Annotated in this window: 50 protein-coding genes and 1 riboswitch (1 of these 51 only partly in view); of the genes, 24 read left to right on the top strand and 26 right to left on the bottom strand. The window is 69.1% G+C overall.

What is annotated here, in order from left to right; all coding sequences use genetic code 11:
- From lepA to ABZY89_RS13700, 3 genes are all read right to left on the bottom strand, one after another.
- Window positions 1–838: the beginning of a translation elongation factor 4 gene (gene lepA / locus ABZY89_RS13710; protein ID WP_355227925.1), read on the bottom strand. It extends 1,043 nt beyond the left edge of the window; 838 of the gene's 1,881 nt are visible here — the first part of the coding sequence; the start codon lies at window positions 836–838; its stop codon lies beyond the left edge, outside the window.
- Between the two features lie 61 nt (window positions 839–899).
- Window positions 900–1,847: a hypothetical protein gene (locus ABZY89_RS13705; protein WP_355227923.1), complete on the bottom strand. Its 948-nt coding sequence runs from the start codon at window positions 1,845–1,847 to the stop codon at window positions 900–902.
- Window positions 1,848–1,862: 15 nt separating this feature from the next.
- The gene (locus ABZY89_RS13700) at window positions 1,863–2,231 is read right to left on the bottom strand and encodes a YciI family protein (RefSeq protein WP_355227921.1); all 369 of its coding nucleotides are present in this window, start codon (window positions 2,229–2,231) and stop codon (window positions 1,863–1,865) included.
- A gap of 38 nt (window positions 2,232–2,269) precedes the next feature.
- Between ABZY89_RS13700 and ABZY89_RS13695 the strand changes: the two genes are divergently transcribed.
- Window positions 2,270–3,514: a sigma-70 family RNA polymerase sigma factor gene (locus ABZY89_RS13695; RefSeq protein ID WP_355227919.1), complete on the top strand. Its 1,245-nt coding sequence runs from the start codon at window positions 2,270–2,272 to the stop codon at window positions 3,512–3,514.
- On the opposite strand, the gene ABZY89_RS13690 is transcribed toward ABZY89_RS13695, so the two are convergent.
- Complete coding sequence (locus tag ABZY89_RS13690) at window positions 3,487–3,930, bottom strand: hypothetical protein (RefSeq protein ID WP_355227917.1); 444 nt, start codon at window positions 3,928–3,930, stop codon at window positions 3,487–3,489. The genes ABZY89_RS13695 and ABZY89_RS13690 overlap by 28 nt on opposite strands.
- A 188-nt stretch (window positions 3,931–4,118) precedes the next feature.
- Here ABZY89_RS13690 and ABZY89_RS13685 point away from each other — a divergent pair, with 188 nt between their 5' ends.
- The 8 genes from ABZY89_RS13685 to ABZY89_RS13650 all read left to right on the top strand — a co-directional run bounded on the left by ABZY89_RS13685 (window position 4,119) and on the right by ABZY89_RS13650 (window position 11,265).
- Complete coding sequence (locus ABZY89_RS13685) at window positions 4,119–5,693, top strand: alkaline phosphatase D family protein (RefSeq protein ID WP_355227915.1); 1,575 nt, start codon at window positions 4,119–4,121, stop codon at window positions 5,691–5,693.
- A gap of 78 nt (window positions 5,694–5,771) precedes the next feature.
- On the top strand, window positions 5,772–6,074 hold the full coding sequence (locus tag ABZY89_RS13680) for a hypothetical protein (protein WP_355227913.1): 303 nt from the start codon (window positions 5,772–5,774) through the stop codon (window positions 6,072–6,074).
- Window positions 6,074–7,129 carry a hypothetical protein gene (locus ABZY89_RS13675; RefSeq protein WP_355227911.1) on the top strand — a complete coding sequence of 352 codons (1,056 nt, stop codon included), beginning with the start codon at window positions 6,074–6,076 and terminating at the stop codon, window positions 7,127–7,129. Before ABZY89_RS13680 ends, ABZY89_RS13675 begins: the two co-directional genes overlap by 1 nt.
- Window positions 7,126–7,623 (top strand): DUF4919 domain-containing protein, encoded by a 498-nt coding sequence (locus tag ABZY89_RS13670; protein ID WP_355227909.1) that lies wholly within the window; start codon window positions 7,126–7,128, stop codon window positions 7,621–7,623. The genes ABZY89_RS13675 and ABZY89_RS13670 overlap by 4 nt, the downstream gene beginning before the upstream one ends.
- Window positions 7,623–8,693, top strand: coding sequence for a hypothetical protein (locus tag ABZY89_RS13665; protein ID WP_355227907.1), 1,071 nt, complete (start codon window positions 7,623–7,625; stop codon window positions 8,691–8,693). Before ABZY89_RS13670 ends, ABZY89_RS13665 begins: the two co-directional genes overlap by 1 nt.
- The gene (locus ABZY89_RS13660) at window positions 8,690–9,187 is read left to right on the top strand and encodes a DUF4919 domain-containing protein (RefSeq protein ID WP_355227905.1); all 498 of its coding nucleotides are present in this window, start codon (window positions 8,690–8,692) and stop codon (window positions 9,185–9,187) included. Before ABZY89_RS13665 ends, ABZY89_RS13660 begins: the two co-directional genes overlap by 4 nt.
- Window positions 9,188–9,208: 21 nt before the next feature.
- On the top strand, window positions 9,209–10,264 hold the full coding sequence (locus tag ABZY89_RS13655) for a hypothetical protein (RefSeq protein ID WP_355227903.1): 1,056 nt from the start codon (window positions 9,209–9,211) through the stop codon (window positions 10,262–10,264).
- A gap of 56 nt (window positions 10,265–10,320) precedes the next feature.
- Complete coding sequence (locus tag ABZY89_RS13650) at window positions 10,321–11,265, top strand: hypothetical protein (protein ID WP_355227901.1); 945 nt, start codon at window positions 10,321–10,323, stop codon at window positions 11,263–11,265.
- Window positions 11,266–11,269: 4 nt separating this feature from the next.
- Here the strand turns inward: ABZY89_RS13650 and ABZY89_RS13645 are convergent, their stop codons facing one another.
- Window positions 11,270–13,129 (bottom strand): long-chain fatty acid--CoA ligase, encoded by a 1,860-nt coding sequence (locus tag ABZY89_RS13645; protein WP_355227899.1) that lies wholly within the window; start codon window positions 13,127–13,129, stop codon window positions 11,270–11,272.
- Window positions 13,130–13,439: 310 nt separating this feature from the next.
- Between ABZY89_RS13645 and rpsT the strand changes: the two genes are divergently transcribed.
- Window positions 13,440–13,700 carry a 30S ribosomal protein S20 gene (gene rpsT, locus ABZY89_RS13640; RefSeq protein WP_355227897.1) on the top strand — a complete coding sequence of 87 codons (261 nt, stop codon included), beginning with the start codon at window positions 13,440–13,442 and terminating at the stop codon, window positions 13,698–13,700.
- A 189-nt stretch (window positions 13,701–13,889) separates the two neighbouring features.
- Here rpsT and holA read toward each other — a convergent pair whose 3' ends face one another.
- From holA to leuS, 5 genes are all read right to left on the bottom strand, one after another.
- Entirely contained in the window at window positions 13,890–14,873 is a 984-nt protein-coding gene (gene holA, locus ABZY89_RS13635; RefSeq protein ID WP_355227896.1) for a DNA polymerase III subunit delta, read from the bottom strand.
- 29 nt (window positions 14,874–14,902) lie between these two features.
- Window positions 14,903–17,191, bottom strand: coding sequence for a ComEC/Rec2 family competence protein (locus tag ABZY89_RS13630; RefSeq protein ID WP_355227895.1), 2,289 nt, complete (start codon window positions 17,189–17,191; stop codon window positions 14,903–14,905).
- On the bottom strand, window positions 17,188–18,081 hold the full coding sequence (locus ABZY89_RS13625; protein WP_355227893.1) for a helix-hairpin-helix domain-containing protein: 894 nt from the start codon (window positions 18,079–18,081) through the stop codon (window positions 17,188–17,190). The genes ABZY89_RS13630 and ABZY89_RS13625 overlap by 4 nt, the downstream gene beginning before the upstream one ends.
- Before the next feature lie 126 nt (window positions 18,082–18,207).
- The gene (locus tag ABZY89_RS13620; RefSeq protein ID WP_355227891.1) at window positions 18,208–19,068 is read right to left on the bottom strand and encodes a DegV family protein; all 861 of its coding nucleotides are present in this window, start codon (window positions 19,066–19,068) and stop codon (window positions 18,208–18,210) included.
- A gap of 51 nt (window positions 19,069–19,119) precedes the next feature.
- Window positions 19,120–21,603, bottom strand: coding sequence for a leucine--tRNA ligase (leuS, locus tag ABZY89_RS13615; RefSeq protein ID WP_355227889.1), 2,484 nt, complete (start codon window positions 21,601–21,603; stop codon window positions 19,120–19,122).
- A 581-nt stretch (window positions 21,604–22,184) separates the two neighbouring features.
- Between leuS and ABZY89_RS13610 the strand changes: the two genes are divergently transcribed.
- On the top strand, window positions 22,185–24,935 hold the full coding sequence (locus tag ABZY89_RS13610) for an AAA family ATPase (protein ID WP_355227887.1): 2,751 nt from the start codon (window positions 22,185–22,187) through the stop codon (window positions 24,933–24,935).
- Window positions 24,936–24,937: 2 nt separating this feature from the next.
- Here ABZY89_RS13610 and ABZY89_RS13605 read toward each other — a convergent pair whose 3' ends face one another.
- Both ABZY89_RS13605 and ABZY89_RS13600 read right to left on the bottom strand, forming a co-directional pair.
- Window positions 24,938–25,741: an MBL fold metallo-hydrolase gene (locus ABZY89_RS13605; RefSeq protein ID WP_355227886.1), complete on the bottom strand. Its 804-nt coding sequence runs from the start codon at window positions 25,739–25,741 to the stop codon at window positions 24,938–24,940.
- Window positions 25,742–25,750: 9 nt separating this feature from the next.
- Complete coding sequence (locus ABZY89_RS13600; protein WP_355227884.1) at window positions 25,751–26,581, bottom strand: alpha/beta hydrolase; 831 nt, start codon at window positions 26,579–26,581, stop codon at window positions 25,751–25,753.
- Window positions 26,582–26,758: 177 nt separating this feature from the next.
- Here ABZY89_RS13600 and ABZY89_RS13595 point away from each other — a divergent pair, with 177 nt between their 5' ends.
- On the top strand, window positions 26,759–27,583 hold the full coding sequence (locus ABZY89_RS13595; RefSeq protein WP_355227883.1) for an alpha/beta hydrolase: 825 nt from the start codon (window positions 26,759–26,761) through the stop codon (window positions 27,581–27,583).
- A 5-nt stretch (window positions 27,584–27,588) separates the two neighbouring features.
- Here the strand turns inward: ABZY89_RS13595 and ABZY89_RS13590 are convergent, their stop codons facing one another.
- From ABZY89_RS13590 to ABZY89_RS13570, 5 genes are all read right to left on the bottom strand, one after another.
- Window positions 27,589–28,644: a biotin/lipoate A/B protein ligase family protein gene (locus ABZY89_RS13590; RefSeq protein WP_355227881.1), complete on the bottom strand. Its 1,056-nt coding sequence runs from the start codon at window positions 28,642–28,644 to the stop codon at window positions 27,589–27,591.
- Window positions 28,645–28,681: 37 nt separating this feature from the next.
- Window positions 28,682–30,001 (bottom strand): aminotransferase class V-fold PLP-dependent enzyme, encoded by a 1,320-nt coding sequence (locus ABZY89_RS13585; RefSeq protein WP_355227879.1) that lies wholly within the window; start codon window positions 29,999–30,001, stop codon window positions 28,682–28,684.
- A 44-nt stretch (window positions 30,002–30,045) separates the two neighbouring features.
- Window positions 30,046–30,159: riboswitch (SAM riboswitch) on the bottom strand.
- 88 nt (window positions 30,160–30,247) lie between these two features.
- Entirely contained in the window at window positions 30,248–31,861 is a 1,614-nt protein-coding gene (locus tag ABZY89_RS13580) for a CocE/NonD family hydrolase (RefSeq protein ID WP_355227877.1), read from the bottom strand.
- Window positions 31,858–32,478, bottom strand: a complete 621-nt coding sequence (locus ABZY89_RS13575) for a TetR family transcriptional regulator (RefSeq protein ID WP_355227875.1) — start codon at window positions 32,476–32,478, stop codon at window positions 31,858–31,860. The genes ABZY89_RS13580 and ABZY89_RS13575 overlap by 4 nt, the downstream gene beginning before the upstream one ends.
- Window positions 32,479–32,552: 74 nt before the next feature.
- Window positions 32,553–34,715, bottom strand: a complete 2,163-nt coding sequence (locus ABZY89_RS13570) for a transglycosylase domain-containing protein (RefSeq protein ID WP_355227873.1) — start codon at window positions 34,713–34,715, stop codon at window positions 32,553–32,555.
- On the opposite strand from ABZY89_RS13570, the gene ABZY89_RS13565 reads away from it, so the two are divergent.
- Window positions 34,690–35,061 carry a hypothetical protein gene (locus ABZY89_RS13565; protein ID WP_355227872.1) on the top strand — a complete coding sequence of 124 codons (372 nt, stop codon included), beginning with the start codon at window positions 34,690–34,692 and terminating at the stop codon, window positions 35,059–35,061. The genes ABZY89_RS13570 and ABZY89_RS13565 overlap by 26 nt on opposite strands.
- Window positions 35,062–35,175: 114 nt before the next feature.
- On the opposite strand, the gene katG is transcribed toward ABZY89_RS13565, so the two are convergent.
- The 5 genes from katG to ABZY89_RS13540 all read right to left on the bottom strand — a co-directional run bounded on the left by katG (window position 35,176) and on the right by ABZY89_RS13540 (window position 41,851).
- The gene (gene katG, locus ABZY89_RS13560) at window positions 35,176–37,329 is read right to left on the bottom strand and encodes a catalase/peroxidase HPI (RefSeq protein WP_355227871.1); all 2,154 of its coding nucleotides are present in this window, start codon (window positions 37,327–37,329) and stop codon (window positions 35,176–35,178) included.
- 96 nt (window positions 37,330–37,425) lie between these two features.
- Window positions 37,426–37,851, bottom strand: a complete 426-nt coding sequence (locus ABZY89_RS13555; RefSeq protein WP_160028146.1) for a Fur family transcriptional regulator — start codon at window positions 37,849–37,851, stop codon at window positions 37,426–37,428.
- Between the two features lie 63 nt (window positions 37,852–37,914).
- Complete coding sequence (locus tag ABZY89_RS13550) at window positions 37,915–39,105, bottom strand: MFS transporter (protein WP_355227869.1); 1,191 nt, start codon at window positions 39,103–39,105, stop codon at window positions 37,915–37,917.
- A gap of 194 nt (window positions 39,106–39,299) precedes the next feature.
- Window positions 39,300–40,745: a protein kinase gene (locus ABZY89_RS13545; RefSeq protein WP_355227867.1), complete on the bottom strand. Its 1,446-nt coding sequence runs from the start codon at window positions 40,743–40,745 to the stop codon at window positions 39,300–39,302.
- An 8-nt stretch (window positions 40,746–40,753) separates the two neighbouring features.
- Entirely contained in the window at window positions 40,754–41,851 is a 1,098-nt protein-coding gene (locus ABZY89_RS13540) for a hypothetical protein (protein WP_355227865.1), read from the bottom strand.
- 77 nt (window positions 41,852–41,928) lie between these two features.
- Here ABZY89_RS13540 and ABZY89_RS13535 point away from each other — a divergent pair, with 77 nt between their 5' ends.
- From ABZY89_RS13535 to ABZY89_RS13525, 3 genes are all read left to right on the top strand, one after another.
- Entirely contained in the window at window positions 41,929–42,816 is an 888-nt protein-coding gene (locus tag ABZY89_RS13535) for an oxygenase MpaB family protein (protein ID WP_355227863.1), read from the top strand.
- An 86-nt stretch (window positions 42,817–42,902) separates the two neighbouring features.
- Window positions 42,903–44,537, top strand: a complete 1,635-nt coding sequence (locus ABZY89_RS13530) for an alkaline phosphatase D family protein (protein WP_355227862.1) — start codon at window positions 42,903–42,905, stop codon at window positions 44,535–44,537.
- 70 nt (window positions 44,538–44,607) lie between these two features.
- Window positions 44,608–46,068, top strand: a complete 1,461-nt coding sequence (locus ABZY89_RS13525; protein WP_355227860.1) for a glycosyltransferase family 39 protein — start codon at window positions 44,608–44,610, stop codon at window positions 46,066–46,068.
- Between the two features lie 10 nt (window positions 46,069–46,078).
- Here the strand turns inward: ABZY89_RS13525 and ABZY89_RS13520 are convergent, their stop codons facing one another.
- Both ABZY89_RS13520 and ABZY89_RS13515 read right to left on the bottom strand, forming a co-directional pair.
- Complete coding sequence (locus ABZY89_RS13520) at window positions 46,079–46,960, bottom strand: hypothetical protein (RefSeq protein ID WP_355227858.1); 882 nt, start codon at window positions 46,958–46,960, stop codon at window positions 46,079–46,081.
- Window positions 46,961–46,993: 33 nt separating this feature from the next.
- Window positions 46,994–47,569 carry a TetR family transcriptional regulator C-terminal domain-containing protein gene (locus ABZY89_RS13515; RefSeq protein WP_355227856.1) on the bottom strand — a complete coding sequence of 192 codons (576 nt, stop codon included), beginning with the start codon at window positions 47,567–47,569 and terminating at the stop codon, window positions 46,994–46,996.
- Between the two features lie 78 nt (window positions 47,570–47,647).
- On the opposite strand from ABZY89_RS13515, the gene ABZY89_RS13510 reads away from it, so the two are divergent.
- Window positions 47,648–48,667 (top strand): alpha/beta fold hydrolase, encoded by a 1,020-nt coding sequence (locus tag ABZY89_RS13510; protein ID WP_355227854.1) that lies wholly within the window; start codon window positions 47,648–47,650, stop codon window positions 48,665–48,667.
- 97 nt (window positions 48,668–48,764) lie between these two features.
- Here ABZY89_RS13510 and ABZY89_RS13505 read toward each other — a convergent pair whose 3' ends face one another.
- A complete protein-coding gene (locus ABZY89_RS13505) occupies window positions 48,765–49,115 on the bottom strand; it encodes a hypothetical protein (protein ID WP_355227852.1) in 351 nt (116 codons plus the stop codon).
- A gap of 358 nt (window positions 49,116–49,473) precedes the next feature.
- Between ABZY89_RS13505 and ABZY89_RS13500 the strand changes: the two genes are divergently transcribed.
- The 7 genes from ABZY89_RS13500 to ABZY89_RS13470 all read left to right on the top strand — a co-directional run bounded on the left by ABZY89_RS13500 (window position 49,474) and on the right by ABZY89_RS13470 (window position 55,619).
- Window positions 49,474–49,782 (top strand): hypothetical protein, encoded by a 309-nt coding sequence (locus ABZY89_RS13500; RefSeq protein WP_355227850.1) that lies wholly within the window; start codon window positions 49,474–49,476, stop codon window positions 49,780–49,782.
- A complete protein-coding gene (locus tag ABZY89_RS13495; protein ID WP_355227849.1) occupies window positions 49,782–52,232 on the top strand; it encodes a WXG100 family type VII secretion target in 2,451 nt (816 codons plus the stop codon). The genes ABZY89_RS13500 and ABZY89_RS13495 overlap by 1 nt, the downstream gene beginning before the upstream one ends.
- Entirely contained in the window at window positions 52,229–53,167 is a 939-nt protein-coding gene (locus tag ABZY89_RS13490) for a hypothetical protein (RefSeq protein ID WP_355227847.1), read from the top strand. Before ABZY89_RS13495 ends, ABZY89_RS13490 begins: the two co-directional genes overlap by 4 nt.
- 219 nt (window positions 53,168–53,386) lie before the next feature.
- Window positions 53,387–53,716 carry a PadR family transcriptional regulator gene (locus ABZY89_RS13485; RefSeq protein WP_141805770.1) on the top strand — a complete coding sequence of 110 codons (330 nt, stop codon included), beginning with the start codon at window positions 53,387–53,389 and terminating at the stop codon, window positions 53,714–53,716.
- 3 nt (window positions 53,717–53,719) lie between these two features.
- Window positions 53,720–54,091, top strand: coding sequence for a DUF1048 domain-containing protein (locus tag ABZY89_RS13480; RefSeq protein ID WP_355227846.1), 372 nt, complete (start codon window positions 53,720–53,722; stop codon window positions 54,089–54,091).
- On the top strand, window positions 54,088–54,861 hold the full coding sequence (locus tag ABZY89_RS13475; protein WP_355227844.1) for an ATP-binding cassette domain-containing protein: 774 nt from the start codon (window positions 54,088–54,090) through the stop codon (window positions 54,859–54,861). Before ABZY89_RS13480 ends, ABZY89_RS13475 begins: the two co-directional genes overlap by 4 nt.
- On the top strand, window positions 54,858–55,619 hold the full coding sequence (locus ABZY89_RS13470; protein WP_355227843.1) for an ABC transporter permease: 762 nt from the start codon (window positions 54,858–54,860) through the stop codon (window positions 55,617–55,619). Before ABZY89_RS13475 ends, ABZY89_RS13470 begins: the two co-directional genes overlap by 4 nt.
- A 42-nt stretch (window positions 55,620–55,661) precedes the next feature.
- On the opposite strand, the gene ABZY89_RS13465 is transcribed toward ABZY89_RS13470, so the two are convergent.
- The gene (locus ABZY89_RS13465; protein WP_355227841.1) at window positions 55,662–56,450 is read right to left on the bottom strand and encodes a metallophosphoesterase family protein; all 789 of its coding nucleotides are present in this window, start codon (window positions 56,448–56,450) and stop codon (window positions 55,662–55,664) included.
- Window positions 56,451–56,637: the final 187 nt, after the last annotated feature.

Below are 56,637 nucleotides of genomic sequence, written 5' to 3'. Positions count from 1 at the left end.
TGATCAGGTAGCCGGTCTCGCCGACACCGATGTGATCGGCCTTGATCGGCTCCGGGCTGATCACACCGAGCTCGAGCATCTCGTGGACCGCGTTGGTCGACATCATCTTGATCTTGTCGCGGTGGGTCAGCTTGCCGTCGAAGACCCGGACGTAGGTGACCACGCCGCGGTAGGTGTCGTAGACCGAGTCGAAGATGAGTGCCCGCGCAGGAGCATCCGGGTCGCCGACGGGCGCCGGCACCTGCTTCACGATCTCGTTGAGAAGATTCTCGACGCCGAGACCGGTCTTGGCGGAGGTGAGCAGGACGTCCGAGACGTCGCAGCCGACGAGGTTGGCCAGCTCCTCGGCGTACTTCTCGACGTTGGCCGACGGCAGGTCGATCTTGTTGAGCACCGGGATGATCTGCAGGTCCGCACCCATCGCGAGGTAGAGATTCGCCAGCGTCTGCGCCTCGATGCCCTGCGCGGCGTCGACCAACAGGATCGCAGCCTCACACGCCTGGAGCGACCGGGAGACCTCGTAGGTGAAGTCGACGTGACCGGGGGTGTCGATCATGTTGAGGATGTACGTGCCCGGCTCGGCGCCCGCCTCGTTGCCCTCCGCCACCGTCCACGGCATGCGGACCGCTTGCGACTTGATCGTGATGCCACGCTCGCGCTCGATGTCCATGCGGTCGAGGTACTGCGCCTTGGCCTCACGCTCGCCGACGACACCCGTCAGCTGCAGCATCCGGTCGGCCAGCGTCGACTTGCCGTGGTCGATGTGGGCGATGATGCAGAAGTTGCGGATGATCGCCGGGTCGGTGGACCCAGGCTTCGGCGCGGAGTTCGTGGGCACGGGCTGCTTTCGCTCTGTGTCTCTTGAGGGGGACGTACGTCTTCTTTCGATTGTCCCACGCTCAGTACTGATGGAACCAAAGCGGCAGCTGCACCGACTCGCCCGGGCAGGTCACGTTGCGGTCGCGGCCGTCCTCGAGCCACTGCACCATCACCGCGGCGCCGCCCTGGAACATCCACTCGCCACCGCACCGCTCCAGGGCCGCGGCCCGCGATGCCTCGCCTGCCGGGCGCCACTCGGGCAGCTGCAGCTGCAGGTCGCCGACGATCGGCGTCCACAGGCCCTCGATCGAATAGACCCCGACCCGCTTCCCGGCGTCCTGGTAGCCGGCCAACGCTCCCTTGACCACCGCCTGGTTGGCCTCGATGTCATCGGACCACTCCCAGACCGCGACCGGCTCGACGTCCATCCAGACCGAGGGCGACTCCAGGCCGGCGCGCTCCATCGCCTCGAGATTCCACACCGCCTGCTGGTAGCCGACGTTGGTCAGCCGGCCGATCTTCGTGTCCGGGTCGCCCGGTCCCTCGCCGCCGTACTCACGGATCGTGGCGTCACGGGGGTAGGAGGTGACCGCGTAGGCGGAGGTCATCACCTTGTTCTTCTTGGCCCACTCGACCTGCGAGGCCAAGCACGGGTTGGGGGTGAACGCCGGACCGTTGGTGAGCCCGATGACCACGTACTCCGCCGAGGCGAGCGGCATCGGCAGCCCCAGCGTCCGACGCTCCTTGATGCCCATCCCCTCGGGACACTGCGGCCAGCTCAGATCACCGCCCTCGACGATCCCACGATCGTCGGCGGGCGGGACGGACGGGATCTCCAGCGACTCCGGCGCGCGTGGTGGCGCGCTCGCCGACGTCTCGGGCGCCGGACTAGTGGGCATCGACGGCGAGGTGGACTCGGCCTCAGCCGGGGGCTCGGGGGCGCAGCCGAACAGCACCGGCGCCGTCAGGAGCAGCAGCACAGCGGCGAACAGGTTCTTTCTTGCCCACATCACCGCAGATACTGCCACCCGCATCCCAGCGGGTCACACCTGCGCGAAGTCGTCCCCCATCACCGGCCGGATCTCGATCGGCTCCCCGAGGACCGCGACGATTCGCGACACGATGTCGATGGCGCGCTCCTGGCTGGCCACGTCGATGATCGCGAAGCTGGCCAGCACCTCCTTCAGCTCGGCGAACGGACCGTCGGTCGCGACCGGACCGTTCTCGCCCGGCCGCACCGTGACCGAGACCGCCGGGTGCCCCAGGCCTTCGGTGCTGACCAGCTCGCCCTTGGCCACCAGCTCCTGCTCGAACTTCTGGTACTCCGCGAACGCCGCGAGCGCCTCCTCGGAGGCCGTCTCGGATGGGTCCCAGGCGTCGGCGGGCGTGTAGCCCAGCATCAGGTATTTCATGCCTCGAAAACTAGTCCCCGAAACTAGGCTCTGTCGGCATGACCGGACCGGCGGCACTCGAGGACCTGCTGCGGACCGAGGCGCCGTACGTCCTGAGCGCCCTGGTCCGCCGCTTCGGACGGTTCGAGGCCGCCGAGGACGCGGTCCAGGAGGCGCTGCTGGACGCGAGCGTCCAGTGGGCGCGCGACGGCGTTCCGGAGAACCCGCGCTCCTGGCTGACCAGGATCGGCTACCGCCGGATGGTGGACCTGCTCCGCTCCGAGCAGGCGGCCCACCGCCGCGAGCTCCAGGTCGGGATCGCCGAGGTCGTCACGCCAACTGGCCCGGCGGCCGCGACCGACGACAGCCTGACGCTGTTGCTGCTGTGCTGCCATCCGGCGCTGTCGCGGAGCGGACAGGTGGCGCTCACGCTGCGCGCCGTGGGCGGGCTGACGACGACCGAGATCGCCCATGCGTACGGCGTCCCCGAGAACACCATGGGCACCCGGATCAGCCGGGCGAAACAGACGCTGCGCAAGGCCGGCGCCCGGTTCACGCCGCCCGGAGAGAACGAGCGCGCCGATCGGATCAGCGCCGTGCTCGAGGTGCTCTACCTCGTCTTCAACGAGGGCTACACCGCCACTGCCGGCGCCGACCTGGGCCGGGTCGACCTGGCGCACGAGTCGATCCGGCTGACGCGAATGCTCGCCCGGATCGCTCCCGGCGAGCCCGAGGTCGCCGGTCTGCTGGCGCTGATGCTGCTCACCGAGGCGCGGCGGCCGGCACGCACCGACCCCGACCTCGGCCTGGTGCCGCTGGCCGAGCAGGACCGCTCCCGGTGGGACCGGGCGCTGATCGAGGAGGGGTTGGCCGTGCTGGAGGAGGTGTGGGACGCCGGTGATCCGGGCCCGTTCCGGCTCCAGGCGGCGATCGCCGCGGTCCATGCCCACGCGGAGTCGGCCGCGGACACCGACTGGCACGAGATCCTCGGCCTCTACCTGCTGCTGGAACGTACGCTGCCGACCGCACCGGTCCGCCTGGGCCGCGTGGTCGCGGCGGCTCATGCGTTCGGCCCGGTGGTCGGCCTGCAACTGCTGGACGAGCTCGACGCCGAGCACGGCCTCGCCGGCGATCCGCTGACCGCGCAGCGGGTCCTGGCGGTGCGTGCGCACCTGCTGGACCAGCGGCGCGATCCCTCCGCAGCCGCCCAGTTCCGGGCGGCTGCGGAGCTGACCGCCAACGAGGCCGAGCGCGACTACCTGCTCCGACGCGCGGATCAGACCCGCGTCATCGTCGATTCGTAGCCGCCCTGGCCGGCGTAGTCCCACTCGCCGGTCATGACGTCGCCGGTCTCGTCGAAGGTGCCGACGAACTTCACCGGCGAGCCCTTCTCCCCGCCCCAGATGGTGAGCGTGTCGCCGTCGAGCTCGTAGACGTAGTCGAGGGTGGCGCCGGTGTTGTCGTAGTAGCGGGAGTGCACGTCGGCGCTGGGCTCCTCGCCGAAGGGGCGCAGGTTGCCGATCACCTCGATCCCGGTCGTGACCTGCCCGAACTGCTCCAGGCGTACGTCCTGAAGCAGGAAGTAGCCGCCTTCCATCCAGCGGTAGGTCACCTCGCCGTCCGCGCCGCCGGTCACCTTCCAGGTGCCGATGAGCCGGTCCAGGGCACGGACACCGGGGCTCGGTGCGGGCACTGCGGGCATGGCGTACTCGTCGTTCATGATGTCGCTCCTCGTGTGCGGCCGGCGTCTCCGGCCTTCACCCCTCTCTCGGAGCCCGCCCGGTGATCTCGACATCCGGGTGAAAGAAATTTTTCTTTCACCCGGGGACGGCACCCTTCGCGTACGTGTTCACCGACACGACCCGCGGAACTCACCGGTCGTTCCGCCGGAATCGGCAGGTTTGGTCCATGACCCCACTCAACCGCCGCTCCGTCCTCGGCCTCGGTGCCGCCGCCGGTGCCGGACTCGTCATCCCCACGACCGCAGCCACCGCCCACGCAGCACCCGCCTTCGGCCCTGCCAATTTCGTACGCGGCAACCGCCCGACCCTCACCCATGGCGTCCAGTCCGGAGACGTCGGTGCCCGGGGCGGGGTCCTGTGGAGCCGCGCGGACAAGACCTCTCGCCTGGTCGCGGAGATCTCGGCCGACGAGTCCTTCCGCCGGGCCCGCCCGGTCAGCGGGCCGGTGGTGACCGCGAGGAGCGACTTCACCGGAGAGCTGAAGGTCGACGGCCTCGAGGCCGGGCGCGACTACTTCTACCGGGTCCGTGCCGTCGACCCCGACGACCCGCGACGCGGCAGCGCCTGGGAGCTGGGCCGGCTGCGTACCGCTCCGGCACGCCGCCAGGACATCCGGTTCCTGTGGTCCGGCGACATCGCCGGACAGGGCTGGGGCGCCAACCCCGACTTCGGTGGCTTCCGGATCGCGCCCGCGATGGCGGCGCGCGAGGCCGACTTCTTCCTGAGCTCCGGCGACAACGTCTACGCCGATGGCCCGCTCACCTCGACCGTGACCCTTCCGGACGGACGGGTCTGGAACAACATCGTCACCGAGGAGAAGCACAAGGTCGCCGAGACGCTGGCCGAGTTCCGCGGGCAGTACGCCTACAACCTGCTCGCCGACAACTGGCGCGCGTTCCTCGCCCAGACGCCGATCGTGGCGCAGTGGGACGACCACGAGGTCACCAACAACTGGTACCCGGGCGAGATCCTCCCCGACGACGGCCGCTACACCGAGCGCCGTGTGGATGTCCTCGCAGCACGCGCGAAGCAGGCCTTCCACGAGTACATCCCGGTCGGCGACGCCTCCCCCGACCCGGACGGCCGGATCTACCGCAAGCTCTCCTACGGCCCGCTGATGGACCTCTTCGTCCTCGACATGCGCACCCACAAGGACGCCAACACGACCGACGCCGAGACGAGCGCCGACGGCGGCGTGCTCGGCGAGCGTCAGACCCGCTGGCTCCTGCGCGAGCTGGCCGCCTCTCGCGCCACCTGGAAGGTCATCGCCGCGGACCTGCCGATCGGCCTGGTCGTCCCCGACGGCACCCTGCAGGAGGGCATCTCCCAGGGCGACGCCGGCGCCCCGCTCGGGCGCGAGCTCGACATCGCGAAGGTGCTCACCGGGCTCAAGCGCCTCGGCATCCGCAACCACGTCTGGCTGACCGCCGACGTCCACTACACGGCCGCGCACTCCTACGACCCCGGCCGCGCCGCCTACCAGGACTTCGACCCGTTCTGGGAGTTCGTCTCCGGCCCGCTCAACGCCGGCGCCTTCGGCCCCAACAAGCTGGACCCCACCTTCGGTCCGGCCGCCGAGTTCGTGGCCGCTCCCCCGGCCGCCAACGCCTCGCCCGCCGACGGCTTCCAATTCTTCGGCGAGGTCGAGATCGACGGACGTACGCAGCAGCTCACCGTCACCCTCCGCGACGTCGACGGGGGTGCGCTTTTTACGAGGACGCTGGACCCGAGTTTCCGTTAGGGTCTCCGGGCTAGGGCGTGTCTCTACGAAGACACGCCCTAGCCGTCTCCCGTTCGGGCCCAGGAGGACCAGCAGACCATGAGCGAAATTCATGTCGTCCCCAAGGACATGAAGACATCCATCGGCATCGCCACGGACGCCGAGAGCGCCGTACGCAAAGCCGATTCCGCCGGCTATCTGAGCAAGGCGGGCGCTGCGGTCCCAGGGGCGGAGTCGGTCACCTACATGTCCGATCTCGGCACCCGTTGGACCGATGAGACCAAGGCCGCGGCCGACAGTTCCCAGAAGCTCGCCGCGGAGATGCAGAAGTCTCTCGACGAGTTCGAGGCCGCCGACAAGGCCGCCGGAGACAAGGGCGGAAAGGTCATGGGCCCGAACTGATGGCGATCACGTTCGGCCAGGTCAAGACCTGGAAAGCGGCACCGTTGGGTGACGCCGGCGACGGCCTCAAGGCCGACCTCCGCAAGCTGGAGACCAGCCGCGACGAGCTCGAGGCCAACGGCGTGGCCAAGTCGTGGACCGGTGTCGCCGCCGACGCCGCCCGCGGCCACCGCGACACCCTGGTCAAGAACCTCAGCACCCACATCACCGGCAAGCAGGGTATGCAGAAAGCCCTCTACTCCGCCGAGACCCAGGTCGAAGCCATCGAACGCCTCGTCCAAGGCATCCAGGACCGCGCCAAGACCAACGAGTTCACCGTCGCCGACGACGGCACGGTCACCAGCACCGCCACGCCACCCACCTTCAAGAGCCGCTACGAGGCCGAGGAATGGGGCAACAGCCGCAACACCATCGCCCAGGAGCTCGCCGACGACGTCTCCGACGCCCTCGCCAAGGCAGCCGGCGTCGACCAGATCCTCACCGACGGCATCCCTGCCGGCACCGACGCGGACCTCGACCAGACCCGCGATCAGCGCGGGATGGCCTCCCCCGAGACCACCGAGCGGTGGGCCCAGCTCACCGATGCCGAGCGCAAGGCGATCATCGACCAGAAGATCGAGGAGCTCGCCAAGGAGTACGGCGTCGATGTCGAGGACATCGTCTGGGACGCGCAGGGCAGCACCAACGGCTACTGGAGCGAGGACGACCACACCGTGCACCTCAATCCGGGCAACGTCGACGATCCCGACATCCTGCACACCGTGGCTCATGAGATGCGCCATGCCCGGCAGTACGAGGCGATCGAGGACAACAACGACTTCCAGTTCTGGTGGGAGGACGACCCCTTCGACATGCACGAGGAGGACGGCATCACCGAGGGGCAGGCCGAGGAGTGGGAGGAGAACTTCGACGACTACAAGAGCACCGACAACGGCGACACCTACGACGAGTACTACAACCAGCCCGTCGAGGCCGACGCCCGCAAGTCCGGTCGCGAGTATCTCGACACCCTGACGCCCGCTGAGCTCGACCGCCTCCTGAAGGAGTCGAAATGACGACGTACGCCGACCTGGTCACCGCCTACCTCGATGACCCCGGCCCCGAGACGCTGGCACCGCTGCGCCGTGCGGTCCGCAACTCCGCCAACTTCACCGTCGACCTCGACCTCAGCGCCGTCGACAAGCTGCTCGACGAGGGCGCGTACGCCCAGGCCGCGACCGCGCTGCGGGCACTCATGCCCGGGGCGATCTTCAGCCCGTCTGCCCACCTGCGCCTGGCGACCGCCCTGGAGCGCTCCGGTGAGGAGCGATCCGCCGCTCGCGAGCGCCAGGTCGCCAGCGCCGCCCTGCGGAGCATCCGGGCGACCGGTGACGGCACCCAGGAGCATCCCTGGACGGTGCTGCGGATCAACGACGAGTACGACCTGCTCCGCGCCCTCAAGAAGGTCCCCGGCCGCCAGGATCTCCTGGAGGCCGACGGGCGGCGTATCGACCGCCACACCTGCACCGACGGGACCCTCGTTCACTTCGACGCGACCGCGCTCGTCTGATGGCGATCACGTTCGGCCAGGTCAAGACCTGGAAGGCGGCACCGCTGGGTGACGCCGGCGACGGACTCAAGGCCGATCTTCGTAAGCTGGAGACCAGCCGCGACGAGCTCGAGGCCAACGGCGTGGCCAAGTCCTGGACCGGAATGGCAGCGGACGCCGCCCGAGGGCACCGCGACGGTCTGGTCAAGAACCTCAGCAGCCACATCACCGCCAAGCAGGAGATGCAGAAGGCGCTCTACACCGCCGAGCCCGAGGTCGAGGCGATCGAGCGCCTCGTCCAGGGCATCCTCGACCGGGCCAAGACGAACGAGTTCAACGTCGCTGACGACGGCACGGTGACCAGCACGGCCACCCCGCCGACCTTCAAGAGCCGCTTCGAGGCCGAGGAGTGGGGCAACAGTCGTCAGAACGTCGCCCAGGAGATCGCCGACGAGATCGAGAAGGCAATGGCGAAGGCCGTCGGCGTCGACGCGATCCTCGCCCGCGGCCTGCCGACCGGCATCGACGAGCAGGGCGACGAGTACGGCAACATCGACCCGGCCATCGCGGAGCAGTGGGAGACGCTCAGCATCGAGGAGCGCAAGGCCGTGCTGGAGGCGATGGTCAAGAAGATCGCCGCGGAGAGCGGTGTCGACATGCCCACCATCGACTGGTCCGATCTGGAGAACGACGACTGGAGCGACGGCAGCATCACCTACGGCTACTGGAACGACGAAGAGCCCACGATGGCGCTCAACCCCAACGTGCTCGACGACCCCGGCCAGCTGATCAACACCGTCGCCCACGAGGTCCGTCACGGCCGCCAGCACGAGGCCATCGACGACAAGAACGACTGGCAGTTCTGGTGGGAGGACGACCCCTTCGACGAGCACAAGGAAGACGGGATCAGCGAGGGGCAGGCCGAGGAGTGGGAGGAGAACTTCGACGACTACAAGAGCACCGACAACGGTGACTCCTTCGACGATTACTACAACCAGCCCGTCGAGGTCGACGCCCGCAACTCCGGCCGTGACTACCTGAACAACCTCACCGAGGAGGAGTTCAACCGCCTTCTCGAGGAGTCTCGATGACGACGTACGCCGACCTGGTCTCCGCCTACCTCGACGACCCCGGCCCCGAGACCCTCGGGCCGCTTCGCCGCGCGGTCCGCGGCTCGGCCAACTTCACCCCCGACCTCGACCTCGACTCGGTCGACAGGCTGCTCGCCGAGGGGTCGTACGCCTCGGCCGCCGCCGAGCTGCGGCGGGCCATGCCGGGGGCGATCTTCAGCCCGTCGGCCCACCTGCGGATGGCCACCGCGCTGGAGCAGTCCGGCGACGGGCGCGCCGCCGCCCGCGAGCGGCAGGTCGCCGGGGCCGCGCTGCGAAGCATCCGCTCCACCGGCGACGGCAGCGAGCAACATCCATGGTCGGTGCTGCGTATCAACGACGAGTACGACATGCTCCGAGCCCTCGACAAGGTCCGGGACCGCCAGGATCTCGTCGAGACCGGAGGCCGTCGTCTCGACCGCCTCACCTGCACCGACGGCACCGTCGCCTACTTCGACGTGTCCTCGTTCGCCTGACCGACCTCTCCAGAAGGACCGATGAAACCCCGAACGTACGTCCTCAGCGTCCCGCTCATCGGCGTGCTCGCCGCCGCGCTCCTGGCCGGGTGCGCCGGCGACCCCGACCAGGACGGCTGCGACATCTCCGCGCTCGGGACGTCCGGCGGCTCGATCAGCCTGGCCGCCGCGGTCATGCCGTCGCGGCTCGACGCCGGCTCGCTGGTCGCCGGCCCGGACGGGAAGTACGTCGTGGCCAGCTGCACCGACGGCACCTGCCGCTGGAACGCCGCCGGTGGTGCGTACGAGTCGATCTCCGAGACCGGCTACGGAGCCATCAGCCCGGACCTCACACTCGTCGCAAGGAAGGTCGGCTGCTCGGACATCGCGCTGGTCGAGGTGGACGGCGACGAGCAGGTCCAGCGGCTGGAGGGCCTGCCGAACCCGAAGGTCACCGACGCCAGCCCGGTCGGCGAGATCGCGTTCAGCCCCGACGGCGAGCTCGTCGCCGGCGCCGGGCTCGAGGGCGACCTGATCATCTGGTCGGTCGAGGACGGCGACGAGGTGGCGAGCACCGATCTCGGCAACGGTGTCGGATCGATCTCCTTCAGCCCCGACAGCAAGCAGGTGGCGGTTGCCTCCGGCGACAGCGTCTCGGTGCTCGAGGCCGAGTCGGGTGACGAGGTCGGCACCCTCGCGGCCGCGGGCAGCGCCGCCCCGGTCTGGAGCCCGGACGGCCGCTGGATCGCCGGCGTCACCACCGAGGGCTACCCCACGATCTGGGACGCCGAGACGCTCGAGGCCGCCGAGACGCTTCCCGGTCACCCGGTCGCCGCCGTCGCCTTCTCCCCCGACTCTCGCTCGCTGGCTGCCACGAGCGACACCGACGATGCCGGGCTGATCCTGTGGGCACCCAAGGCGTTGGGCGGTACGGGCGAGTCCCGTGACCTCGTCCGGACCCCGTTGTCTGGCTCGAAGGTGATCTTCAGCCCTGACGGCAAGACCCTCTACACCGCGTCGGCCGAGGACGGCGTCGCCGCCTGGGACGTCGCCACCGGCAAGCCCGCCGCACAGCTCGACCAGCCGCCGATGTCCTAGCTGCCCGTGCCGTGGTGCGCTGGCGCATCCGGGCCGGCGTACACAAGGATGTGGTCGTGAGCGCGATCCCGACGAACATCCCGCACGGGCAGACCGCCCGCCGCCTGGAGTGGCCCCACCTGCCGCCGTTCCTGCGGTCCTCGATCGAGAAGCGGCTCGGCGGTGGGCCCGTGGTCTCGGCGGAGTCGCACGGGGCCGGGTTCACGCCGGGATTCGCCTCGGTGCTGACCTGCCAGGACGGCTCCCAGCACTTCGTGAAGGCGGCCTCCGCCAAGGCGCAGCGCGACTCCGCGGCGCTCTACCGGGAGGAGGCGGCGAAGCTGAAGAAGCTCGCCGGCTGGGTCCCAGCCCCGAAGCTGAAGTGGTTCGACGACGGCGAGTGGGTGGTCCTGGCCTTCGAGCACATCGAGTCGCGGCTGCCGTCGCGGCCCTGGACTCCCTCGGACCTCGAGATCGTCTCGCAGGCGCTGGTCGAGACCGCCGCCGCGCTCACCCCGGCCCCGGGCATCGGCTGGCCGACCTTCGCCGAGGAGCACGCCTCGTACCCCGCCCTGTGGGACCGGGTCGCCGGCTACCCGCACGCCGAGCGGGCGGCCGAGATCGCCGCCGGGTTCGTGGAGCACACCGCCGGCGAGACGCTGGTCCATCTGGACGTACGCGACGACACCATCCTCATCCGCCCCGACGGTGGCGTCCTGCTGGTCGAGTGGACCTGGCCGGTCCTCGGCGCCGACTGGATCGATTCGCTCCTGCTGCTGGTCGGGCCGCGCGGTGACGGCCTCGACGCCGAGTCGTTCCTGGCCACCCATCCGCTGCTGTCGCAGGCCGCACCAGAGGCCATCGACTCCGTCCTGGCCCTCTTCGCCGGCTACTTCCTGGCCGCCGCCGACCAGCCGGTCAAGACGACCTCGCCCCACCTCCGCAGGATGCAGCGGTGGCAGGGCGAGGTGTGTCTGGACTGGCTGGCGGAGCGCCGATCCTGGGATCAGGAACCGGCGTAGAGGATCAGGATCCGGCGTAGAACGCGTCGATCCGCGCCTGCTCCTTCGCCTCCACGACGTTGCGCTTCACCTTCAGCGACGGGGTCAGCTCACCGCCCTCGACGGTCAGGTCGTGCTCGAGGATCTCCCACTTCTTGATGGTCTCCCAGCGGTTGAGGCCGGCGTTGAGCTCGTCGACGTAGCCGCCGATCAGCTCACGCACCTGCGGCGAGGTGACGATCTCCTCGTAGGACTTCCCCTCCAGACCGTGGGAGGCGCCCCAGGCGGTGATCGACTCGGGGTCGAGGGCGATCAGGGCGCTGACGAAGTTGCGGTTGGCACCGAAGACCAGGAACTGGCTGGTGTAGGGGCACAGCGCGGCGAACTTCGACTCGATCGCCGGCGGCGCGACGTACTTCCCGCCCGAGGTCTTGAAGAGCTCCTTGATCCGGCCGGTGATGGTGATGTAGCCCTCCTCGTCGATCGAGGCCTTGTCACCGGTGTGGTACCAGCCCTCGGCGTCGAGCGCCTTGGCGGTCTCCTCGGGCAGGTTGTGGTAGCCCGGCATCACGTGCGGGCCGCGGATGAGCAGCTCGTCGTTCTCGCCGATCTTCACCTCGCTGCCCGGGAACGCCTTGCCGACGGTGCCGAGCTTGTTCTCCGTCAGGGTGCCGACGGACGCGCCCGCGGCGTTCTCTGTCGAGCCGTAGCCCTCCATGATGAGGATTCCCGCGGCCCGGAACCACTCGGCGATGTCGCGGTTGAGCGGGGCGGAGCCGGAGATGAAGAAACGTACGCGGCCACCGAAGCGGTCACGGACCTTGCTGAGCACCAGCTTGTCGAGCACGGCGTGCTTGAGCGCCATCGAGGTCGGCACGGACTTGCCCTCGCGCAGCAGCCGGTCGCGGGCGATGCCGTTGGCGAAGGCGGAGTCGAAGAGCTTCTTCTTCACACCACCGTCGTTCTCGACCATCATCGTGATCTTGGCGTGCACCTTCTCGAAGATGCGCGGGGCGGCGCCCATGAAGGTCGGCTTCACGATCGCCAGGTTGTCGACGATCTTGTCCATCCGGCCATCGATCGCGGTCGGGAAGCCGCAGGCGATCTGGATCGAGAGCAGCACCTTGCCGAAGACGTGCGACATCGGCAGCCACAGGAACTGCAGGTCGTCGGGGCCGAGCACGTCGCCCTGGACCCGGACGGCCTCGCCCTCGTAGACCCAGGCGCGGTGGAGCAGGCGCACACCCTTCGGCCGGCCAGTGGTGCCCGAGGTGTAGACCAGGGTGGCCAGGTGGTCCGCGGTGATCTTGGCGGCGGTCTCCTCGATCAGGTCCGGGTGGTCGGCGAGGTACTTGTCGCCGATGGCCGCGAGGTCGTCCAGGCCGATGACCCGCTCGCCGTCGGTCGCGCCGTCGAAGGTGATCACCTTGACGATCTCGGGCAGGTCGGCGGCCCTGTCGGCGATCTTGGCGAGCTGACCGTCGTCCTCGGCGAAGACGAAGCGGCACTCGGCGTCACCGAGGATGTAGGCGGTGTCGTCGACGTTGGTCGTCGGATAGACCGTCGTGGTGGCGCCACCGGCGAGCATCACCGCGAGGTCGGCGATGATCCACTCGTAGCGGGTGGTCGAGGCGATGCCGACCCGCTGCTCGAGCTCGAGGCCGAGCGAGACGAGGCCCGCGGCGAGCCGGCTGGCCATGTCGCTGGCCTCCTTCCAGGTCAGCGACTTCCACTCCTCTCCGCCTGCCTCGGTCGTCGAGCCGACCACGGGGTAGCGGAACGCTTCCGCATTCGGGGTCGCCTTGACCCGGTTGAGGAAGTGAAGGGCGAAGTTCGCCGGCATCTCGTCGAGGAATGCGAGATCGATCGCGGACTGGGTCGGCATGATTCTCCTGGCCTGCAGTGTGTGCGTGGGGGTGAACGGTGGGCGGTTAGCACGAGAGGGACCGCGCGGGGGACCCTAGACGCTGGAGCCGAGCCGCAACAGGGGGTTCCGTCGGAAATCTCGTGACCGAGATCACCACAGCCTACCCCGGAGTAGCTACGTGAGGTACGGCGATTTGAGGCCAAACGACGCGAGTCTGTAATCTTGACCGCAAGCGTGTTCGCGTAGGCCTCTCCCCTCTCACTTTCCCCGAGGGGCCGGATTGAGAGCTCGCACCACCACACGTCGAAGCACTGGAGATTATTCACCCATGGCGAACATCAAGTCGCAGATCAAGCGCAACAAGCAGAACGAGAAGGCGCACGAGCGCAACAAGGCCGTCAAGAGCGAGCTCAAGACCGTCATCCGCAAGTTCCACGCCGCCGCCGAGGCCGGCGAGAAGGACGCTGCGGTCGAGACCGCCAAGGTCGCCACCAAGAAGCTCGACAAGGCCGCCTCCAAGGGCGTCATCCACAAGAACCAGGCCGCGAACCGCAAGTCGGCGATCGCCAAGAAGGCTTCCTCCCTCTGAGGTAGCCCCACCGAAGCCCCCGTCCTCCGCGACGGGGGCTTTGTTCATTTGCCGAGACGTCGCCCCCGTCGGCCGAGTGGGCGCTTGCGTCGGCCGAGTGGGCACCGTGATGCCGTCTCGACCGACGCACCTGACGCCTCGGCCGTCCTAGTTGACGCCTCGGCCGACCGGGGTGACGGCTCGGGAGGGTCAGCGCTGGCGGAGGGCGGCGATGGTGAGGACGAGGCGCTCGAGCGTGTACGCCGGGTCGCTGGCGGCGCCCTTGAGGTCGGCGTCGGCTCGGGCGACCGAGCGGAGGGCCTCGCCGATGCCTTCGCGGGACCAGCCGCGGGCGAGGCCGGCGATGGACTTCTGCTTCCAGGGCGGGGTGCCGCTGTCGCGGATGCCGGCGACGTGGTTGGCGACGGTGCGCAGCTGGCCGGCCACGGCGGAGAGGACATAGACCGGGGAGGAGCCGGTGTCGAGCGCCCAGCGGATCTCTTCGAGGGCCTTGACCCGGTCGCCGGAGATGATCGCGTCGGCGATGACGTAGTTCTTGACCTCGGCCCGGCCGCCGAAGTACTGCTTCACGTGATCCAGGCCGAGTCGCTTCGCCTCGTTGTCTCCGGCGAGCTGGCTGGCCGCGGCCGCCAGGGAGCGGAGGTCCTGGCCGACGGCCTGGATCAGGAAGTCGGCGCCCTCCTCGTCGATGCTTGCTCCGTGCAGCCGCAGCTCGGCCTTCACAAAGCTGCCGAACTCACGCGCCTTCAGCTCGACGGACTTGTGCTCGGTCACCTTCGGGAGCTTGCGGAGCTTGGCGAGCGTGCCGCTTCCCTTCTGCCCACCGCCGTGGACGAGGACGAGCGCGACCTCCTCCGACGGCATGCCGGCGTACTCCACCAGGCCCGCGACCGACTCGTCCGGCAGGTTCTCCAGGTTGCGCACCACGACGCAGCGGATGCTCGAGAAGAGCGACGGTGCGCTCAGCTCGCCGAGCGTGGCCAGCGTCAGGTCAGCGGCGGTCGCCTCGGAGACCTCAGCCTCGGCGTCGTAGGCCTTCACCGCGGCCTTTGCCGCCCTGACCGTACGCTCCCCCAGGAACTCCTCCTTGCCGGTCACCAGCGTCACCCGGCCCAGGACGTCGGAGGCCGAGAGGTTGCCGGTGGGGCTCGGTGCGGAGGCGGTGCGTGCCATGCTCAAACCCTCCCACACGGCACCGACACTTATCGCGTCACCACGGCGGCCTCGCCTCCCGACTCGACGACCGCGACCGAGCCGTCGCGGTCGGTGCGGTAGACCTTGGTGCCGCTCTCCTCGAGCCCCTGGACCGTGGCGGTGGCTGGGTGGCCGTAGTCGTTGCCGGCACCGACGGAGGTGAGCGCGACCTGCGCCCGCAGCGTACGCAGCCAGTCGAGGTCCTGATAGCGCGAGCCATGGTGGGGCACCTTGAGCACGTCGATGTCGAGCTCGGCCAGGTCGTCGGCGAGCTGGTCCTGTCCCTCCGGCTCGATGTCGCCGGTCAGCAGCAGACGCAGGCCGCGGGACTCGACGAGAAGAACCACGCTCGCGTCATTGGCGGTGGAGCCGTCCCCGGGGCCGCGGGTGTCGGACTCGCCCGTCGGCCAGAGCACCTGGAGCCGCACCTCACCGATCGTGGTCGTGGCTGCGTAGGGAGCCGGAACCGGCACCACCCCGGCGGCACCGGCCGTCTCCCCGAGGACCCGTACGCCCTCGGGCGGGTCCTGGAGCCGCGAGGTCCACAGCTCACCGACCCGCCGCCCAGTGAAGACACCTTCGACACCGTTGACGTGGTCGGCGTGGAAGTGGGTGATCACGGCGAGCGGAACGTCCTCGATCTCGAGGCGGTCGAGACAGTCGTCGACGAGGTCCGGATCGGGGCCGGCGTCCACGACGACGGCACTCCCCGACCCGGTGCGCACCACCAGGGCGTCTCCCTGTCCGACGTCGCACATCACGAGCACCCATCCCGGTGGTGGCCAGCCCGGGCTCGGCAGCCGCACCAGCGCGACCGCGAGCAGCACCAGGCATCCGGCCACTCCGGTGACCGGATGCCGCAAGACCCGCGGCGCCAGGAAGGCGATCGCGGCACAGACGACCACGAGCGCCGCCAGGGCCAGCGGCCCGGTCGCCCAGCCGACCTCCGCGGTCGGCAACCCGGCGCCGAATCGGGCCACCGCGATGATCCAGGCGACGCACCAGGTGGCGATCGTGCCCGCGACCATGCCGAGCGGATCCCACACCAGCCCGAGCAGACCTCCCAGGAGACCGAGCACCGTCGCGGGTGCGACGGCGGGCTCGACGAGCAGGTTGGCGAGCACCGCGACGAGACTGACCTGGCCGGAGATGGCGGCGACCACCGGGGTGCAGGCCAGCTGCGCCGCTGCCGGGACCGCGATCGCCTCCGCGCACCACTGCGGCATCCAACGTCTCAGAGCGTCGCGCCACGGTGGCCCGAAGAGCAGGATGCCGGCCGTGGCCAGGACCGAGAGGGTGAACCCGATCGAGGTCGCCAGCCCGGGGTCGATCAGCAGCAGCCCGATCACCGCCGCGCCGAGCCCACGCAACGCTCGCTGGCGTCCGTTGTGCGTCATCGCCAGCAGTCCGACCGCACCCATCGCGGCGGCCCGCACCACGCTCGGCTCGGTGCGGGCCAGCACGATGAACCCGAGGATGCCGAGCACCCCGACGGCGTACAGCCCTCTCCCCCGCACCCCTGCCCAGCGGGCCACGATCAGCAGGAAGCCGACCACCAGGGTCAGGTTGGTGCCGGAGACCGCGAGCAGGTGGGTGAGCCCGGTCGTACGGAAGTCGTCGGCGAGGTCGTCGGAGAGGCCGGTGTCGTCACCGTCGACCAGCGCCGGGACCAATGCCGCCTGGTCCGGTGGCCGGTGTGCCACGGCGTCCCGGATCGAGGCACGCAGCGTCTCCGAGGATCGCCACCAGATCCCTGGACCGGCGACGACTCGCGGAGGGCCGGCGATCAGCAGCGCGGACTCCTCGTGGGAGTCACTCTTCCCCAGCCGTCCGGTCGTCGACACCGTCGCTCCCAGCGGGATGTCCGCCCACGCGTCGTCGCCGAGCACGACCACCGGCGTACGCAGCCTGTAAACCACCCCACGGCCCCTGATCTCCCGCACGCTGGCGCGCCGGAGCTGGTACGTCCCATGCTGACCCGTCACCTCCTTCGGGTCGGTGGTCACGGTGGCGATCACCCGCACCTGCGCCTTGCGCATGGCCAGGTCCGCGACCGGGTTGTCGCTGACCCGGGCGGCGTGCAGGCCCGCGACGACGGCGGTCCCGGCGACCATCAGCACCAACGCCAGCGCCGTCGGGCGGCGCTTCCGAACGGCCCATCCACCGCCGATGCCGAGGACCGCGGCGAGGAGCACCATCAGAACCACCGCGGAGCGTCCGCCGGCCACCACCACCGGCCCGGCCAACGCCCCCGCCCACGCACCGGCCCCGAGAAGCGGCAGTCGCAGGTCGTTCACAACGTGACCAGCGGTGCCAGCGAGTCGTAGGTCTTCGGTCCGATCCCGTCGACCTCGAGCAGCTCGTCGACGGAGGTGAACGCGCCGTTGGTGGTGCGCCAGTCGATGATCGCCTGCGCCGTCACCGGGCCCACCCCGGGCAACGTCTCCAGCTCTTCCAACGAGGCGGTGTTGAGGCTCACTCCCGCCCCCGGCGCCCCAGCCGCCGGACCACCGGAGCCGGCGGCCGCAGCACCCACTCCCCCGTTGGGCGCACCGACCACGATCTGCTGACCGTCGCTGAGCAGAGCAGCGAGGTTGAGCCCGGCGAGCTGCTTGTGAGGGGCCCCACCGGCGGCCTCGACGGCATCCACCACCCGCGAGCCGACCGGCAGCACGACGATGCCGGGCTTGGGCACCTTGCCCTCCACGTCGACCGTCACCGTCCCGGCCGACGCCCCGCCCGACGGCACCGCGGCCGCGCTCCCGGGCGCCACCGAGGCGGTCGGCAGCGCGACCAGCGGGGAGGCCGAGGGCGAGGCCCGGGCGGCCGGCACCACCTCCGGGTCGGCGCGGATCATCCACCAGCAGGCCACCGCCAACCCGGCGACCAGCACCAGCGAGACGACGACCAGATGCCAAGGACCGAGGGTCACCCGCCCGCGCAGCGGCTCGGGCAGCACCGCATCAGGCGAGATCACGACCTGACGCCGAGACGCGTGGCGTCCCGGGACCGGCACCAACGGATCCAGCTCCGCGGTGTCGGTCGCGCGCGGCCCGTCCCACCACGGCGGCTGCCAGCCCTCCTCCTCGCCCTCGTCCTCCTCCCCCGGCGGGTCGAGCTCGGCGCGCAGCTGCTCCAGCCGCCGGGCGACGGCATCGGCGTGATCAGAGGTCGGTCGGGTCCGCATGACGCCGAAGGTATGCGCCCGCGCCGACGCTTCCGAGCGCGTTCTCAGCGCCTGTGGACAACCCGATCCTCAACCGTCCCTGTGGACGGTAACCGGCCCGGAATCAGGCACAGATCAGGCCCAGAATCAGAGCTTGGGCCCCACGACGACCGCCACACACCCGGGCCCGACATGCGCACCGAGCACCGCGCCCAGCACCCCGACGCGTACGTCGCCGTTGATCTTGCCGTCCAGCTCGGCGCAGAGCCCCTCGGTCATCGCGGCCGCCCGGTCCGGGCTGCCCAGGTGAGCGACGACGATCTCGACAGCGTCCGCGTCCTCGCTCGCCTCGACCCCGAGCGCCTGCAGCCGCGCGATCGCCCGCTCAGCCGTACGCACCCGCTCGTGCGGAACGACCCGCCCGTCCTCGATCGTGAGCAGCGGCTTGACCGCCAGCGCCGTCCCGAGCAGGGCGGCAGCGGCTCCGATCCGCCCGCCGCGGCGCAGGTATTCGAGCGTGTCGACGTAGAAGTAGGAACGAGTGGCGGCGACCCGCGCCAGCGCGGCCTCGCGCGCCTCTGCAGCGCTTCCGCCGCGCCCGGCCACCTCCGCGGCAGCCAGAACCGCGAACCCGACCCCGGGTCCGACCTGCCGTGTGTCCACGGTGATCACCGGCACCGGAGCCTCCCGCGCCGCGAGCATCGAGGACTCGCACGTCGCGCTCAGCTCCGCGGAGAGGTGGATGGAGACGATCTCCTCGAAGCCCTGCGCCGCGAGCTTTTCGTAGACCTCCGCCAGAAGTGCCGGCGAGGGCCGGGAGGTCGTCACCGTCTTGTGCGCCGCCAACGCCGCCAGCAGCGCTTCGGGCGACGTCTCCTCCACCCCGTCGTCGTACGACGTCCCATCCACGATCACCTGCAACGGCACCGAGGTGATCAGCTCCGTGGCATCCCCGAGATCGGATGGAAGCATCGCGGTCGAGTCGGTCACGATCGCTACCCGGGCCATGTCAGAAGCCTACAGATCGACCCATCGCCCCGACAGCGCGAGCCGATCCGTTCAGACGACGATGTTGACGAGCTTCGGCGCGCGGACGATGACCTTGCGTACGGTCTGACCCTCGATCGCGGCCGCGATCGTCGGGTCGGCCAGCGCCGCTGCCTCCAGGTCGGCCTCGGAGATCGAGGGCGAGACCTCCAGGCGCGCACGCACCTTGCCCTTGATCTGGACCACTGCCGTCACCGAGTCCTCCACGAGCAGGTGGGGCTCGGCCGCCGGCCACGCAACCCGCGCAACCGTCGGCTCGTGCCCCAGACGCTCCCACATCTCCTCGGCGGTGTAGGGCGCGACCAGCGAGAGCAGGATCGCGACCGTCTCCGCGGCCTCACGTACGGCGGGGTCGGCAGGTCCGACACCGGAGTCGATCGCCTTCCGCGTCGCGTTGACCAGCTCCATCACGCGAGCCACGACCACGTTGAACCGGTAGGACTCGATCAGCTGCTCGGCCTCGGCGATGGTCTTGTGAGTCGTACGCCGCAGCGCGACGTCTCCACCGGAGACGTCGGCACCCGGGGACGACGTCACGTCTCCGGCCAGGCGCCAGGCCCGCTGCAGGAACTTCACCGAACCCGCCGGCGAGACGTCGGCCCAGTCGATGTTGTCCTCCGGCGGGGAGGCGAAGACCAGAGTCAGCCGGGTCGCGTCGACACCGAACTCCTCCAGCACGTCCGACAGGTTCACACCGTTGCCCAGCGACTTCGACATCTTCTTGCCGCCGTTGATGACCTTGCCCTGCGACAGGTACGCCGAGAACGGCTCGTCCCAGTCGATCAGGCCGATGTCGCGCAGCGCCTTGGTGAAGAACCGCGCGTACATCAGGTGCAGCACAGCGTGCTCGTCGCCGCCCAGGTAGAAGTCGACCGGGCCCCACTCCGAGGCCAGCTTCGAGTCGAACGCCTGGGTCTCGTCGTTGGGCGTCAGGTAGCGCAGGAAGTACCACGACGAGTCCACGAAGGTGTCCATCGTGTCCGAGTCACGCGTGGCCGGACCGCCACACTTCGGGCACGACACGTTGACCCACTCGGAGGCCGCCGCCAGCGGCGAGACACCCTTCGGCTTCAGGTCAGCTCCGGCCAGATCGGGCAGCTGCACCGGCAGCTGGTCGTCCGGCACCGCCACCTCACCATCGACCGGGCAGTGGACGATCGGGATCGGCGCGCCCCAGTAGCGCTGCCGCGACAGCAGCCAGTCACGCAGCCGGTAGTTGATCGTGCCCTTGCCGTGGCCCTCGGCCTCCAGCTTCTCGATGATCTTGTGGATGCCGCTCGCCTTGTCGGCGACGCCCTCCAGCTCCGGCGAGTTCACGTACGCGCCGTCACCCGCGGTCGCGACGTACGTCTCCTCGGGGTTCTCCGCGCCCGGCACGTCCACCACGCGGCGCACCGGCAGCGAGAACGCCTTGGCGAAGTCCAGGTCGCGCTGGTCGTGGGCCGGGACGGCCATCACGGCGCCGGTGCCGTAGTCGGCCAGCACGTAGTCGGCCGCCCACACCGGGATCTGCTCGCCGTTGACGGGGTTGGTCGCGGTGACGCCCAGGTCGACACCGGTCTTGGGACGGTCGGTCGCCAGCCGGTCGATGTCGGAGGCCTTGCGTACGTCCTCCAGGTAGCCCTCCAGCGCAGCGGCCCGGTCCGGCGCCACGATCTCGGCAGCCAGTTCCGCGTCGGCGGCGACGACCATGAAGGTCGCCCCGTACAGCGTGTCCGGACGGGTTGTGAAGACCGTGACCTTCTTGGTCTCACCGGAGGTCAGCGAGATCTCGAAGTCGACGTGCGCGCCCTCGGACCGGCCGATCCAGTTGCGCTGCATGTTGACGACCTTGCCGATCCAGGTGTCCTGCAGCTGGTCCAGGCCGTTGTAGAGCTCCTCGGCATAAGCCGTGGTCTTGAAGTACCACTGCGTCAGGTCACGCTTGGTGACCACCGCGCCGCAGCGCTCGCACTCGCCGTTGACGACCTGCTCGTTGGCCAGCACGGTCTGGTCGTTGGGGCACCAGTTGACCGGCGACTTCTTGCGGTAGGCCAGGCCGGCCTCGTACAGCTTCAGGAAGATCCACTGCGTCCACTTGTAGTACTCCGGGTCGGAGGTGTGCAGACGGCGCGACCAGTCGAAGGAGATGCCGTAGCGCTTGAACGACTCCGCCTGGGTCTCGATGTTGGCGTAGGTCCAGCCGGCGGGATTCTCGTTGCGCTTGATCGCGGCGTTCTCGGCAGGCAGGCCGAAGGAGTCCCAGCCGATCGGGTTCAGGACGTCGAAGCCCTTCAGCCACCAGTAGCGGGCCAGCACGTCGTGCAGCGCGGTCACCTCGGCGTGGCCCATGTGCAGGTCACCGGACGGGTAGGGGAACATCGTGAGCGCGTAGCGCTTCTCGGCCCCCTCGCGCTGGCCCGCCTTGAACGGCTCCAGCTTCTCCCAGATGGGGCGCCACTTGTCCTGCAGCTCGTTGACGTCGTACGTCGCGTGCTCGGCCTGCTCCTGCGTCATTGGTCTTTCGTCCTTGTCGAGTGTCGTGCGTCGAGACTGCTTCTGAAAGAAGCCCTACAAATGAGAAGGGCCCCTCACATGGAGGGGTAGCCGCGTGACCGGGGTGTGTCCCTCAGGGCCAGCGCGGCTGCCTAAGAAGCAGGACAGACATCTGCATATGTCCAGGGTAGCCGACCACCGCGGCCACCGTCATTCGCGACCCCGTACGCGGGCATGGTCCGTCTAGGTCAGAGGACCTGGAAAGTACGGTCCAAATCCTCTGGTCTAGTACTTTCCATAGTCCATGTGTTCCGCCCTGCAGATCGACCGACAGAAAATAGGCTCGGAGGGGCGTTCACCTATTGCGAGGGCACATCTGAGCGTGCCAGACTGGCGGCGCTCCGCTGCTCGTGATGTCGGTCGTGAATGAGGACCCCCCCATCTCATCCAAGGAACGCTCCGAGCAGCGGAGTCCAAACTTCGGAGCCCCTACGGCCTGGTCGTAGGGGCTCTCGCATTCCCGGCGGCGCCCCGAACATCCCCCGGGTTGTCGTCCATTTGGGTCATGCGACATACCCACCCCGGTAGCTAGCGTCGTCCTCGTGCAGAGCGCCCCCGAGCAGCAGCACCAAGCCGCCCTCGTCGGCCGAGACCCGGAGCAGGTACGCCTGGCCGCACTGCTGAGCCGTACGCGGAACGGCAAGGGCGGGTCGATCGCCGTCCTCGGCGAACCGGGCATGGGCAAGTCCGCGCTGCTCGCCGCAGCCACCACTGGCACGAGCCTTCGGGTGGTCCGGCTCGACGGCTACGAGTCCGAGTCCGACATGGCGTTCGCCGCGGTCCAGCGGCTGGTGACGTCGCTGCACCCCGAGTGCGAGACGCTCCCGGAGCAGCAGCGCCGCGCCCTGCTCGTCGCCTCGGGCGAGGCGGAGGGACCGCCGCCCGACCGCTACCTGGTCGGCCTCGGGGTCCTCGGGCTGCTGGCCGCCGCGAGCAACGGGCACGGCATCGTCTGCACGATCGACGACGCCCACCTACTCGATCCGGAGAGCCTGGACGCGCTGGCGTTCGTGGCCCGCAGGATCGCGGTCGAGCGCGTCGCGGTCGTGTTCGCCGGCCGCGACGAGGCCGGCCTGGCCGATCACCTCGGTGGCGTACCCCAGCTCGCGCTGACCGGCCTGGACACCGACGCCTCCGTGCGGCTGCTGAATCGCGCGGCGGCGGAACCGCTCCCGCCGTCGGTGGCCCTGGCGATCGCCCAGGCCACCGGCGGCAACCCGCTCGCCCTGATCGACCTAGCGGGCGAGTCGCTGGTCCACGAGCTGCCGGACCTGGGCATGGCCGGCGAGCCCGTCCCCGTCGGCCGCCACCTCGAGGCCCACTACGTACGCCGCGTACGCCAGGCCGACCAGGCGGTCCAGACCTGGGCGCTGCTGGCCGCGGCGGACTCGACCGGCAACATCGACCTGCTCGCCGCTGCGGGCGCAGAGCTCGGCCTCACCCTCGACGACGCCGACCGCGCCGAGGTCGCCGGGCTCGTCCAGCTCAGCCCGACCGTACGGTTCCGCCATCCCCTGGTGCGCTCGGCGGTCTACAACGCGGCCTCGGGCGTCGACCGACGCCGGGTCCACCGTGCCCTCGCGCACGCCGCCGACCGGGCGGACCTGACCGAGGCGGAAGCGTGGCACGCGGCGCGGGGCGTCGTCGGGACCGACGAGGAGGTCGCCGCACGGTTGGACCTGACCGCGGACCTGGCGGCCCGTCGCGGCGGCCTCGTCTCCTGTGCGCGTCTGCTCGCCCGTGCAGCCGAGCTGAGCCCGCCGGGCGAGGCACGAGCCGTGCGGCAGGTCGGCGCCGCGGAGGCGGCGCTGGCCGTCGGCGCCGCGCACCTCTCGCAGCGGCTCGTCGAAGACCTCGACGAGGAGTCCGCCGGCACCGTCACCCGAGGCCGCGCGCTGCTCATCCGCAGCTCGCTGACGCTGCTTCGCGCCGAACGGGACGGGGTGATGAGCGGAGCGGCCGACCACCTGCGGGCCGCCGATCTCTTCCACGGGCTCGATGACGTACGCGAGCAGGACGCCCTCCTCCGGGCCTTCGACCGATGCGCGAGCGCCGACCGGCTCATGACCGGCGTGACCCAGGCCGAGCTGGGCCGGCGGATGCTCGCCGGCGCGGACCTGGACGGCCGGTGGTCGGTCGTGCTGCGCGGGCTGGCCGCCTTGATCCTGGAGCCGTACGACACGGCGCACCCGAAGGTTCGCGCGGCGTTCGACGCGGTGCTCGCCCTGCCCGATGACGAGATCATGTACTTCGGCAGCGTGATCGGCGGCCTCGGTGCCTACCTGTGGGACGACGAGGGCCGAGCCGCCGGCCTCGACCGCGCCGCACGGGCCGCACGCGACCGAGGCGCCCTGCTCGTGCTCGACACGCTGCTGTGGATCATGGCGCTCTGCGAGGTCTACGGCGGCTCCCTGCACCGGGCCGGCCGCTACGTGGAGACGCATCGGGAGGTACGGGTCGCGATGGGCTACGGGGACGCGAACGTGCCCAACGTCGCGGTGATGGCCTGGTCCGGCGAGCCGCGCGAGCTGGTGGAGGCCGTCGCAGACGGCGCCGGCGCAGTCGGGTTCGGCGGCGTACAGTTCTCGGGGATCGAGGGTCTGGTCGCGCGTGACCTCGCGGACCGGCGCTACCAGGACGCCTACCAGCGCCACAAGCCGCTGGTCGAGGAGCCGTTCCTTCAGGTCACCCCGATCTGGTACGCCGACTTCGTCGAGTCTGCCGTACGCTCCGGCCACCCAGACGTCGCACAGCGAGTCGCTCAGGACCTGGCGAGCCGGGCGGCGGTGAACGGCATGCCGTGGTGCGAGGGGGCAGCCGAGCGTGCGCTCGCTCTGGTGAGCCCGGACGACGAGGCGGAGGCCCACTACCTCGCCTCGATCGCGGCCCTGCACAAGACGCTGGCCGAGACCGAGCTCGGCCGGTCGTACCTGCTCTACGGCGAGTGGCTCCGTCGCCTCCGGCGCCGCCGCGAGGCGGCCGAGCAGCTCCGGCTCGCGCTGCGGCACCTGCGCCACAGCGGCGCCGAGATCTTCGTCCCGCGAGCTCTCGCCGAGCTCGAGGTCCTCGGCGTCCGGACCGACGAGGTCGTGAACGCCGAGGCGGCCCCGCCGCTGGAGCTCACCACCCAGGAGCACACGATCGCGCGCCTGGCCGCGTCCGGGCGTACCAACGCCGAGATCGCCGCCAACCTGTTCATCAGCCCGAACACCGTCGACTACCACCTGCGGAAGGTCTTCCAGAAGCTCGGCATCTCCTCTCGCCGCCAGCTGACCGACCGCCTGAACGCCTAGGGCTACACCGGCAGACGGAGCGGCACGCCCGGTGCCGGCCAGCGGAAGCGGTCTGCGATCCCAGGCGGAGCATCGGCCAGGTCGGCGATGATCCGGTCCCGCCCCTGACGAAAGTGCGACCAGCCCTCGTAGTGCACCGGCACCACCGTTACCGGGTCGAGCAGCCCGCACAGCTCGACCGCTTCCCGACCGCCCATCGTGTACGCGAGCGGCCCGGTCACCGGGAACCCGACACGTCCGAGGTGCATGATCGCGGTCCCGACGTCGACCCGGGTCGCGACCTCGCCGAGACCGCCGTAGAGCACCGTGTCCCCTGAGACCCAGACGGCGCCGCGCTGTTGCCCCTCCCAGGTCAGGGAGAAGCCGATGACATCACCGACGATCGGTCTGCTGCCGCGGAAGCCATGACGCGCGGGAGTCGCGGTCACCGTGACCGTCGGACGACCCGGCGCCTGCAGCACCGTGGTCTGCCACGGCCGCAGACCCCGGACCGACCGGCCCAGGCCCGACCTGGTGAGTCTGGTCGCGCCCGAGGCGGTGGTGGCCACCACCCCGACGTCCGGAAGCAGCGCCCGGCCGGCATCGTCGAGGTTGTCGGCGTGATGGTCGTGGGTGAGCAGGACGGCGTCGATGGGGCCGATCTCGGCGGCGGGGACCGCAGGACCTGCGGTCTTCCGCGAGGACGTCCCCCAGCCGAACCGGTACGTCCGGCCGGGGGCGTCGAAGGTCGGGTCGGTCAGGATCCGCCACCCGGCCACCTCGAGGAGGGTCGTCGGCCCGCCCACATGGGTGAGGGTGAGGTCCATCGCGTGCCTTCAGGACGCGGTGGGCTCGGCGGCCCCCCGCTGTACGGCGTGGGAGAGCGCCCACTCGAGCGCGTGGTCGGCGATCTCCTCCCATCCCGCGCCAGCGACCATCAGGTGCGGCCGGCTCTCGTACGTCTCGTGCTCGGTGACCGTGCCTTCGCCCTTGTAGTGCTTGACGTTCGAGGCCTGCACCGACGGCGGCATGATGTGGTCCTCGGACCCGGACAGGAACAGCAGCGGCGCGCGGTCGGCGTTCTTGAAGTCGACCCAGGCGCCCTGGTGACCGGGCTGGAAGTTCGCCAGCACGGAGTCGAACAGGACGCGACCCGAAGCCGGGATGTGGTAGCGCTCGTAGAACGCCAACGACTCCTCCTCGGTGTAGGTGTTCGTGAAGGCGTACCTCCACTGCTCGGCGTCGAACCCGACGGCGCGGTGATGGTTCGCGGGGTTCTTGAGCACCGGGAAGACCGAGCGCAGCTGGCTCCACGGCGTGGCCCGGACGCCCTCGGTCGGAGCGGAGTTGAGGACGACGCCCGCGGCTCCGTAGCCGTGGTCCATCACGACCTGCGTGAACGAACCGCCGGCCGAGTGGCCCATGATGATCGGTGCGGTGTCGAGCGTGTCGAGGAAGGCCTCCAGGTGGGAGACGATCGCCTCCAGGGTGAGATCCGCGATCGGGGTCGGGTCTTCGCGGAGGGCCTCGACCTCGACCTCGAAGCCCGGGTAGGCGGGGGTGTGCACGGTGAAGCCGTTGGCCTCGTACCGGGCCTTCCAGTTCTCCCACGACCGGGGTGTGACCCAGAAGCCGTGGATCAGGACGATGGTGTCCGGGATGCTCATGTCAGGTTCCCTCTCGGGTGCTGGGGCTGGGACGCTCCGATCGTCCATCGGGTCGCGATGCCTCCGGACCACGTGGACCACGTAGTCCCGGGACTACGCGGTCCACGTGGTCCGCGGAAGCGGGTGGACGCGCGAGGCTCGTAGGGACAGGACCCAACCGACCGTGGGAGGAAGCCGATGCCTTACATCACCGCCGACGACGGCGCCCAGATCTTCTACAAGGACTGGGGCGACACCGGAAGCCCCGTGCTGCTCAGCCACGGCTGGCCGCTCAACGCCGACGCCTGGGAGGCCACCGCCCTCTTCCTCGCGGAGCACGGCCACCGAGCCATCGCCCACGACCGCCGGGGACACGGCCGCTCCAGCCAGACCTGGTCGGGCAACGAGATGGACACCTACGCCGACGACCTCGCCGGCCTGATCGACGCGCTCGACCTGCACGACCTCACCCTCGTCGGGCACTCGACCGGAGGCGGTGAGATCGTCCGGTACGTCGGGCGGCACGGCACCGGCCGCGTCGCCGGGCTCGCCCTGGTCTCGGCGGTGCCGCCACTCATGCTGCGGACCGAGGACAACCCGGACGGGCTACCCCTCGAGGTCTTCGACGAGATCCGTGCCGGGGAGCTGGCCAACCGGGCCCAGCTCTACCGCGACCTGGCCGACGGGCCGTTCTTCGGGAACAACCGGAACGGCGACGTTCCGCAGGGCTTCCGCGACGCCTTCTGGCTCCAGGGCATGGCCTCCGGGCACCGTGGCGCCTACGAGTGCATCGCGGCCTTCTCCGCCACGGACTTCCGACCGGACCTGGCCAAGATCGACGTGCCGACGCTGGTCGTGCACGGCGACGACGACCAGATCGTGCCGATCGACGTCGGTGGCCGCCGCTCGGCCGAGCTGATCGACGGCGCGGAGCTGAAGGTCTACGAGGGTTCCAGCCATGCCCTCCCGGACACCGATCGCGACCGGCTGCACGCCGACCTGCTGGCCTTCATCGACCGCTGACCGGTCTACGGCACCCTCGCCCGCCAGGCCGGGGTCCCGTGCTTGCTCTCGACCAGCGCCGCGGCCTCGTCGATCGTGGCCTGGTCGAGGCCGACGTACGCCGCCCCGAAGCTCTGCTCGAACTCCGCCAGGAGGGCGTCGATGACCTTCTCGCGGCTCAGCCCGGTCTGGGAACGGATCGGGTCGACGCGCTTGGCGGCACTCCGGGTGCCCTTGTCGGACATCTTCTCCCGGCCGATCCGGAGCACCTCGAGCATCTTGTCGGCGTCGATGTCGTAGGCCATCGTGACGTGGTGCAGGACGCCGCCGGGGATCCGCTTCTGCGCGGCGCCGGCGATCTTGCCGACCGGCGAGGCGATGTCGTTCAGACCGGCGTAGGCGGCCTCGATGCCGACGCTCCGCAGGCCGCGCAGCACCCACTCGTCGAGGAAGGCGTACGACTCCTGGAAGGACATGCCGGCCACGAGCGTGTCGGGGACGGCGAGGCTGTAGGTGATCGTGTTGCCCGGCTCGATGAACATGGCGCCGCCACCGGAGATGCGGCGTACGACCTCGATGCCGTGACGCTCGGCGGCTGCCTCATCGACCTCGTTGGAGATCGACTGGTAGCTGCCGATCACGACCGCGCTGCTCGCCCAGTCCCAGAACCTCAGGTTGGGGGCGCGGCGACCCTCGGCGACCTGGCGGACGATGACCTCGTCGAGCGCCATCTGCATCCGCGGCGACAGCGGCCCGGTCTCGACGATCTCGAGGTCGAGGTCGTCCCAGGTCGTGGCCCGGCCCAGGGCCCGCAGCACCGTCAGGGCGACGTCGCGGGTGCCGAAGCCGACCAGCTCGGCGTCACGGGCGGCGGTGTCGAGCACCGCGGTCAGCTGGTCGAGGGAGACGTCGACCGACTGCCCCTCCAGTGCCTCGGTCAGCCAGCCCAGCGCCTCGTCGGGTTCCAGGAAGAAGTCGCCCGAGAGGACGACGTCGATGATCGTGTCAGCGGAGACTGTCGCGTCGACGACGACCAGCTTGCCGCCGCGTACCTTCCGCTCGCCATGCACTCTTTCGCTCACGATTTCTCAACACCGTGAGCGCCCCGAATCATCCCGGCTAGACGGCCGCTCCGCACGAGCCGGCGGTGTCGGCCAGGCGGGTCAGACCGACGGGTCCGACGAGCGGGCGCGGGTCCTCGGCGAGCGTCCAGGCCCCGTCGATCAGGACGTAGTCGCCCCGGACGTCACCAGCCAGAAGAGCGCGTACGCCGGCCACCAGCCGGTCCACGTCTGCGACCGAGGTGCCGATCCCGATGCTCGCGCGGACCGCACCACCGGTGAGCCCGAGGCGCTTGAGGAGCGGCTGGGCACAGAAGCGGCCGTCGCGTACGCCCAGGCCGTGCTCGGCGGAGAGGTAGGCCGCGACCCGGCCGGGCTCGATCCCGTCGACCGTGAACGTGACGACCCCGACCGGCTCCTCCGAGTCGGGCCAGAGCCGCAGGACATCCACACCGTCCAGTGCGGACAGGCCGGCCACGAGACGCCCCCTCAGTGACGCCTCGTGGCGGTCCAGCTCGGCGGGCTCGAGGCCGCCGAGAGTCGTGCAGGCGGCGGCCAGCGCGGCGGCGCCGATGACGTTGGGCGAGCCGCCCTCGTGACGTGCGGGCGCGGGCTGCCAGGTGGTTTCCCCCGCCTCAACGTCATCGACGGCCCCTCCTCCGGCGAGGTAGGGGGTGCCGACGTCGAGCCAGTCGCGGCGCCCGACCAGGGCGCCGGCGCCGTAGGGGGCGTAGAGCTTGTGGCCGGAGAGGACGACGTAGTCGGCGCCGGTCGCGGCCAGCGAGAAGTGGCGGTGGGCGAGCAGCTGGGCGCCGTCGACGAGGACCCGGGCGCCGTGGGCGTGGGCCAGGGTGACGATCTCGGCGACCGGCAGCGCCTCGCCGGTGACGTTGGAGGCGCCGGTGATCGCGACCAGGGCGAAGCTGTCCCGGGCCAGCTCGCCGGCGAGGGCGTCGATGGTGCCGGCGAGGGTGTCCCGGCCGGCGACCACGGTCACACCGGCCTCGACCCGGCGCCACGGGAGCAGGTTGGCGTGGTGCTCGATGTCGAGGACGAGCACCCGGCCCGGTACGCAGCCGGCGAGCAGGTTCACCGAGTCGGTGGTGTTGCGGGTGACGACGGTGACGTCGTCCTCGCGGGCGCCGACATAGGCGCCGATCGTCGCGCGCGACTCCTCGTAGAGGGCGGTCGAGACCTGGGACAGGTAGCCGGCGCCGCGATGCACCGAGGCGTACCAGGGCAGGACCTCGGCCACCCGGTCGGCCACGCTCTGCAGCGCCGGCGCCGAGGCGGCGACATCGAGGTTGGCGTACGTCGTGGTCGTTCCGTCCAGCAGCGGGACCTGCGTGTTCGAGCCGACGAGCGGAAGCAGGGACATGGGGGCACCCTTCGGGTCATGGCTCCCCAGGGCTGCCCCGGCGAAGCACGCGCTTGCCCGCGCCACCTCGGCGAGGGCCTGGTCGTCACCCGGAGCACCCCACCGCGTGGGAGGGTTGCCCGCCAGCAAGCCGGGGCTTCGCGCTGGCAGTCGTGACCTTCGCCGATGATGGTGCCGGAGACGGAGGGTGCCCCGCAAGGCGTACGTCTCGATCTATGGACGCTCGTCCTACATATTGGACGACGACTAAGTGGTCGAAACGGCGCGAACCGGCAGGATCAGCGCCGAAGGATGCTCGGGATCGTGGTGGACCGTCTGGTCGGCAGCCAGGAGCGTCGTGGCGGTGGCGAGCGGCTCCCCGGTCCCGGGATTACGGGCGTAGCGCGGGAAGGCACCGCTGGAGACCTGCACGCGGATCCGATGACCGCGTTTGAACAGGTACGCCGTGGGCCAGAGCCGCACGGTCGCGCAAGTGAGCTCATCGGCGCCCGTCAGACTGGTCAGTCCGTCGCAGACGTTGTGGGAGCGGCCCTCTTCATCGACATCGCAGAGCCGGACGAAGACGTCGGCGTACCCCAGGCTCGACCGGAACCAGATCTCGGCACTCACCTCGCCGACGACCTCGACGTCCTCGTCGAGCAGGGTTGTGGTGTAGGTCAGCACGTCGGATCGGGCCTCCACGGCGCCGTTGTCGACGCGGCCACCGCTGCTGATGCTGATGCCCCCGGCCGCCGGGGTCGGATCGGCCGGGTCGTAGCGATAGCGGTCGGGATCCGAGTCACCCGGGGTGCTGACCGACAGGCCGCCACCACTCTGGAGGTGGAGATGCTGGGGCTCATAGCCCTTCGGTGGCCAGGTCTCGAAGTCGCGCCAGGCGTCATCGCCCATCACGAACAGCCGCACCGGCGCCCGCTCGGCCGGCTCCTCGCCGCGCGCGTACGCCAGGCCGAAGTCGACCGCTTCGGCCGCTCCAGGAATCGTCAGGTCCACATGGGTCCAGGGCCCGACAGTGAGCCGGGCCGGCTTGCCGGCGTCTTGAAGAATCGCGAAGTCCCGCAGCTGACCCGGGAGGAAGACGTCGTACCAGCCGCCGATGGAACTGACCGGGACACGCGTGCCGGCGACCCGATGGCGGTGGTCGATGCCGTCCCAGTGCGGATCGTCGGCATCATGGGCGAGAACGTCCTGGATGTACTGCGAACGCCGGCCCGTGGCCGCGAGGTCCATCTCCTGCAGGGGCAGCACGCGCAGGGCAGCGGCAGTCTTCTTGGTCTGGGCGTTCCTGCGGAACATCGCAAAGGGGCGCTCCTGGGTGGCGACCAGCGCGCCCCACTCGAGCGGCAGCTCCAGCGAACGACCGTCGGCGCGCATGAACTCACTCGTCAGCGCCGACTCGGTGACCACCGGGATCATGGCCTTGACCTGCGGCGGCAGGCTGTCGGCAACCGCCCACTGCACATAGCCCAGGTAGCTGATGCCGACCAGCACCATGGAGTCGCCGAACCATGGCTGCTCGATCACCCAGTCCAACGTGTCCAGGCCGTCCTCGCGCTCCTGGAGCATGGGATCCATGACGCCACCGGAACCGAAGCCGCCGCGGACGCTCTGGATCAGCACCTGGTAGCCGCGCTCGGCGAGCGGGCGGGCCATGATCGCGCCGAAGAAGCCAGAACGGCCATACGGACACCGGATGAGCGCGGTCGGCAGGCCCTCCGGGCCGCCCTTCGGCACCCAGCGATCGGCCAGGAGCTCCACGCCGTCCCGCATCGGAACGCGCAGGTCGCGTTCGACGACGACCCGCCGCGTCAGCGGCTCCGGAAGCTTCATCTGGCGCTGGATGATGTGGCTGACCAGGCTCATCGGTCGGTCTCCTTCTCGGAAGCTGTGGTTCGGCGCAACGCGCCGGTGATGACGCCGAGCAGCCCGATGAGTCGGTCGGCGAGGCCCTCAGGGTCGAGCGGGTCGTCCGCGTCGGTCACCCAGGCGTTGACGACGGTGGCCCCGCCGCCGGTGACGAAGACCGCCAGGTCATCGAGCTGCTGCGGGTCGTACTCCTCGGCGAACTGCGCATCGATGGCACGTCGGTTGACCGGGATGATCAGGCCGCTGAGTGCCTTGGTCAGCGCGTAGGCGCTGGAGCTGTTGAGCATCGCCCGGTAGAAGACGCGATGCTCGGCGAAGTGCCGCGTCATGGCCAGCGCACGCTCGCGCCCTTCCGCCGACGCTTCTGCGAAACGTGGCAGCAGCTCTGTCCTGGCCAGGTCGAGCGCGGCTTCGAGCAGCAGGGCGTCGCGATCGCCGAAGTGCTGGTACACCAGCTGGCGACTCACGCCTGCCGCCGCCGCGATGTCGGAGATCGGAATCGCTGCCGTGCCCCGTTCGGTGACCAGCGCGATCGCGGCCTGGATCAGCGCTGCCCGCGAACGCCGGACGCGGCGATCCTTGGCAGGGGTGGCCGCAGCCAGCTCGAACTCCATGAGCGTGATCCTAGACACGTGTTAATTAATGCACAAGTGTCGCGAAATGCTAGAGGCGTACGCCTCGGCTCACCTCACGGACGGCCTTCCCAGGGGTTGCCGCCGCCTCCCCAGCCGTCCTCGCCGTCACCCTCGCCGTCGCAGGTGCCGAAGAACTCCGAGACCGGGTCGCACTCCTCGCCGTCGTCCTCTTCCTCCGGCGGAGCGGGCGGAGCGATCAGCTCCTCCTCGTGTCCGGTCTCGGGATCCTGGCCGTCGACGTAGACGGGCTCGGGGAAGTTCTCGACCTCCTTGCCCTCCATGGCCTTCGCCATGATGGCCGCCCAGGTCTCGGTGGGATAGTCGGCGCCGAAGTAGGACGGCATCCAGCCGCCGTCGAGCTTCCCCTCACCGTTGCCGCGCGAATAGCGGACCGAGGTGGCGATCTGCGGCGTGAACCCGACGAACCACGACGAGCAGACGTACTGCGCGTTGGTGCAGGTGCCGGTGCCGGTCTTGCCGGCCACCGGCCGGCCGATGCTCTGGGCCTTCTGGCCAGAGCCGCTCTGCACCACGCCCTGCATCGCGTACGTCACGTCGGCGGCGATGTCCTCGGAGATCGCGTGCCGGGCGTTCTTCCGGCCGTTCCAGCTGTAGAGGACGTTGCCGGCGCGGTCGCGGACCTTCTTCACCACGTGTACGTCGTGGCGGTAGCCGCCGTTGGCGATCGTGGCGTAGGCGTTGGCCATGTTGATCGGGCTGACGTTGGCGCGGCCGAGGGCGATCCGGTCGTCGGCCTTGTGATCGAAGTCGGTGGTGGTGCTGGGGATCCCCGGGAACTTCGGGTCCGCCTTCGCCGGGGCGACCCCCGCGGCGACCGCGGTGTCGTAGATCGCCTTGCGGCCCGCCTCGGGGCCACCCATCGACTCGGTCATGTCGATGTAAGCCGTGTTCACCGACTGCTCCATCGCCTTGAGCATGGTGATGTATTGGCCGTAGTCCATCCCGTCGGCGATCCCGGCCTGCTCACCCTCGTTGACGACGGGTCGGCCGGTGTAGGTCGTGAACGGCGAGTCACCCGCCCACGTCGAGTTCAGCGAGTAGCCCTTCGCGATCGCCGCGGCGGTGGCGAAGGCCTTCATCGTCGACCCGGCGTGACCACCGGTCGCGGCCCAGTTGTGCTGGCTGTCGAGATAGTCCTGGCCACCGTAGAAACCGAGCAGAGCTCCGGACTCGACGTCGACCGAGGCGGTCGCCACGTGCAGGGCGTTCTTCTGCTCGGGGTCGCCCTTGACGTACGCCTTCCGGTTCTTCGGCTTCACGGTCTTGGCCGCGGTCGCCGACGCCTTCATGACCTTGGGCGAGAGCGTCGCGGTGATCCGGAGGCCACCGCTGTCGATCTTCTCCTCGGTGAACAGCGGCTTGCCGTCGGCTCCCTTCAGGCCGAGCAGCTCGGCCTTGATCATGGTGAGCGCGTGGCCGCGCTGGCCGCCGAGCCGGCTCGGCACCGTCTTCGCGGGGAACTTCGGCAGCGCGTCCTTCACCTTGTCGGCGTCGGCCTGCTTCAGGTAGCCGAGGTCGACCATGCCGGAGAGGACGTACTGGTAGCGGCCGAGCAGCTTCTCCTCGCCACGGAAGGTGCTGCTGGCGGGGTCGAAGCCGGCCGGGTTGTTGAGGATGGCCGCGAGCGCCGCCGTCTCCTGGAGCGAGAGGTCCTTGGTGGACTTGGCGAAGTAGGCCTTCGCGGCCGCCTCGATGCCGTAGGCGCCGCGGTTGAAGTAGATCGTGTTGAGGTAGTCGGTGAGGATCTGGTCCTTGCTCTTCTGCCTGGTCAGCTTCAGGGCGATGACCGCTTCCTTCAGCTTGCGGGAGTAGGAGCGCTCGGCGCTGAGGTAGTAGTTCTTGACGTACTGCTGCGTGATCGTGGAGGCACCACCCGAGGTGCCCTCGGTGGTGTTGGAGAACGCGGCTCGCACGATGCCCTTCACGTCGACGCCGCTGTTCTCGTAGAACGTACGGTCCTCGGCGGCCACCACCGCGTGCTTGACGGTGTCCGGGATCTCGTCGGCGTCGAGCTTGATCCGGTTCTGGTCGCCGTCCTGGTAGCGGCCCAGCTCGGTCTTGCCGTTGCCGTAGTAGACGAAGGACGTCTCGACCTCGAACGCGGCGTTGGGGTCGGGCACCTTGATCCGGTTGTAGGCCACGATCGCCGTCACCGACCCGATCAGGGCGATGGCCAGGAACCCGACCAGCGCCACCTTCGCGGTGACCTTCCCCCAGCGTCGCCAGCTCGTCGAGGTCTTCGAGGACCCCGATGTAGACCCCGTGGCCGTCGAACTCCTGGCCGTCGACCTCTTGGCCGCCGCCCACTTCTCGGCCGCCCAGACCTTGGCCGGCTCGGCCCTGGCGAGCCAGTCCCGGGCGGCGGACGGCTTGGGTGCCGCCCGACGCGCGCCGGGCCTGCTGGGCATGGTCCGGGGCGGCTCGGCCGCGATCCGTGGAGCGGGCGGCGGAGGCGGCCGCCACGACGGCGGCGGACCGGTCGGACCCTTCGGAGGCTCGACGCTCCGGTGTTCCATTGCTCCACCTGACCTAGGCAACTGACTGCGGCGGCCGTTGATCCTACCCGGGTGGGTATGACAACGGAGGCCGACCCCGAACGGGGCCGGCCTCCGCGTCAAGCCGTACGCCTCGGCGTACGGCCTCAGGTCCCCATGATCAGCTGAGCTTCAGGTCGAAGCGGTCGTTCTCCATGACCTTGACCCACGCCTTGACGAAGTCGTTGACGAACTTCTCCTTGGCGTCGTCGGCACCGTAGACCTCCGCCAGGGCGCGGAGCTCGGAGTTGGCACCGAAGACCAGGTCGACGCGGGAACCGGTCCAGCCGTTGGAGCTGGTGTAGGTCGCCTCGTCGGCGGACGGGGTCCACTGCTGGTCGTAGTCGAGCAGGTTGACGAAGAAGTCGTTCGTCAGCGCGCCCGGGGTCTTGGTGAAGACACCGAGGTCGGAGCCGTCCCAGTTGTTGCCGAGCACGCGCAGGCCGCCGACCAGGACCGTGGCCTCGGGGGCCGAGAGGCCGAGGAGGCTCGCCCGGTCGATGAACAGGAACTCGGTGGGGAGGTTCAGGAACCCGGAGTCGTAGTTGCGGAAGCCGTCGGCGACCGGCTCGAGCCAGGCGAAGTTCTCGGCATCGGTCTGCTCCTGGGTCGCGTCGACGCGGCCGGCGGAGAACGGGACCGTGACGTCCTGGCCCGCAGCCTTGGCGGCCAGCTCGATGCCCACGCCACCGGCGAGGACGAGCACGTCGGCGAAGGAGACACCGGTCGCGGCCGCGATCTCCTCGTACTTCGCGATGACCGGCTTGAGCTCCTCGGGCTGGTTGACCTTCCACGAGACCTGCGGCTCGAGACGGATGCGACCGCCGTTGGCACCACCGCGGTGGTCGGACGTACGGTGCGTGGCCGCCGCCTTCCACGCGGTGGAGACCAACTGCTGCACGCTCAGACCGGACGCGGCGATCGCGGCCTTGGCGGCGGAGATCGCGGCCTCGTCGGTCGCACCGCCCTCAGCGGGGAGCGGGTCCTGCCAGAGCAGGTCCTCGGCCGGGACCTCGGAGCCGACGTAGCGGCTCTTCGGACCCATGTCGCGGTGGGTCAGCTTGAACCAGGCACGGGCGTACGCGTCGGAGAAGGCCTCCTGGTCGTCCCTGAACCGGCGGGAGATCTCGTCGAACTCCGGGTCCACGCGCAGCGCCAGGTCGGAGGTGAGCATGCGCGGCTCGCGCTTGCCCTCACCGTGCGCCTCGGGGACCATGTCGGAGCCCGCGCCGTTCTTCGGACGCCACTGCTTGGCGCCGGCCGGCGACTCGAACAGCTCCCACTCGTAGGCGTAGAGGATGTGGAAGAACTCGTTGTCCCAGCGGGTCGGGTGGTAGGTCCAGGTGACCTCGAGGCCCGAGGTGAGTGCGTCCGCGCCGACACCGGTGCCGTGGCCGTTCTTCCAGCCGATGCCCTGGTTCTCCAGCGGCGCGGCCTCCGGGTCGGGGCCGACCAGGTCGTCGGGGTGGGCACCGTGGGTCTTGCCGAAGGTGTGGCCACCGGCGATGAGGGCGACGGTCTCCTCGGAGTTCATCCCCATGCGGCGGAAGGTCTCCTTGATGTCCACCGCGGACTTCATCGGGTCGGGCTCGCCGTTGGGGCCCTCCGGGTTGACGTAGATCAGACCCATCTGGACAGCGGCCAGCGGCGCCTGCAGGTCGCGGTCGCCGGTGTAGCGCTCGTCGTCGAGCCAGACCTTCTCCGGACCCCAGTAGATGTCATCGTCGGACTCCCAGACGTCCGCGCGACCGCCCGAGAAGCCGAAGGTCTTGAAGCCGCCCTCCTCCATCGCCACGTTGCCCGCCAGGACCATCAGATCGGCCCAGGAGAGGTTCTTGCCGTACTTCTTCTTGACCGGCCACAGCAGACGGCGGGACTTGTCGAGGGAGACGTTGTCCGGCCAGGAGTTGAGCGGCGCGAAGCGCTGCTGGCCACGGCCGGCGCCACCGCGACCGTCGTGGCTGCGGTAGGTGCCGGCGGCGTGCCACGCCATCCGGACGAAGAGCCCGGCGTAGCTACCGAAGTCAGCCGGCCACCAGTCCTTGGAGTCGGTCATGACCGCGGCGATGTCCGCCTTGACGGCAGGCAGGTCCAGGGACTCGAAAGCCTTCGCGTAGTCGAAGTCCTCGCCCATCGGGTCGCTCACAGGGGCGTCCTTGGCGAGAATCTTCAGGTTGAGCTTGTTCGGCCACCACTCCTGGTTGGCACTGCCGGCGGTGGGGTGAACGCGGCCTGCGTTCATCACCGGGCACTTGCTCACGGCCTCTTCAGACATGAGATTCCTATCCGTTTCTGATCGGACTGGCTGCTGCCAGACGCTGTGATTCACATGTGTTGCGCCGGCCGATGACAAGCTCGACCGGCGCAGGCTCTACCCCTGGGACAGGCTGCAGTCCGCGCAGGTGCCCCAGTAGATGACCTCGGCCTCATCGACCGTGAAGCCGTTGTCATCAGATGCCGTCAGGCAGGGCGCATGGCCGACAGCGCAGTCGACGTCGGCGATCGCCCCGCAGGAGCGGCAGACCACGTGGTGGTGGTTGTCCCCGACCCGGGTCTCATAACGAGCCACCGAGCCGGACGGCTGGATGCGGCGTACGATCCCGGCCGCCGAGAGGGCGGCGAGGGAGTCGTAGACGGCTTGGTGGGAGACGTCCGGAAGCCGCTCGCGCACCGCTCCGAGAATCGTCTCGGTATCGGCGTGCGCGTTCTCGGTGACGGCCCCCAGAACGGCCACTCGCGGGCGAGTGACGCGCAGGGAGGCACCTCTCAGCAGCTGTTCGTAGTCCGCGTTCCCCACAACCCAGACACTACGCCAATTCTTGAATGAGTCAAGAAACGACGGGGAAATTTCTGGAGCCAATCAGCCCAGTTTCACGGTCTCCGGAGACTCGGGAGCCGGGCGGGTCGCGAAGCGGCCGGCCATCAGCGGGATCAGGACGGAGATGGCCAGCGGGATGAGGAACATCGAGCGCTCGCCGAAGACCTCGGCGACCCCGGCGATCAGGGAGGCGGCGGCGAGGTAGCCGGCGTAGTTGGCGAGGTTGACGCGCGCAATCGCGTCCTCGGCGTTGTCCGGGGAGATGTGGGCAGCGGCGACGAAGGACTGCGGCGGAACCATCGCCAGGCTGCCGCCGAGGACGGCGAAGCCTACGGCCGCCACGCTCCAGTGCGGGGCGACGACGATCAGGATCAGGGCGCCGACGCCGACGATGCCGCCGGTGCGGATCACCCGCTCGGCGCCGAAGTGGGCGACGAGGCGGTCGCCGGGGAGACGTACGGCCAGGAGCACCAGCTGGTAGGCGGCGTAGATCGCCGGCGCGACCGCCGCCGCGGCGCCCAGGCCGTCGACGACATAGATCCCGCCCCAGGCGGAGGCCGCCGAGTCGATGAACCACATCGCGAACGTCGGCACCGCGACCAGGAGGAGGGGCAGCCACGGCAGCGGGGGTCTCGTTCGCTGCGTACTGCTTGTCCTCTTCTCGGCCGCATCGACCGCCTCCGGCGGCAGCAGGAGCCGGAACGTGGCGAGGTTGGCGGCCAGGCCGATGACGGCGATCGGGATCATGTCCAGACCCAGAGGTACGCCGAGGGCGATCGTCACGGTCGCATAGACGGCACCGAGGACGGCCGCCGCGCTCCACATCGCGTGGAACCCGTTCATCAACGGGCGACCGTACGCGTCCTGGGTGGCCGTGCCCTGCATGTTCATCGAGGCGTCGACGCCGCCGAGGAAGAAGCCGTAGACGCCGTTGAGCACCAGCAGCGTCACCATCGTCGGCGCGAAGGCGGGCGCGACCGCGGCCAGCGAGGCGCCGCCGAGCATCAGCGAGAGGGTCGCGGCGCTGCCGATCCTGGTGGCGAGGTGACCCGCGACGACACTGCCGATCGCCCCGACCGCGGTGGTGATGCCGAGCACCACGAACACGTCGCCGGCGCTGAGGTCGAGCTTGGTCGCGATCGACTCGAGCCTGGTGATCAGCGAGGCGAAGGTCAGTCCCTGGATCGCGAAGGCGACGAAGACCGCCATCCGTGCCAGCTGGAGTCGGGTCATGGACGCGAAGTCTGCACCTTCACGCCCCGTTGGTCGAGCGTTTCAGGACCGCCCTCGCTGGTTGAGCCGCCGTCGTGAGGAACGAGCGACGGCGTGTCGAAACCAACACAGTCCCCGCGGCGCTCGATAGGACCGTGTTGGTCTCGACACGCCTCCGCCTAGCGGCTCCGGCGGCTCGACCAGCGGGGCGCAGGTCAGTTGCCCTTCAGCAGCCCGTCGAGGATCTTCTCGCCGTCCTTGCCGTCACCCTTGCCGAGACTGTCGAACTCCTCGCGGAGCTCCCGCATCTCGCGCTTGGCGCTCTCGCCCTTCTCGACGAGGTCACGGATCTGCTGGATCTGGTCCTCCCATTCCTGGGACTGACCCTCGTCGATGACGTTCCAGCCCTCCAGGTTCTCGCGCCAGCGGTCGAGCTTGTCGAGGCGGTTGAGAGTCTTGTTGTCCGACTTGTCGACAGGCTCATCAGCGGAGTTGTCGGCGTTGTCGGTGTTGTCAGAGTTGTCGGCGTTGTTGTCCGTGTTGTCGGAGTTGTCCGAGCTCTGGGACGTCTGGGCCTCGGCTGGCGCGGGCTCGTAGGCGGCCAACCAGGAGGCGGCGAAGACGCACGCGATCACGATCGCCACCGCCCCGAGCAGACGGCCGGTCGGGAACTTCCGTAGCGACCTCGGGCGCGGCCCGCGGACCGGAGGCGGGTTGCCGGGACTGGGCAGGACTCCGGTGCGGGAGTTGGCCAGCGCCATCGGCTCGTCGAGCGGGCGCGGCGCCATCGTCTGGGTCGGACGTGGCGCCTGCCCGCCGGAGAGCAGATCGGTGGCGTCGGGGTCGGCGCCGCTGAGGACATAGCCGAGCTCGTGACCGACCTGGTCCATCGAGGGCCGGGCGGCCGGGTTCTTGTCGAGCATCCGGGTGACCAGCCGAGCCAGCGGCGCGGGCACCGCCCGGAAGTCGGTGATGCGCGGCACCGGCTCGCTGAGGTGCATGTGCAGGATCTTGACCGGGTGCGGCGCGGAGTAGGGCACCTTGCCGGTGAGCATCTCGAAGAGCACGCATCCGAGAGAGTAGACGTCGGCGGGCGGCCCGACCGGGTCGCCGGAGGCCTGTTCGGGCGAGAGGTAGGACGGGCTGCCGATCACATGGCCCGTCTGGGTCAGCCCGGCGTCGACCCCCGTCATGGCGTACGCGATGCCGAAGTCGAGCACGGTCAGCCGGCCGTCACCGTCGAACATGAGGTTGGCGGGCTTGATGTCGCGGTGCACCACACCGGCCCGGTGGGCGGCGCCGAGCGCGCCGGCGACCTGTCGGGTGTACTCGACCGCCATGTCGACCGGCATCGCGCCACGCTGCTGCAGCGGCTCGGCCAGGGTCGGCCCGGGCAGCAGTTCCATCACCAGGAAGACGTCATTGTCGTCGCTGCCCGCGTCGAAGATCTTGACCACGTCGTCGTGGACCACCCGGGCGGTCGAGAGCGACTCACGGCGGAACCGTTCGGCCATCGTCGGGTCGTCCACATCACGCAGCAGCTTCACCGCGACGTCGCGGTCCAGGACGGTGTCACGCGCCCGCCAGACCTCGCCCATGCCACCGGCTCCGAGCAGCGTGAGTAGCCGATAGCGGCCGGCGATCGGGGGAAGCTCGTCCATGACGGAAATTATGCCGGGGTCACCCAGGAGCCGAAGAGCGGGATGCCCTCCCAGGCTCCTCCGCGTGCGACCGCCACCACCGCGTGCGGCCGGTCGAACCTCAGGTCGATCTGCCGCACCTTCGTCTCGCGCGGCGCCGCGGCGGCGGCCCGGACCATCATCCCGGTCACCGCGGCCGCCTTGAAGCCCTCACGGTCGTAGGACGCGACCGCCTTCTGCACACAGACGGCCTCCGTCTCCTCCTCGACCGCGGCCATCACTCCGCGGGCGATCTCGGCGACTCCCGGCGCGGACGAGAGGTCGTGACGGTCCTCCACGCTCCACTCCGGCAGGTGGCTGCGCCAGCGGTCGGGCGGAGCGCTGCCGAAGGCGGTGACCTCCCGGACCGTCCAGGCGTGCCCGTCCTCCTGGCCGGCATCGAAGGTGCGGTCATGGACCTCGCCGGCGTCGATCCTCCGGACGACCTCGTCGGCGGCCCGCCACACGTCGTCGGCGGACACGCCCTCCTCGGCGATCACGGAGTAGACCGAGATGCCGTCCTCGCTCGACGGGCTGGCGACCGCGACCGGGCCGGCGGCCTCTGTCGCCACCACCGCCTGGAATCCGTCCTCGAGCAGCAGCAACCCGTCCTCGCCCTCCTCCAGTTGCTCGCTCCAGCGTGGCGTCACCACCAGCGCGGAGGCGAGCACGAGCAGCGTCTGGGCGTCGATCTCGAGCGGGAACTCCTTGATCAGGCCGCGGGTGTGCTCATCGGCCCACGCGTCGAGCCCGGCCTGGTCCGGGAGCGGGTCGAGCATGACCGGCAGGCCCTTGGTCAGCTCGACACCCGACCGCAGCCAGCCGGCGACCGCCGCACCGATCGTGGGGTGCGGCGCCTCCAGCAGCGCGAGCGCGGCGGCCCGCGCGTCGGCCTTGTTCAGGCCCAGGATCTCGTCGGTCTCGGTCTCCGCCGCGGGCGCCAGCGAGGCGAGGAGCAGCCACAGACCGGCGTACGAGATCACCGGGGACTCGGCGGATCCGAGAGCGGATCGGGTGGTGGCGGCGTACGTTCGGACCGCCTGGGCGGCAGCGAGGGACAGGGGCGTCTGCGTTCCCGACTTCTCCATGCTCGAAGACATTACGGGGAGAGCCACGACAGGTGAGCCAAGTCACGATACAGTTATGTATCGAGCGAGGAGGCACCATGGCCAAGAAGTCGCGCACAGCAGGGCTGGACCCGGAGACCGAGTTCCAGGAGATCTCGAGGCGTCTGGGGCTCTACGAGTTCCCCTGGGACACGACTCAGGCGCTCAGCTTCGCACTGTTCCGGACCTACGCGGTGCCCTCGATCGGCCGGCTGCTGGCCGACACGCACCAGTTCACCGAGAACACCCAGAAGCGCTACGACGACACCGCGCTACTGCTGGAGGACGCGGCGATCGAGGACCTGGACAGTCCTCGCGGCCGGGCCGCGGTGCGGCGGATCAACCAGATGCACAAGATGTACGACATCTCCAACGACGACATGGTCTACGTCCTCTCCACGTTCGTGGTGATCCCCCGGCGCTGGAACCAGGAGTTCGGCTGGCGGCAGTCGACCCCCGACGAGCAGCTCGCCGCCCTGCGCTACTACCAGGCGCTCGGGAAGCGGATGGGGATCAAGGACATCCCGGCGACCTATGAGGAGTTCGAGCAGCTCCTCGACTCCTACGAGGCCGAGCACTTCGGGTACGACGAGGGCGGCCGTGCCGTCGCCGACTCGACCCTCGAGCTGCTGACGACCTTCTACCCGCGTCCGCTGGCGCCGATCATCCGCATCTTCTCGCTGTCGCTGATGGAGCCGCACCTGCTGGAGGCGTTCGGCTACCCCGAGCCCGGGCGGCTCGCCCGGACGCTGTCCCGCGGGGCGCTGAAGGCCCGGGCGCGCGTCGTCGCGCTGCTGCCGGCACCGCGGAAGCCCGCGTACGTCCGGGACATGCCCCGCGTCAAGAGCTACCCGCACGGGTTCAACACCGAGGACCTCGGCACCTTCGCGCCGGGCTGTCCGGTGCACCGGCCGGTCTCTGAACCTGTCGCCGGCACCAAGCCGTAGCCCACCCCTCCCCCGCACTTCACGCGGCCTTCACCGGGCACCGCTTCGCTGTTGTCGATAACCCCCATATCGACAGGAGCACGTCCGTGCCTGCCCCCAGCAACTCTCCTGATCTCCGCCCTGATCTCCGTGGCGCCCTCCGCGGCCTCGACCGCCGCCGCTTCCTGACCGTCTCGGCCGCCGCGACCGCGTTGGCGTTCACGACCGGCCTGCCGCGTACGGGCGCCTTCGCCGCTCCGGCCGGCTCCCCTGCCGACATCACCTCGGACCCGTTCACCCTCGCCGTCGCCTCCGGCGACCCGCTGCCCGACTCGGTGCTGCTGTGGACCCGGCTCGCTCCGCTCCCCCTGGAGCCCACCGGCGGGATGCCGCCGTCGCGTTTCGATGTCCGCTGGGAGGTGGCCCGCGACGCCACCTTCAAGCGTGTCGTACGTCGCGGCACCGCTGCCGCGCACACGGAGTTCAACCACTCCGTGCATGCCGAGGTCCGGGGCCTGGACGCGGCGACCGAGTACTTCTACCGCTTCCGGGTCGGCCAGTGGATCAGCCCGGTCGGCCGGACCCGGACCGCCCCGGCCGCGGGAGCCGCGGTGTCGTCGCTGACCTTCGCCCTCGCCTCCTGCCAGCGCTACGACCAGGGCTACTACACGGCGTACAAGCATCTCGCCGGCGAGGACGTGGACGCGGTCTTCCACCTGGGCGACTATCTCTACGAGTACGCCGTGAACGCCTCCGCCGGGGCGCGCGCCTACACCGAGCCGCTGCCGGCACACCTCAATCACGAGACCGTCACGCTGGACGACTACCGGGCGCGCTACGGGCTCTACAAGTCCGACCCGGACCAGATCGCCGCCCACCTGGCACACCCGTTCATCGTCACCTGGGACGACCACGAGACCGAGAACAACTACGCCGCCGACACCCCGGAGAACTCGGTGCCGCCGGAGGAGTTCCTGGTACGCCGCGCCGCCGCCTACCGCGCCTACTGGGAGAACCAGCCGCTGCGGCTCCCGCAGCAGCCGTCCGGTTCCGACCTGAGGCTCTACCGGCGACTGCAGTGGGGTCGGCTGGCGCAGTTCGACATCCTCGACACCCGGCAGTACCGGACCAACCAGGCCAACGGCGACGGCTGGAAGGTGCCGTCGGCGGAGTCCGAGGCCGAGTCGATGACGCTCCCCGGGAACGAGCAGGAGCAGTGGCTGATCAACGGCTGGCGCCGCTCCTCGGCTCTCTGGAACATCGTCCCCCAGCAGGTCACCTTCTCCCGCCGCGACAACCCGTCCGGCGACGGCACCCGGTCGATGGACTCCTGGGACGGCTACCCCGCCTCCCGGCGCCGGATCCTCGACGGCTGGAAGGCGTCCGAGCAGTCGAACCTGATGGTGCTGACCGGCGACGTACACGTCCACTACGGGCTGAACATCCACGACGACTTCGACGACCCGTCCTCGCGGATCATGGGCACCGAGATCGTCACCAGCTCCATCACCTCGGGTGGCAACGGCGCAGAGCATCCCGCCAACTGGGCTGCCTACCTGGAGCGCAACCCGCACATGAAGTTCTACAACGGCCTGCGTGGCTACACGACCGTCTCCCTGAATGCTGACGGTGCGGAGGTCACGTACAAGAACGTCGCCCAGGTCAGTACTCCGGGGGCGCCGCTGAACGTCGGCGGTCGCTTCTTCACCGAAGCCGGCCGGCCGGGCCTGGTCGAGGCGTAGGAGGTCAGTACGACGCCCGGGTTGTGACAACAGGCTGCGGGGCGGCCTGCGGGCCCCTACGCTCGGAGGCGTGAACCGTCCGCGGTACTCCCCCGCTGTCGGGATCGTGGTCGCCGCGCAGGCCGCCGTACTGCTGGCGATGAGCCCGTTCTACGGGCCGCACCGAGACGAGCTCTACTTCGTCTCCGCAGGTCAGCGGTTGGCTTGGGGATATCCCGACCAGCCGGCGCTGACACCGTTCCTGGCGCGGGTCGCGACCGAGATCGCGCCGTACAACCTCGTCGTGCTGCGGTTGTGGAGTCTGCTGGCGATGGTCGGGCTGGTCCTGCTGGCGGCGGAGTTCGCACGGCTGCTCGGCGGCGGACGTACGGCGCAGGTGCTGACCGCGGGACTCGTGGCCGTCGGAGTGGTCACGATGACGTTCGGGCACTGGCACTCGACGGCCACGTTCGATGCGCTGGCCTGGACGGCGATCCTGGTGCTGGTGGCCCGAGCGCTGATCGCCCAGGGCGGGCGGCAGCGGGGGCTGTTCTGGCTGGCCGCCGGGATCGTCGCCGGGATCGGGCTGGAGAACAAGCACTCGGTGGTCTTCCTCCTCGGCGCGATCCCGCTCGGCATCGCGCTCGTCCCGGCGACCCGGCGCAACCTGACCACGCCGTGGCCATGGTTGGCCGGCCTCATCGCGCTGGTCCTGTGGACTCCCAACCTCCTCTGGCAGCTCGAGCACGGCTGGCCGGTGCTCGACCTCTCCGAGGACATCCGGGAGGAGTACGGCGGGCTGGCCGGACGGATCGGGTACGTCACCCAGGCGCTGATCCTGCTCAGCCCGGTGATCACGCCGATCTGGATCATCGGTCTGGTGGCGCTCTTCCGGCGCCGCGAGTGGGCGCCCTTCCGACCGGTCGCCGTCGCGTTCGTGCTGGTCGCGGGCTTCTTCCTGATCGCGGGCGGTAAGGGCTACTACCTGGCCGGCCTGTTCCCGCCGCTGGTCGCGGCTGGCTCCGTGGTGGTCGCCGACCATCTGCGACCGCGCACAGTCGGCCTTCTCGGCGCCGGGCTGGCGCTCCTGACCATCCCCGCCTGGCCGATCAACCTCCCGGTGATCCCGGCGAAGACCTACGCCAGCTCCTTCTACACCGCCGCCGGCGAGGACCAGCTGGAGACGATCGGCTGGCCCCAGTACACCGCCCAGGTCCGTGCCGTCGTCGACGACCTGACGCCGGCCCAGCGGCGTACGGCCGTGGTCTTCACCACCAACTACGGCGAAGCCGGGGCTCTGGAGTGGTATGGCGCGGGGGTTCCGGTCCATAGCGGCCACAACGGGTGGCGCTTCTGGGAGCAGCCGCCGAAGGGCGCGACACCGATCGTCGTGGTCGGGTTCGAGGACCCCGACCGTTTCTTCGACGGCTGCCGGCAGGTCGCCTCGCTCCACAACCGCGAAGGTGCCGACAACGAGGAGGACGGCGCCCCGATCCACGTCTGCGACACCGCGACACAGCCGTGGTCACAGCTCTGGCACTACAGCGCCTGATCTGCGTCGGTCACCGACCACGACGTCCCGTCGTATCCGACAACGGCGAGATCTCGAGGTCCCCGGTCAGGTAGGCCAGGGTCGTGTCGTTGGACAGCACCACCCGGCGACCTTCGTCCGTACGCCGCTGCAGCGACCTCAACGTCGTGAGTACCTGCTCCGGGCGGTCGAGGAGCGGGTAGCCGACCCGGACGACGCCCTTGCGCCAGCGCTTCGGAATCAGCTGGATCCGATGACGCCGTGTCACCGTCCATGACGGCGCATCGCCCCGCGCGGTGATCTCGAGGAAACGGTTCCTCACCGTGATCCCTTCCGGGCTCATGACCTGCTCGAACAGGTCGACGCGGAGGTCCGCCCACGCAGCCGAGACCGTCTCGGGGCCAAGCTCCACCGTCAGCGCCTCGGGCGTGATCAACACTGCTCGTCGCAGTCCCAGCGTCGTCGCATGCTCGGCCACGACGACGGCGAAGAAGACCGCGATGAGCATGAACAGCAGCCCGATGAACAGGTTGCCGGCCCGAAAGCCGAGCCCCGCCGCCAGGCACAGCATCGCCACGAAGCACACCAACATCAGCTCTCCGCAGATGCCCGGCGCTCGCCTCAGCCGTATCACGATCCCGTCACCGGCGACCACACCCAGCCGCCTGATCCTGCGCGTGGCGCTCCCGGCCGGACGTACGCCCTTGGTGATCAGTCCATGCACACCGATCAGGAACAGCAGGACCCCGAAGCCGGTCCCCAGCAGATAGGGCCCGTACGCACCACCGTCGGCCACCACCGACCCGACACCGATGGCCAGCCCGATCAGGGCGTTGAACACCCCTGTCACCGTCCAAGCAACGCGGCGCAGCGTCGGCATCCACGGCGAGCCCAGATCCTCATTCCCGACCACGCCGTAGACCTTAAGGGTCACACGGGACCCTCTTCACCCTGACTTCATCCGGCGCGACGTGTACGCCCTGATCGAGGCTTCGGCCTCTTCGGCGGTGATGTCCCCGATGAGGACGCGAAGGGTGAGGCCGTCGGAGAGCGAGAGCAACTCGATGGCGTGTGCTCGTGCCTCGGCCTCCTCGAGGCCGTCAGCCTCCTGGATGTGGCGGGTGCACTCCTCGACACCGACCCTCGTCGCCTCGGCCAGGATCTGGCGTACGGCGGGATGTGTCATCGCCTTGGCGACGTAGGCGTACCAGACGGTGACCCCGGTGCGGCCCGCGTCGGTGGCAGGGATCTGCTGGAGCAGGATGTGCAGGAGGCGGTCGTGCGGCGGACGGTCGGCGGTCGCCTCGTACTCGATGACGGCTCGTTTGACGAGCAGGTCGATGCCGGCGACCACCAGCGCGTCCTTGGTGCCGAAGTAGTGCTGTACGCGACCCATCGAGACCCCGGCCCGGGCGGCGACGGTCCGCAGGCTGACGCCCTCGATGCCCTGCTCGGCGACGATCTGCCAGAGCCCGGCGACGATCTCGAACCGGCGTTGTTCGTGGTCGACGGCTCTTGGCATGGCGCCAGGTTAGCAATACAGTCGCATCGCAATAGGTTTCAATGCGATCGCATCGTTATCGGGAACGTAGGTGGCGGCATGGACGGGGACATCGAGGATGAGCACATCGAACCGCGCAGGAGGCGCCGGCGCTGGCCGGTGGCGCTCCTCACCGTCATCGCGGTCGTCTCGACCGGGTGCCTGGTGATGGTGCTCGGCACGAGCGGCCCCGGCGTCGGTCACTTCCGCACCCCGGCCGGACGCCAGACCTACACCGAGGCGTACGCCGCGGCCTTCGCCGCGCTGCCGAAGCCGACCGAGACGCACGACGTGGAGACCACGTTCGGCACGGTCCGTGCGTACGCCTGGGTCAACCCGGAACCGGTCGACGACGTCCCGGTCGTGCTGGTGCCGGGACGGGCCAGCGGCGTGCCCATGTGGGGCGAGAACCTGCGCGACTTCGTCGAGCACCGCACCGTCTACGCCTTCGACGCGATCGGCGACAGCGGGCTCTCCGAGCAGACCCTGCCGCTGCGCGGGATGGACGACAACGCCCGCTGGGTCGAGGAGGCGCTGACAAGTCTCGGGCTCGACCGGATCCACCTGGTCGGTCACTCCCAGGGCGGCGGGCTCGCCGCAGCCGTCGCGGTGCGCCACCCGGATCGGCTGGCCAGTCTTACCCTGCTCGAGCCGATCATGACGTTCGGCATGCTGCCGGTCTGGGCGATCGGCTGGTCGGCGGTGGCCGCTCTCCCGTTCCTGCCCGACTCCTGGCGCGACCATGCGCTGAACCGGATCGGAGGCGTCGAGGACGACGAGGTCGACCCGGATGACCCGATGGCCCGGATGATCGCCGCCGGCACGGCGCACTTCGACTCCGGCAGCCTGCCGACGCCCTCGCGGCTGACCGACGAGCAGATCCGGTCCCTGCGGATGCCGGTGTACGTCGCGATCGCGAGCGACAAGTCGCTGGCCGGTGGCGAGGACGCCGCCGAGAGGGCCGAGCTGCTCCCCCGCGCGACCGTCAAGGTCTGGCCGAAGACCACCCACTCCCTGCCCATGCAGGTCGCGGCCGAGCTCGACGCCGAGCTCGAGAGGTTCTGGGCGGACGTACGTTGACGGCAGCCGTCAGTGCGAGTCGGCCGCCTACAGCAGCGCCAGCGCCGACCCGATCACCAAGGTCAGCCGTCGTCCCTCCCGAGACCGAACGGCCGTCTCAGGCCCAGAGCCCGATGTACTCGATGAACACCCTGAATCCGCCGTTGAACTGGGCCGCGTTCGTGATCGCGTTGATGATGCGTACGACCCAGAAGACCACCAGCGTGTAGCCGATCCCGAGCGCGATCCCGGCGGCCGCGGCGCTCGTTCCGGTTGCCTTCGCCCGGCTCACGCCGAGGTGCCCGAGGACGACCGCGACGGCGATCGGGACGATCGAGGCGATGAGCAGGAGCCCCAGGATGAGCCAGACGACCGGGCGGTCCTCCATGTTGTAGAAGGAGTTGTAGTAGCTCTGGCTGACCTTCGGGATGCCGACGATCACGCGCACCAGGGCGACGATCACCAGCATTCCCGCGCCGAGCCCCAGCCCGGCAAGCCCGAGCCCTACGCCGCTTCGCGGACCGCCAGCAGGTGCCGGAGCGCCCGTCGCGGACCAAACCGGTCCTGTCCCTGCCGCCTCGTTCGGTTGTGACATCGCGCCCTTTTTCGTCAAGTTGGATCGGGCACGTCCTATCGGTGCTGGACGGCCTCGTATGGCCCGAGACGTTATCCCAAAGGCCGGGCCCCACGGGCAGATCCGCGCGGGTGAGCGAGTCGAGATGCGGGACCTGCTCGGTACAAGATTTCTCGACGATTTGTGTTTGAAACCCGGAATTTGGGGTAGGAGAGAGTTACCAATTGCTCCGAACGTCTTGGGGGACCCTCTCGTGAACGTCGAAATCGTCGCGCCGCAGGTGAAGACCGCGGCCCGTTCCATCGGGACCGCGGCCGAAGCCGTCGCAGGTCTCGATCTCGAAGGCCCGATGGGCAAAGTCGCCTCCGCACTGCCGGATAGCACCGTCGTGGGCGCCGCGAACGGCCTCAAAGCCGAGTGGAAGAGCGACAAGGACAAGTGGGTCAAGGACGCTCGCGACCATAAGCAGGCAACTATCGCAGCCGCCGACGCGATCGTGGAGGCTGACACCATCACGGCACAGGCCGCGAAGAACCAGCGCGAGACCATGGGGTACTACTGATGACTGTCACCTACGACGAGCTGCAGAGCTGGAAGCCCGAGCAACTCGACGCCGCTGCCGACGACCTCAACACGGCGCGCAAGAAGCTGTTGGACCAACAGGACGAGATGGACGCGGGCAAAGTCCCCGACACCTGGATCGGCCAGTCCGCCACCGCCGCAGAGAACCGCCACCGTCGCTTGGTCGCCTCGCTCAATGACATGGCCGCTCCCCTGTCGCAGGTCATCAACGCTCTCGATGAGGCATCCGCCTCGATCAAGAAGGCTAAGGACAACGCCGAGGCGGCGTACAACACCGCGATCGGAAGGGGCTGGAAGGTCACCTTTTCCGGCGCGAGCGTGCAGATCTCCGACCCGACCCCGGACGAGGAGGACCCCGACAAAGACAAAGGGATGAGGGACGACCTGGCCGAGGACATCGCTCGCGCGCTGGGTGACGCCGAGGCCGCCGAGAGCAGCTTGGCTTCCGTCCTCAACTCTGCCAAGAAGGGCGACTACGACGGCGGCGACGGTTCGATCGAAGAAGCGAGCCTCCCGCCAGAGCTTCGCAATCTGTCCACCGACGAGCTCATCAAAAAGATGCTCGAAGACCCCGGCAAGTACGATGGCTACACAAATGCGCTGTCGACCTACGAGCAGCAGCAGTTGGGCGAGGCGATCGCCAATCGGTTCGGTGATCTGACAGCCGAGGACGGGATCGGCGACGACGGCACGCCCCCGATCGGGGATCCGGAAGCAGCCAAGTTGGCCGAGATGCTGGCCGCCTACGGCGACGACTCGACCGTCTCCACGGCCATCCTCAACAAGACCGGGACCGATGGGTTCCTCAACATTCAGAAGAATCTGCTCGCCTCGATGCAGTCGGGCGGCTGGTACATGGGCGAGGATCAGCCGTACGTCACCGGCGACACGATGGCTGACTTGCAGCGTGCCTGGGGCACGACGCTTGCCTCCGCGACGAGCGGCACCACCGGCGACAACGTCGCCGGGACCTCCGAGCACGTGTCCGGCGACTGGGTGCAGTCTCTAGTGGAGCGAGGTGACGACGAGTACGAGGTTGCCCACGCGATGGGCGACACCGGTTCGCCGTACGGATTCCAGCTTCTCGCACCGATGTTGCGGGACGGTGGACACGGCTCGTACTTGTTGAACGAGGTCGGCACGTCGATGGAGAAGATGGAGCGCGACGCGCCCGGGGGCGGGTTGATCTGGCGAACCGGAAACGGACAACTCGACTTCACGCAGGGAACGTGGGACGAGTTGTCTGGAGAGGATCCCAACTACGACTCGGGCATGGACCCGTTCGGGGCACTTTTCGATGGGATGTCGCAGAACCACGAGGCAGCGCGAGACTTCCTGTCCGGCGACCTTGCTGGAGCCGGCGCCGTCGACGATTCGACATCCCGCATGGAGTACTACATGAAGGACCGCATCTGGACTGCGCTGCCTGATGGGTTCCAGCCGGCTGACTCACACTTCGGAAACGCACTCGTCTCGGCCACGACACACCACCCAACGCAGGTCTCTGCCGATCTCGCCGAACAGGCTGTCGGCGTCAGTTCCGAGATGATCGACGCAAAGGGCGGAAAACACCTCCCCGAATCGCTGCAGGTCGCGATGGGAGACGTGGTTTCTGCCTACATGCCCGATGTCTTCATCTCTCAGTCTGATGGCGGACTGAATCACATGTACGGTCATGACGGACTCGATCGCCCAGTCGTGGCGGAGTTCGACCAAGTTCAGATGGGTCAACTGCTCTCGGAACTGGGGACTAACAAGGATGTCGGCGAGGAGGTCTTCGCAAACGCGAGCGCGTACGCCAATCTCGGCTACAACGAGGCATTCGGGCGAGAAGGGCTGCCGGTCGATACCCGAGCCGAGCAGGCGAAGAGCCTGGTGAACGACCCGTTCGGCAGCGTCCTCGGCTCCCTTCAGAAGGGCTATGGTGAGGACCTTCTCGCCGAAGGCGCTGCAAGCGACGCGGAGCACAACGCAAAGGGCGACACCGCCTGGCAGGTTGGCGGCTGGATCGCAGGGCAGGTCAACGATGCAACCGTCGGCAAGATCCCGTTTGTAGGAGGACCAATTTCCGACCTCACCGGAAGTGCGATCGACAGCGAGGTGCAGGCGGGCACGACATACAACGACGTCGACACTAGCTCTCAGGTCCGAGACGACATCGGCAGGTCGATCACCGACAGGCACGGAACGATCGAGGCCCTGATGCAGGAGGCCATGTACCGGAACATCGACACCGATAAGTTGCCTCCTGAGCTAGTCAGCGATGGCAAGGCAGTGCCGATGTCGGAATGGACCGAGGAGCAGGCGAACAAGTGGTACGACTACACCCTCACCAGTCCCGAGGGGATCGCGGCCCGAGGCGTCCAGGAGGATCTCTTCGACGAGGAAACCTTGGGCCACTCGGAGCGCGGGCAGGAACAGGGCGGATGAGGAGAGTCCGACTGATCGCCGCGCTTGTCGCGGTGCTGACGATAGCCGCGGGGTGCGCCGGCGACACGGAGCGCGACGATGCCGGACGCATGGTTCTCGCCGATGAATTCTACGAGGCGATCGTATCAAGCGGTGAACCCTCTGCGACAATGGCAAGGGTCATCTTGGATGGCACCGTGCCGGATGATGTCGAAGTGAAGGGTCTCCCGACCACGCCGACAGCACGACTCGGGTTCTTCCTCACCGAGGTCACAGCGCTGCCGGCTGACTCGAGCCTGAGCGGCATCGTCGAAGCGGACGATGCGATCGAGCCGCTTGTGATCCCTGCATTGGCTCAGGCGTCCATGCCGGTGCCCGACAACGGCACCACAGACGCCTCCGAGGTGATGCTGGAGTTGGCGCCGCAGATTCGCTCGACACTCCGGGATGGCAGCGATGCCGAACGCAGCGAGGTCCTCGCTGCTCTCGCCATCGTCTTCGGCGGAAGCAGCGATTCCGGGACCATCGACGCCTTCGAACGCACGCTTGAAGATGATATGCAGGAAGCGATCGAAGACGAACTGAGCACCCTTGGCCCACGCAATTCAACGGCAGAGGTAGACAACGTAGTGACCTCGCTGGGGCGCGACTGGATCACGCCCACTGCTCAAATCGTCGGAGCCTCGTATCGCATGTTCTGCCAGAACCATCCGGGAGACTGCGACGAGGGGGCCTTCGAAGGCAGAGTCGACCTGTTCCAGCGCCAGTCGTTGGTGCCGCTGTTCATGAACCTCCCAGAGACCGCCTTGCCAGCCATCTTGAAGACTCCTCAGGTGCCCGACTATCCCGCGCGAGATTCTGACGAGGAGGACGTGTGGACGAGATGGTTGCTCGAGCGCGGCCTGAGCCCCATCTCGGAGCTCTACAAGGCTGCGGATCGGGACCCCCAGGAGTGACGCGGCGCACGGTCTTCGATGTCGAGTCAACCCTCTGATCGATTCTGAAACCCCAGGAGCCTCAGTCACACGTCATGTGACTGAGGCTCCTGGGGTTTCAGGCACCCAAACGGCAGCCCGCCCCGGCGAAACCTTCGAATAGGACTTGCGCTCACGCCACTACTCAGCGCTACTATGTACTGGTAGTCAGCAACACTGAGTAGTGGAAGGAGGTGCCCGATGGGCAAGCAGATGACCGAGATGCTCAAGGGGACGCTGGAGGGGATCGTGTTGGCGTTCCTGACCGGCAACCCGGCGTACGGATACGAGATCACGACCTGGCTTCGAAGCCAGGGGTTCACCGAGATCGCCGAGGGCACGGTCTACGCGCTGCTGGTCCGGATCGAGAAGAACGGATTGGTGGACGTCGAGAAGCGGCCGTCCGAGAAGGGGCCGCCGCGGAAGGTCTACTCGCTCAACACAGACGGCGAGAAGTACCTCGAAGAGTTCTGGACCACCTGGGGGTTCCTGGCCGAACGGCTGGAGAACCTCCGTACGGAGGGGAAGTAAGGCATGTCGATCCGATCAATGTTCGAGGCCGTCGTCGGCGAGCTCGAGCTGAAGAAGCGCTGGCGGCAGCTCAAGGCCCGCAAGCAGCAGCTTCCTGAGAACCACCGCAAGGCGCACGACGCGATCGAGCGCTACCTGATGTACTCCGCCGGCATCGCCGACGGCGCGATCCTGACGGCGATGGCCGAGGACCTCCTCGAGCTCTTCGAGCAGGCCGCCGCCGACGGCACCCCGGTCAGCGCGATCGTCGGCGACAACCCGGTCGAGTTCGCCGAAGAGTTCGCCAGGAACTACTCCGAGGGCGCCTGGATCAAGAAGGAGCGCGCCCGCCTCAACGAGGCCATCGAAGACATCAACAAGGAGGACGAGTCATGAGCGCGACAGCTGCCATCTCCGTACGGGGATTGGAGAAGTCCTACAAGGACAACCAGGTTCTGCGAGGGGTCGACTTCGAGGTGGCGCGGGGCACGATCTTCGCGCTGCTCGGGTCCAACGGAGCCGGGAAGACCACGGCCGTACGCATCCTCTCGACGCTCCTGAAACCTGATGGAGGCGCGGCGCTGGTCGAGGGCGCATCGGTCGTCGACGAGGCGCAGCGGGTGCGGGAGGCGATCTCGCTGACCGGCCAGTTCGCGGCGGTCGACGAGATCCTGACCGGGCGGGAGAACCTGATCCTGGTCGCGAAGCTGCGGCATCTCCCCTCCCCCGGCGACGTGGCCGACGGGCTGCTGAAGCGCTTCGACCTGGTCGAGGCGGGCGCCCGGAAGGTCGCGACGTACTCCGGTGGCATGCGGCGGCGGCTGGACATCGCCATGTCGCTGATCGGCTCGCCGTCGGTGATCTTCCTGGACGAGCCGACCACCGGGCTGGACCCGGAGGCACGCCTGGAGGTGTGGCGGGTCGTTCGCGAGCTGACCGCTCAGGGCACGACCGTCCTGCTCACCACGCAGTACCTGGAAGAGGCCGAGCAGCTCGCCGACCGGATCGCCATCCTGCACGGCGGGACGATCATCGCCAACGGCACCCTCGCCGAGCTCAAGGCGATGCTGCCGCCGGCGAAGGTCGAGTACGTCGAGAAGCAGCCGTCGCTCGAAGAGATCTTCCTTTCACTCACCGGCTCTACCAATCGAGGAGCACAGTCATGACCAAGCACGCCTTCGCCGATGCCGGCACCCTGCTGGGCCGCTCGCTGCGGCACATCACCCGAAGCCCGGACACGATCATCACCACCGCGCTCACGCCGATCGCGATGATGCTGCTCTTCGTCTACGTGCTGGGCGGCGCCATCCGGACCGGCACCGACAACTACGTCAACTATGTGCTCCCCGGGATCATGGTCATGGCGATCGCCTCGGGCATCGCGTACACCGCACTTCGGCTCTTCACCGACATGAAGAGCGGGATCTTCGAGCGGTTCCAGTCGATGCCGATCGCCCGCTCGGCGGTGCTCTGGGCGCATGTCGGGACCTCGATGGTGGCCAACATGCTGACCATGGTGATCATCCTGGGCGTCGCGTTCGTGATGGGGTTCCGCACCTCTGCGGACCTGGGCGCCTGGCTCGCGGTCGCCGGGATCCTGGCGCTGCTCACCCTGGCGCTGACCTGGCTCGCGGTCATCCCCGGGCTGGCGGCACAGACCATGGAGGGGGCCACCGGGTTCTCCTACCCGCTGATCTTCCTGCCGTTCATCAGCTCGGCGTTCGCGCCGACGGAGACGATGCCCGGTCCGGTGCGCGCCTTCGCCGAGAACCAGCCGGTCACCTCGATCGTCAACACCATCCAGGCGCTCTTCGCGGGGCAGCCGGTCGGTGACGACATCTGGGTCGCGCTGGCCTGGTGCGTGGGCATCCTGGTCGTCTCGTACGCCGCCGCCATGGCTGTCTACCGGCGCAAGATCAGTTGAGCATCGCCACAACAAGCACCGCAATGACGGCGAAGAGCCGATCTACCCCTTTCGGTGGTAGGTCGGCTGCTCGTCGTTCCTGAGGTTGCCGCGGTAGAAGCCGGTACGCAGCTCGTAGGTGTATTCGTCGAGCTCGGGCATGCCGACACTGGCGGCGTACGCGAGCTCGGCCTCCGCGTCGTAGGGAACCCGGACCCACTGGATGCCGAACGGAGCCTCCTGGTGGCTGTCCATCACGCCCTCGAGGATGACGTAGACCGGGGTCGGGTCGCTCATGCAGTTGCCGACACTGCCGGTGTTGAAGACCGTGCGCCGGTCCCGGTCGGTCTCGTAGTAGGGATCGTGGGTGTCGGCGTACCCGACCATGTCCGGCTCCGGTACGTCGAGACCGGTCGCCTCGGTGTTCTGGAACAGACCCAGGAACTCCTGCTCGTCATGATCGAACCTGACCCGGCGGTGGACGGTCTCCTCGGAAGCATGGAAGAGCCTGATCCGTCGGCCGCTCATCGTGAAGTCGTAGGAAAATGGGAGCGTACGCAGCCACTCCGCCTGCTCCCACGCCTGCAGCCGCCACCACATCAGCCCCACCGACTCGCGGCCGAAGTCAGGCTCGGGGGTGAGCAGGAAGTCCTCCCAGTTGCCGAGGATGTTGACCTCGCACCGCTCTCGGCAGATCTCTGCTACCTCTCGGCCTCGTGGGCCCTTGCCGACGTAGTCGCCCAGGTTGAAGATCCGGGTGATTCCTCTCGCGTCGATGTCTGCGAGGACGGCTTCTAGGGCGGTGAGGTTGCCGTGTACGTCCGAGATCAGCGCTATGCGCTCTGGGGTCATGGGCGCAGGTTAAGGGGTTCTCGGGCGCTCGAGGCTTTCGGCATCTTGTACTGACTGTGTTTTCGGGGTGGGGGTGGGCCGCCGACCCGTTCTTGGAGGGTCTTCTCGACGGGCCCCGGAGTAAAGGACGGCCTTCGGCCGCCGGCTTCGCCGGCCGCTTCGCGGTCCTTGACACCGGGGCCCGTCG

This window comes from Nocardioides sp. NPDC006303, from assembly GCF_040613175.1.
GTDB lineage: Bacteria > Actinomycetota > Actinomycetes > Propionibacteriales > Nocardioidaceae > Nocardioides.
Note: the sequence above shows the minus strand (reverse complement) of the source record. Positions and strands in the feature narration are given on the sequence as shown.

What these genes read in the sequence shown, in the direction of transcription:
- ABZY89_RS13700 (WP_355227921.1), bottom strand. Translation starts at nt 2,231, where the DNA reads ATGAAATACCTGATGCTGGGCTACACGCCCGCCGACGCCTGGGACCCA.
- ABZY89_RS13695 (WP_355227919.1), top strand. Translation starts at nt 2,270, where the DNA reads ATGACCGGACCGGCGGCACTCGAGGACCTGCTGCGGACCGAGGCGCCG.
- ABZY89_RS13690 (WP_355227917.1), bottom strand. Translation starts at nt 3,930, where the DNA reads ATGAACGACGAGTACGCCATGCCCGCAGTGCCCGCACCGAGCCCCGGT.
- ABZY89_RS13685 (WP_355227915.1), top strand. Translation starts at nt 4,119, where the DNA reads ATGACCCCACTCAACCGCCGCTCCGTCCTCGGCCTCGGTGCCGCCGCC.
- ABZY89_RS13680 (WP_355227913.1), top strand. Translation starts at nt 5,772, where the DNA reads ATGAGCGAAATTCATGTCGTCCCCAAGGACATGAAGACATCCATCGGC.
- ABZY89_RS13675 (WP_355227911.1), top strand. Translation starts at nt 6,074, where the DNA reads ATGGCGATCACGTTCGGCCAGGTCAAGACCTGGAAAGCGGCACCGTTG.
- ABZY89_RS13670 (WP_355227909.1), top strand. Translation starts at nt 7,126, where the DNA reads ATGACGACGTACGCCGACCTGGTCACCGCCTACCTCGATGACCCCGGC.
- ABZY89_RS13665 (WP_355227907.1), top strand. Translation starts at nt 7,623, where the DNA reads ATGGCGATCACGTTCGGCCAGGTCAAGACCTGGAAGGCGGCACCGCTG.
- ABZY89_RS13660 (WP_355227905.1), top strand. Translation starts at nt 8,690, where the DNA reads ATGACGACGTACGCCGACCTGGTCTCCGCCTACCTCGACGACCCCGGC.
- ABZY89_RS13655 (WP_355227903.1), top strand. Translation starts at nt 9,209, where the DNA reads ATGAAACCCCGAACGTACGTCCTCAGCGTCCCGCTCATCGGCGTGCTC.
- ABZY89_RS13645 (WP_355227899.1), bottom strand. Translation starts at nt 13,129, where the DNA reads ATGCCGACCCAGTCCGCGATCGATCTCGCATTCCTCGACGAGATGCCG.
- rpsT (WP_355227897.1), top strand. Translation starts at nt 13,440, where the DNA reads ATGGCGAACATCAAGTCGCAGATCAAGCGCAACAAGCAGAACGAGAAG.
- holA (WP_355227896.1), bottom strand. Translation starts at nt 14,873, where the DNA reads ATGGCACGCACCGCCTCCGCACCGAGCCCCACCGGCAACCTCTCGGCC.
- ABZY89_RS13625 (WP_355227893.1), bottom strand. Translation starts at nt 18,081, where the DNA reads ATGCGGACCCGACCGACCTCTGATCACGCCGATGCCGTCGCCCGGCGG.
- ABZY89_RS13620 (WP_355227891.1), bottom strand. Translation starts at nt 19,068, where the DNA reads ATGGCCCGGGTAGCGATCGTGACCGACTCGACCGCGATGCTTCCATCC.
- leuS (WP_355227889.1), bottom strand. Translation starts at nt 21,603, where the DNA reads ATGACGCAGGAGCAGGCCGAGCACGCGACGTACGACGTCAACGAGCTG.
- ABZY89_RS13605 (WP_355227886.1), bottom strand. Translation starts at nt 25,741, where the DNA reads ATGGACCTCACCCTCACCCATGTGGGCGGGCCGACGACCCTCCTCGAG.
- ABZY89_RS13600 (WP_355227884.1), bottom strand. Translation starts at nt 26,581, where the DNA reads ATGAGCATCCCGGACACCATCGTCCTGATCCACGGCTTCTGGGTCACA.
- ABZY89_RS13595 (WP_355227883.1), top strand. Translation starts at nt 26,759, where the DNA reads ATGCCTTACATCACCGCCGACGACGGCGCCCAGATCTTCTACAAGGAC.
- ABZY89_RS13585 (WP_355227879.1), bottom strand. Translation starts at nt 30,001, where the DNA reads ATGTCCCTGCTTCCGCTCGTCGGCTCGAACACGCAGGTCCCGCTGCTG.
- ABZY89_RS13580 (WP_355227877.1), bottom strand. Translation starts at nt 31,861, where the DNA reads ATGAGCCTGGTCAGCCACATCATCCAGCGCCAGATGAAGCTTCCGGAG.
- ABZY89_RS13575 (WP_355227875.1), bottom strand. Translation starts at nt 32,478, where the DNA reads ATGGAGTTCGAGCTGGCTGCGGCCACCCCTGCCAAGGATCGCCGCGTC.
- ABZY89_RS13565 (WP_355227872.1), top strand. Translation starts at nt 34,690, where the DNA reads ATGGCCAGGAACCCGACCAGCGCCACCTTCGCGGTGACCTTCCCCCAG.
- katG (WP_355227871.1), bottom strand. Translation starts at nt 37,329, where the DNA reads ATGTCTGAAGAGGCCGTGAGCAAGTGCCCGGTGATGAACGCAGGCCGC.
- ABZY89_RS13550 (WP_355227869.1), bottom strand. Translation starts at nt 39,105, where the DNA reads ATGACCCGACTCCAGCTGGCACGGATGGCGGTCTTCGTCGCCTTCGCG.
- ABZY89_RS13545 (WP_355227867.1), bottom strand. Translation starts at nt 40,745, where the DNA reads ATGGACGAGCTTCCCCCGATCGCCGGCCGCTATCGGCTACTCACGCTG.
- ABZY89_RS13540 (WP_355227865.1), bottom strand. Translation starts at nt 41,851, where the DNA reads ATGGAGAAGTCGGGAACGCAGACGCCCCTGTCCCTCGCTGCCGCCCAG.
- ABZY89_RS13535 (WP_355227863.1), top strand. Translation starts at nt 41,929, where the DNA reads ATGGCCAAGAAGTCGCGCACAGCAGGGCTGGACCCGGAGACCGAGTTC.
- ABZY89_RS13515 (WP_355227856.1), bottom strand. Translation starts at nt 47,569, where the DNA reads ATGCCAAGAGCCGTCGACCACGAACAACGCCGGTTCGAGATCGTCGCC.
- ABZY89_RS13510 (WP_355227854.1), top strand. Translation starts at nt 47,648, where the DNA reads ATGGACGGGGACATCGAGGATGAGCACATCGAACCGCGCAGGAGGCGC.
- ABZY89_RS13505 (WP_355227852.1), bottom strand. Translation starts at nt 49,115, where the DNA reads ATGCTGGTGATCGTCGCCCTGGTGCGCGTGATCGTCGGCATCCCGAAG.
- ABZY89_RS13495 (WP_355227849.1), top strand. Translation starts at nt 49,782, where the DNA reads ATGACTGTCACCTACGACGAGCTGCAGAGCTGGAAGCCCGAGCAACTC.
- ABZY89_RS13490 (WP_355227847.1), top strand. Translation starts at nt 52,229, where the DNA reads ATGAGGAGAGTCCGACTGATCGCCGCGCTTGTCGCGGTGCTGACGATA.
- ABZY89_RS13485 (WP_141805770.1), top strand. Translation starts at nt 53,387, where the DNA reads ATGGGCAAGCAGATGACCGAGATGCTCAAGGGGACGCTGGAGGGGATC.
- ABZY89_RS13480 (WP_355227846.1), top strand. Translation starts at nt 53,720, where the DNA reads ATGTCGATCCGATCAATGTTCGAGGCCGTCGTCGGCGAGCTCGAGCTG.
- ABZY89_RS13475 (WP_355227844.1), top strand. Translation starts at nt 54,088, where the DNA reads ATGAGCGCGACAGCTGCCATCTCCGTACGGGGATTGGAGAAGTCCTAC.
- ABZY89_RS13470 (WP_355227843.1), top strand. Translation starts at nt 54,858, where the DNA reads ATGACCAAGCACGCCTTCGCCGATGCCGGCACCCTGCTGGGCCGCTCG.
- ABZY89_RS13465 (WP_355227841.1), bottom strand. Translation starts at nt 56,450, where the DNA reads ATGACCCCAGAGCGCATAGCGCTGATCTCGGACGTACACGGCAACCTC.